Annotated in this window: 51 protein-coding genes; 27 read left to right on the forward strand and 24 right to left on the reverse strand. The window is 64.9% G+C overall.

Annotated elements, in window-relative coordinates; genetic code table 11:
• Positions 1-573, reverse strand: a 573-nt coding sequence (locus tag B3P22_RS06335) for an SIS domain-containing protein (RefSeq protein ID WP_296270382.1), incomplete at its 3' end; no start/stop codon positions are given.
• A 290-nt stretch (positions 574-863) separates the two neighbouring features.
• On the opposite strand from B3P22_RS06335, the gene zwf reads away from it, so the two are divergent.
• The gene (gene zwf, locus B3P22_RS06340; protein WP_296270432.1) at positions 864-2,285 is read left to right on the forward strand and encodes a glucose-6-phosphate dehydrogenase; all 1,422 of its coding nucleotides are present in this window, start codon (positions 864-866) and stop codon (positions 2,283-2,285) included.
• 79 nt (positions 2,286-2,364) lie between these two features.
• Here zwf and B3P22_RS06345 read toward each other — a convergent pair whose 3' ends face one another.
• On the reverse strand, positions 2,365-3,606 hold the full coding sequence (locus B3P22_RS06345) for an MFS transporter (protein WP_296270383.1): 1,242 nt from the start codon (positions 3,604-3,606) through the stop codon (positions 2,365-2,367).
• A gap of 208 nt (positions 3,607-3,814) precedes the next feature.
• Positions 3,815-4,765 carry a zinc ABC transporter substrate-binding protein ZnuA gene (gene znuA / locus B3P22_RS06350; RefSeq protein WP_296270384.1) on the reverse strand — a complete coding sequence of 317 codons (951 nt, stop codon included), beginning with the start codon at positions 4,763-4,765 and terminating at the stop codon, positions 3,815-3,817.
• A 66-nt stretch (positions 4,766-4,831) separates the two neighbouring features.
• Between znuA and zur the strand changes: the two genes are divergently transcribed.
• From zur to B3P22_RS06385, 7 genes are all read left to right on the forward strand, one after another.
• A complete protein-coding gene (zur, locus tag B3P22_RS06355; protein ID WP_197858884.1) occupies positions 4,832-5,317 on the forward strand; it encodes a zinc uptake transcriptional repressor Zur in 486 nt (161 codons plus the stop codon).
• Positions 5,314-6,102, forward strand: coding sequence for a zinc ABC transporter ATP-binding protein ZnuC (gene znuC, locus B3P22_RS06360; RefSeq protein ID WP_296270385.1), 789 nt, complete (start codon positions 5,314-5,316; stop codon positions 6,100-6,102). Before zur ends, znuC begins: the two co-directional genes overlap by 4 nt.
• Positions 6,102-6,890 carry a zinc ABC transporter permease subunit ZnuB gene (gene znuB / locus B3P22_RS06365; RefSeq protein WP_296270386.1) on the forward strand — a complete coding sequence of 263 codons (789 nt, stop codon included), beginning with the start codon at positions 6,102-6,104 and terminating at the stop codon, positions 6,888-6,890. Before znuC ends, znuB begins: the two co-directional genes overlap by 1 nt.
• Positions 6,891-7,043: 153 nt before the next feature.
• Positions 7,044-7,868 carry a PA5502 family lipoprotein gene (locus B3P22_RS06370; protein ID WP_296270387.1) on the forward strand — a complete coding sequence of 275 codons (825 nt, stop codon included), beginning with the start codon at positions 7,044-7,046 and terminating at the stop codon, positions 7,866-7,868.
• Between the two features lie 184 nt (positions 7,869-8,052).
• Positions 8,053-9,060 (forward strand): methionine ABC transporter ATP-binding protein, encoded by a 1,008-nt coding sequence (locus tag B3P22_RS06375; protein ID WP_296270388.1) that lies wholly within the window; start codon positions 8,053-8,055, stop codon positions 9,058-9,060.
• Positions 9,060-9,728 (forward strand): methionine ABC transporter permease, encoded by a 669-nt coding sequence (locus B3P22_RS06380; RefSeq protein WP_296270389.1) that lies wholly within the window; start codon positions 9,060-9,062, stop codon positions 9,726-9,728. Before B3P22_RS06375 ends, B3P22_RS06380 begins: the two co-directional genes overlap by 1 nt.
• A gap of 64 nt (positions 9,729-9,792) precedes the next feature.
• Positions 9,793-10,563, forward strand: a complete 771-nt coding sequence (locus tag B3P22_RS06385; protein ID WP_296270390.1) for a MetQ/NlpA family ABC transporter substrate-binding protein — start codon at positions 9,793-9,795, stop codon at positions 10,561-10,563.
• Positions 10,564-10,905: 342 nt separating this feature from the next.
• On the opposite strand, the gene B3P22_RS06390 is transcribed toward B3P22_RS06385, so the two are convergent.
• Positions 10,906-11,760 (reverse strand): LysR family transcriptional regulator, encoded by an 855-nt coding sequence (locus B3P22_RS06390; RefSeq protein WP_296270391.1) that lies wholly within the window; start codon positions 11,758-11,760, stop codon positions 10,906-10,908.
• Positions 11,761-11,872: 112 nt separating this feature from the next.
• Between B3P22_RS06390 and B3P22_RS06395 the strand changes: the two genes are divergently transcribed.
• Complete coding sequence (locus tag B3P22_RS06395; RefSeq protein WP_197858891.1) at positions 11,873-12,298, forward strand: VOC family protein; 426 nt, start codon at positions 11,873-11,875, stop codon at positions 12,296-12,298.
• 42 nt (positions 12,299-12,340) lie between these two features.
• On the opposite strand, the gene B3P22_RS06400 is transcribed toward B3P22_RS06395, so the two are convergent.
• Positions 12,341-15,223 carry a putative bifunctional diguanylate cyclase/phosphodiesterase gene (locus tag B3P22_RS06400; RefSeq protein WP_296270392.1) on the reverse strand — a complete coding sequence of 961 codons (2,883 nt, stop codon included), beginning with the start codon at positions 15,221-15,223 and terminating at the stop codon, positions 12,341-12,343.
• 289 nt (positions 15,224-15,512) lie between these two features.
• On the opposite strand from B3P22_RS06400, the gene uvrD reads away from it, so the two are divergent.
• The 5 genes from uvrD (at position 15,513) to B3P22_RS06425 (ending at position 22,010) form a co-directional block, all read left to right on the forward strand.
• Positions 15,513-17,696 (forward strand): DNA helicase II, encoded by a 2,184-nt coding sequence (gene uvrD, locus B3P22_RS06405; RefSeq protein ID WP_296270393.1) that lies wholly within the window; start codon positions 15,513-15,515, stop codon positions 17,694-17,696.
• Positions 17,697-17,936: 240 nt separating this feature from the next.
• Positions 17,937-19,031, forward strand: coding sequence for a TRAP transporter substrate-binding protein (locus B3P22_RS06410; protein WP_296270394.1), 1,095 nt, complete (start codon positions 17,937-17,939; stop codon positions 19,029-19,031).
• 123 nt (positions 19,032-19,154) lie between these two features.
• Positions 19,155-20,237, forward strand: a complete 1,083-nt coding sequence (locus tag B3P22_RS06415; RefSeq protein ID WP_296270395.1) for a TRAP transporter substrate-binding protein — start codon at positions 19,155-19,157, stop codon at positions 20,235-20,237.
• A 161-nt stretch (positions 20,238-20,398) separates the two neighbouring features.
• Positions 20,399-20,980 (forward strand): TetR/AcrR family transcriptional regulator, encoded by a 582-nt coding sequence (locus tag B3P22_RS06420; protein ID WP_296270396.1) that lies wholly within the window; start codon positions 20,399-20,401, stop codon positions 20,978-20,980.
• A gap of 175 nt (positions 20,981-21,155) precedes the next feature.
• On the forward strand, positions 21,156-22,010 hold the full coding sequence (locus tag B3P22_RS06425) for a Tim44 domain-containing protein (protein ID WP_197858900.1): 855 nt from the start codon (positions 21,156-21,158) through the stop codon (positions 22,008-22,010).
• Between the two features lie 190 nt (positions 22,011-22,200).
• Here the strand turns inward: B3P22_RS06425 and B3P22_RS06430 are convergent, their stop codons facing one another.
• Positions 22,201-22,665 carry a GNAT family N-acetyltransferase gene (locus B3P22_RS06430; RefSeq protein WP_197858901.1) on the reverse strand — a complete coding sequence of 155 codons (465 nt, stop codon included), beginning with the start codon at positions 22,663-22,665 and terminating at the stop codon, positions 22,201-22,203.
• 105 nt (positions 22,666-22,770) lie between these two features.
• Between B3P22_RS06430 and B3P22_RS06435 the strand changes: the two genes are divergently transcribed.
• Positions 22,771-23,178: an SMI1/KNR4 family protein gene (locus tag B3P22_RS06435; RefSeq protein ID WP_003464767.1), complete on the forward strand. Its 408-nt coding sequence runs from the start codon at positions 22,771-22,773 to the stop codon at positions 23,176-23,178.
• A 180-nt stretch (positions 23,179-23,358) separates the two neighbouring features.
• Here B3P22_RS06435 and B3P22_RS06440 read toward each other — a convergent pair whose 3' ends face one another.
• Positions 23,359-24,012: a GntR family transcriptional regulator gene (locus tag B3P22_RS06440; RefSeq protein WP_296270397.1), complete on the reverse strand. Its 654-nt coding sequence runs from the start codon at positions 24,010-24,012 to the stop codon at positions 23,359-23,361.
• A gap of 246 nt (positions 24,013-24,258) precedes the next feature.
• On the opposite strand from B3P22_RS06440, the gene B3P22_RS06445 reads away from it, so the two are divergent.
• Together B3P22_RS06445 and B3P22_RS06450 are read left to right on the forward strand one after the other, a co-directional pair.
• Positions 24,259-25,653, forward strand: coding sequence for an aspartate aminotransferase family protein (locus tag B3P22_RS06445; protein ID WP_296270398.1), 1,395 nt, complete (start codon positions 24,259-24,261; stop codon positions 25,651-25,653).
• A 102-nt stretch (positions 25,654-25,755) separates the two neighbouring features.
• A complete protein-coding gene (locus tag B3P22_RS06450) occupies positions 25,756-27,123 on the forward strand; it encodes a glutamine synthetase family protein (RefSeq protein WP_296270399.1) in 1,368 nt (455 codons plus the stop codon).
• A 38-nt stretch (positions 27,124-27,161) separates the two neighbouring features.
• On the opposite strand, the gene B3P22_RS06455 is transcribed toward B3P22_RS06450, so the two are convergent.
• Together B3P22_RS06455 and B3P22_RS06460 are read right to left on the reverse strand one after the other, a co-directional pair.
• Positions 27,162-28,424: a hypothetical protein gene (locus B3P22_RS06455; RefSeq protein ID WP_296270400.1), complete on the reverse strand. Its 1,263-nt coding sequence runs from the start codon at positions 28,422-28,424 to the stop codon at positions 27,162-27,164.
• On the reverse strand, positions 28,421-29,140 hold the full coding sequence (locus B3P22_RS06460) for a tetratricopeptide repeat protein (protein WP_296270401.1): 720 nt from the start codon (positions 29,138-29,140) through the stop codon (positions 28,421-28,423). The genes B3P22_RS06455 and B3P22_RS06460 overlap by 4 nt, the downstream gene beginning before the upstream one ends.
• 84 nt (positions 29,141-29,224) lie before the next feature.
• On the opposite strand from B3P22_RS06460, the gene B3P22_RS06465 reads away from it, so the two are divergent.
• Positions 29,225-29,722 (forward strand): acyl-CoA thioesterase, encoded by a 498-nt coding sequence (locus B3P22_RS06465; protein WP_296270402.1) that lies wholly within the window; start codon positions 29,225-29,227, stop codon positions 29,720-29,722.
• Between the two features lie 73 nt (positions 29,723-29,795).
• Here B3P22_RS06465 and B3P22_RS06470 read toward each other — a convergent pair whose 3' ends face one another.
• Entirely contained in the window at positions 29,796-30,335 is a 540-nt protein-coding gene (locus tag B3P22_RS06470) for a zf-TFIIB domain-containing protein (protein WP_296270403.1), read from the reverse strand.
• 121 nt (positions 30,336-30,456) lie between these two features.
• Between B3P22_RS06470 and B3P22_RS06475 the strand changes: the two genes are divergently transcribed.
• Positions 30,457-30,852, forward strand: a complete 396-nt coding sequence (locus B3P22_RS06475) for a DUF3301 domain-containing protein (protein ID WP_296270404.1) — start codon at positions 30,457-30,459, stop codon at positions 30,850-30,852.
• Positions 30,853-30,864: 12 nt separating this feature from the next.
• On the opposite strand, the gene B3P22_RS06480 is transcribed toward B3P22_RS06475, so the two are convergent.
• Complete coding sequence (locus B3P22_RS06480; RefSeq protein WP_296270405.1) at positions 30,865-31,743, reverse strand: alpha/beta fold hydrolase; 879 nt, start codon at positions 31,741-31,743, stop codon at positions 30,865-30,867.
• Between the two features lie 36 nt (positions 31,744-31,779).
• Positions 31,780-32,757: a CobW family GTP-binding protein gene (locus B3P22_RS06485; RefSeq protein WP_296270406.1), complete on the reverse strand. Its 978-nt coding sequence runs from the start codon at positions 32,755-32,757 to the stop codon at positions 31,780-31,782.
• Positions 32,758-32,852: 95 nt separating this feature from the next.
• Between B3P22_RS06485 and B3P22_RS06490 the strand changes: the two genes are divergently transcribed.
• The gene (locus tag B3P22_RS06490) at positions 32,853-33,203 is read left to right on the forward strand and encodes an NADH:ubiquinone oxidoreductase (protein ID WP_275546355.1); all 351 of its coding nucleotides are present in this window, start codon (positions 32,853-32,855) and stop codon (positions 33,201-33,203) included.
• Between the two features lie 499 nt (positions 33,204-33,702).
• Here B3P22_RS06490 and B3P22_RS06495 read toward each other — a convergent pair whose 3' ends face one another.
• The 3 genes from B3P22_RS06495 to dksA are packed head-to-tail and all read right to left on the reverse strand — an operon-like array spanning position 33,703 to position 35,990.
• Positions 33,703-34,347, reverse strand: a complete 645-nt coding sequence (locus tag B3P22_RS06495) for a DUF1826 domain-containing protein (RefSeq protein ID WP_296270407.1) — start codon at positions 34,345-34,347, stop codon at positions 33,703-33,705.
• On the reverse strand, positions 34,347-35,552 hold the full coding sequence (gene zigA / locus B3P22_RS06500) for a zinc metallochaperone GTPase ZigA (protein WP_296270408.1): 1,206 nt from the start codon (positions 35,550-35,552) through the stop codon (positions 34,347-34,349). Before zigA ends, B3P22_RS06495 begins: the two co-directional genes overlap by 1 nt.
• A gap of 15 nt (positions 35,553-35,567) precedes the next feature.
• The gene (gene dksA / locus B3P22_RS06505) at positions 35,568-35,990 is read right to left on the reverse strand and encodes an RNA polymerase-binding protein DksA (protein WP_296270409.1); all 423 of its coding nucleotides are present in this window, start codon (positions 35,988-35,990) and stop codon (positions 35,568-35,570) included.
• 71 nt (positions 35,991-36,061) lie between these two features.
• Here dksA and folE2 point away from each other — a divergent pair, with 71 nt between their 5' ends.
• Positions 36,062-36,949 (forward strand): GTP cyclohydrolase FolE2, encoded by an 888-nt coding sequence (gene folE2 / locus B3P22_RS06510; RefSeq protein WP_296270410.1) that lies wholly within the window; start codon positions 36,062-36,064, stop codon positions 36,947-36,949.
• Positions 36,950-36,965: 16 nt separating this feature from the next.
• On the opposite strand, the gene B3P22_RS06515 is transcribed toward folE2, so the two are convergent.
• Positions 36,966-38,918: a DUF2207 domain-containing protein gene (locus B3P22_RS06515; RefSeq protein WP_296270411.1), complete on the reverse strand. Its 1,953-nt coding sequence runs from the start codon at positions 38,916-38,918 to the stop codon at positions 36,966-36,968.
• Between the two features lie 3 nt (positions 38,919-38,921).
• The gene (locus B3P22_RS06520; protein ID WP_296270412.1) at positions 38,922-39,485 is read right to left on the reverse strand and encodes a LemA family protein; all 564 of its coding nucleotides are present in this window, start codon (positions 39,483-39,485) and stop codon (positions 38,922-38,924) included.
• Between the two features lie 105 nt (positions 39,486-39,590).
• Here B3P22_RS06520 and B3P22_RS06525 point away from each other — a divergent pair, with 105 nt between their 5' ends.
• The 3 genes from B3P22_RS06525 (at position 39,591) to B3P22_RS06535 (ending at position 42,546) form a co-directional block, all read left to right on the forward strand.
• On the forward strand, positions 39,591-41,510 hold the full coding sequence (locus B3P22_RS06525; RefSeq protein WP_296270413.1) for a DUF294 nucleotidyltransferase-like domain-containing protein: 1,920 nt from the start codon (positions 39,591-39,593) through the stop codon (positions 41,508-41,510).
• Positions 41,507-42,214 (forward strand): 3'-5' exonuclease, encoded by a 708-nt coding sequence (locus tag B3P22_RS06530; protein WP_296270414.1) that lies wholly within the window; start codon positions 41,507-41,509, stop codon positions 42,212-42,214. Before B3P22_RS06525 ends, B3P22_RS06530 begins: the two co-directional genes overlap by 4 nt.
• A 170-nt stretch (positions 42,215-42,384) precedes the next feature.
• Positions 42,385-42,546, forward strand: coding sequence for a DUF2986 domain-containing protein (locus B3P22_RS06535; protein ID WP_197859416.1), 162 nt, complete (start codon positions 42,385-42,387; stop codon positions 42,544-42,546).
• Between the two features lie 193 nt (positions 42,547-42,739).
• Here the strand turns inward: B3P22_RS06535 and B3P22_RS06540 are convergent, their stop codons facing one another.
• A complete protein-coding gene (locus B3P22_RS06540; RefSeq protein WP_197859415.1) occupies positions 42,740-43,642 on the reverse strand; it encodes a LysR family transcriptional regulator in 903 nt (300 codons plus the stop codon).
• Positions 43,643-43,786: 144 nt separating this feature from the next.
• On the opposite strand from B3P22_RS06540, the gene B3P22_RS06545 reads away from it, so the two are divergent.
• Entirely contained in the window at positions 43,787-45,175 is a 1,389-nt protein-coding gene (locus B3P22_RS06545) for an L-serine ammonia-lyase (protein WP_275546345.1), read from the forward strand.
• A gap of 620 nt (positions 45,176-45,795) precedes the next feature.
• Here the strand turns inward: B3P22_RS06545 and B3P22_RS06550 are convergent.
• A complete protein-coding gene (locus B3P22_RS06550) occupies positions 45,796-47,448 on the reverse strand; it encodes a BCCT family transporter (protein ID WP_296270415.1) in 1,653 nt (550 codons plus the stop codon).
• Between the two features lie 339 nt (positions 47,449-47,787).
• Entirely contained in the window at positions 47,788-49,455 is a 1,668-nt protein-coding gene (locus B3P22_RS06555) for a BCCT family transporter (protein ID WP_296270416.1), read from the reverse strand.
• A gap of 282 nt (positions 49,456-49,737) precedes the next feature.
• Here B3P22_RS06555 and cls point away from each other — a divergent pair, with 282 nt between their 5' ends.
• Positions 49,738-51,183, forward strand: coding sequence for a cardiolipin synthase (gene cls, locus B3P22_RS06560; RefSeq protein WP_296270417.1), 1,446 nt, complete (start codon positions 49,738-49,740; stop codon positions 51,181-51,183).
• Positions 51,184-51,290: 107 nt separating this feature from the next.
• Positions 51,291-52,022 carry a substrate-binding periplasmic protein gene (locus B3P22_RS06565; RefSeq protein ID WP_296270418.1) on the forward strand — a complete coding sequence of 244 codons (732 nt, stop codon included), beginning with the start codon at positions 51,291-51,293 and terminating at the stop codon, positions 52,020-52,022.
• Positions 52,023-52,025: 3 nt separating this feature from the next.
• On the opposite strand, the gene B3P22_RS06570 is transcribed toward B3P22_RS06565, so the two are convergent.
• From B3P22_RS06570 to B3P22_RS06585, 4 genes are all read right to left on the reverse strand, one after another.
• Positions 52,026-52,538 (reverse strand): DUF3617 domain-containing protein, encoded by a 513-nt coding sequence (locus B3P22_RS06570; protein ID WP_275546340.1) that lies wholly within the window; start codon positions 52,536-52,538, stop codon positions 52,026-52,028.
• Positions 52,539-52,770: 232 nt separating this feature from the next.
• Positions 52,771-53,178 carry a DUF1850 domain-containing protein gene (locus tag B3P22_RS06575; protein ID WP_017363488.1) on the reverse strand — a complete coding sequence of 136 codons (408 nt, stop codon included), beginning with the start codon at positions 53,176-53,178 and terminating at the stop codon, positions 52,771-52,773.
• Positions 53,175-55,202, reverse strand: a complete 2,028-nt coding sequence (locus B3P22_RS06580; RefSeq protein ID WP_296270419.1) for a TRAP transporter permease — start codon at positions 55,200-55,202, stop codon at positions 53,175-53,177. Before B3P22_RS06580 ends, B3P22_RS06575 begins: the two co-directional genes overlap by 4 nt.
• Positions 55,203-55,445: 243 nt before the next feature.
• Complete coding sequence (locus tag B3P22_RS06585; protein WP_197859406.1) at positions 55,446-56,399, reverse strand: TAXI family TRAP transporter solute-binding subunit; 954 nt, start codon at positions 56,397-56,399, stop codon at positions 55,446-55,448.
• Between the last annotated feature and the right edge of the window lie 206 nt (positions 56,400-56,605).

Genomic DNA, 56,605 nt, shown 5'->3' on the forward strand with positions numbered 1-56,605 from the left:
CAGGTCCTTGGAACGCCCGGACTGGGAAATGCACACTGCCACATCGCCCGGCTGCAGGGTCACCGCACTCATCGCCTGCATGTGCGGGTCGGAATAGGCCGCGGCGTTGAGCAGCAGGCGGAAAAATTTGTGCTGGGCATCGGCCGCCACGGCGCCGGAGGCACCGAAGCCGTAGAACTCCACGCGCTGCGCATTGGAGCAAGCGGCGATGGCGCGCTGCAGGGCCTCGGGGTCGAGCTTCTCGCGCACCTCCATCAGCGTATGCAGGGTGGTGTCGAAGATCTTCAGGCTGAAGTCGGCGACCGAGTCATCCTCGTGAATCGCGAACTGACCGAAGCTGGCACCGGCGGCCAGGCTCTGCGCCAGTTTCAGCTTGAGGTCCTGGAAACCACTGCAACCGATGGCGCGGCAGAAACGCACGATGGTCGGCTCGCTGATGCCGACGCTGTGCGCCAGCTCGGCCATGGAGCTGTGCATCACCGATGCAGGATCGAGCAAGACGTGATCGGCCACCTTGAGCTCGGACTTGCGCAGCAGGTGGCGCGACTGGGCGATGTGTTGCAACAGATTCACGGAGATAGGCTCTATGCAGAAAAGGGTCTACCGCGGCGCTCGGCGAGTCTCGGCTCGGTTATGATCGGCGGTCGGCGGTTGTAGTGACCTTGTAGTTATACTACATAGCTCGCGCTCGCGCACAGCCAAGCGGCTGCCGAACAGCTGAACGAATGTTTCAAACATCGGGCACGCCGCAAAAACACAGGCATTCTTGGGGCGTTTTTCACTGCCTCCTTCCTGCAAACGCAGGTAGTTTGCAACGGTCCGCTAAACGAGTCGGAGTGTTTCCCTTGAGTATTCCCTGCGACATGCTGGTCTTCGGTGGCACGGGCGATCTGGCCCTGCACAAGCTGCTGCCGGCGCTCTATCACCTGCACCGCGAAGGGCGCCTACACGCCGATGTGCACATCCTCGCCCTGGCTCGCAGCAGCCACACCCGCGAGGCCTACCAGGCCCTTGCCGAGCGCCACTGCCGCGCCCAGGTCGCCCGTGCCGATTTCACCAACGAGGCCTGGGCCAGCTTCGCCGCACGCCTCGACTACTTCGCCATGGACGCCGCGCAGAGCGCCGATTTCGGCCGCCTGGCCAAGCGCCTGGGGCGTGATGAACAGCGTGTGCGGGTCTACTACCTGGCCACCGCACCGAGTCTGTTCGAAGACATCGCCGCGCACCTGGCCAACGCCGGCCTGGCCGGCCCGGCGGCGCGTATCGTGCTGGAAAAACCCATCGGCCACTCGCTGGAGTCGGCTCGGGCGATCAATGCCGCCATCGGCGCCGTGTTCGATGAGGCGCGGGTGTTTCGTATCGATCACTACCTGGGCAAGGAAACTGTGCAGAACCTCATGGCGCTGCGCTTCGCCAATGCCCTATTCGAACCGGTCTGGCGCGCCGGGCATATCGATCACGTGCAGATCAGCGTCTGCGAAACCCTCGGTGTGGAAAACCGCGGCGGCTACTACGACAAGGCCGGCGCCATGCGCGACATGATCCAGAACCACCTGCTGCAACTGCTCTGCCTGGTGGCCATGGAAGCGCCGGTGCGATTCGACGCTGAAGCGGTGCGCAACGAGAAGGTGAAGATCCTCGAAGCGCTGAAACCCATCTCCGGCCTCGACGTGCAGGACAAGACCGTGCGCGGCCAGTACACCGCCGGCAAGATCGGCGGCCACGATGTCCCCGCCTACTACTTCGAGAAGAACGTCGACAACGACAGCGACACCGAAACCTTCGTCGCCGTGCAGGTGGAAATCGACAACTGGCGCTGGGCTGGCGTGCCGTTCTATCTGCGCACCGGCAAACGTCTGGCGAAGAAGGCCTCGGAAATTCTCATCCAGTTCAAACCGGTGCCGCACCGCCTGTTCAATGGCGGCGAAGCCAACCAGCTGCTGATCCGCCTGCAACCGGAAGAGCGCATCAGCCTGCAACTGATGGCCAAGAATCCCGGCAAGGGCATGCGCCTGAAGCCGGTGGAGCTGGACCTCAACCTGGCCAACGCCTTCAACCAGCAGCGCCGCTGGGACGCCTACGAGCGCCTGCTGCTCGACGTGATCGACGGCGACTCGACGTTGTTCATGCGCCGCGATGAAGTCGAGGCCGCCTGGCAATGGGTCGACCCGATCCTGCAGGGCTGGCACCAGCATTATCAAAGCCCGCGCCCCTACCCGGCCGGCAGCGATGGGCCGGAGCAGCTGCAGCACTTGCTGGAGCGCCACGGGAGGCACTGGGCATAGACATGTAACCCGGATGCAATCCGGGTTCCTCCGCTCAGCCCCGGATTTCATCCGGGCTACTGGCTCGCGTCTGCGTCGCTCAGGCTACTGATCGGCGCGCGTGCGCGAACACCACAAGCAACACCAGCATTCCCAGCCCTCCAGCAGCCAGGAACAAACCCTCGTAGCCCAACGACTTGGCCAGCCCCCCACTGCTGGCGCCGACGAAGCCGGACAACAGCAGTTGCGCCGACGCCTGTAGAGTGAAGTCGGCGCCTTCGTGTTCGGGGCGGCACATGCGCATCATGGCGGCGAACAGGGCGACGGTGGACATGCCGTCGGCCACCTGCTCGAACAGGGTCACGGCGTAGACCAACCCGGTGTTGGCGCCCTGCCCCACCAGCAACGCGAGGGCGGCGATGCCGATGGCCTGCAGCGCGCCGAACAGCATCAGCGCCCGCAGCACGCCGATGCGCGCGTAGAGCAGGCCGCCGAGCACGGCGCCGCCGATTCCGGCCAGGCTGCTGAACAGGGTTAGCTGGCCAAGTGCGCCCGTGCTCCAGCCCTGATCCACCAGCATCGGCTTGATCATCGGCGAGCCGAGCGAGTCGCCGAGCTTGAAGGTCAGCACCACCGCCAGCCAGAGGAGCATACCGGGCTGCGCCAGCAGGCCGCGGTAGTGATCGAGCAACAGGCGCGGGCCCAGGGCGCGCTCCGCCAGAGCAGGCTGAAAGGGCAGGACACGGCGCTCGGGGAACAACCAGATCGGCACGGTCATCAGCAGGATCAGGCCGGCCACCAGCCCCACCGCCAGGTTCCAGCCCAGCGGGTCGATCACCAGCAGCAGGCCGCTGCCGCTGACGATCATGCCGACCTTGTAGCCACCCACCTGCAGGCTGTTGCCCATGCCGCGCCAGCGTTCGGGCAACAGGCGCACGGTGAGGCCATCGGTGGCCACGTCCTGGGTCGAGGCCAGCAGGTTGATCAACAACAGTAGGCAGAGCAAAAGCCACAGGCCGGAGCCAAACAGCGTCTGCGGAGCGAGCAGCGCCAGTGCGGCGACACAGACGATGACGCCCGTCTGCAGCGGCAGGATCCAGCCACGGTGGTGGCCCAATCGGCGCGAGGCCAGGCGGTCGATCCAGGGCGCCCAGCACACCTTGAGCAGCCAGGGTAGCGCCAGCAATTTGAGCAGGCCGATCAGTGCCAGGTCGACGCCGTGCTGACGCAGCAGCACCGGCAGCGAGTGGGCGATCAATCCGGACGGCAGGCCTTGCGCGCAATAGAGCGAGGCCAAAAGCACCAGCGTGGCGTTGGACGGACGAGGTGCGGTTAGCGACATGGCGGGCGCTCGCGGCAAAAGCGCAAGCCTAGTGGTTTGCGCCAGCCAGCGGCAATGTGAAGGTGGTTACAGTTCGTAGCTCGGTTCGTCGCGGCTGAAGCCCGTCCCACAACAGCCAACCCGTAGCCCGGATGCAATCCGGGGCACTTCAATCGCGAATGAATTCGCTCCTACACAGGGTCTGCCGCCGGACTCTCCAATGCGTCCCCTACAAGCTATTCAGGCACTCACTCAGGCCACCGGCCAGGTTATCCAGCAGTTGCTCGTAACCGCTGGCGTCGACCGGCAGAGTGCCGCCCAGCGCATCCAGCTCCGCCAGTTTGACCGGCAGGCCCGCGGTGAGGGTTTCAGCCAGGCGCGGGCGCAGCGGCGGTTCGCTGAAAACGCAGCTCGGGCCGGTCTGCTGCAGGCGCTCGCGCATGGCAGCGACATGCCGCGCACCGGGCTGGACTTCGGTCAGCACGCTGAACACGCCGGCGTGCTTGAGGCCATAGGCGGCCTCGAAATAGTCGAAGGCCTCGTGGAAAACGAAGTATGGCTTGCCTTGCAAGGCGGCCAGTTGCGGGCGGATACGGCCATCGAGCGCATCCAGGCGCGCCTCGAAGGCTTGCAGGTTGGCGGCGTAGCGCGCAGCGTTGGCCGCATCCAGCTTGGCCAGGTCCGCGGCCATGCGCGCGGCAATCACCTTGGCGTTGTCCGCGGCCAGCCACAAATGGGCATCCAGACTGCCTGGGCGATGGTCGTGATCGTGTCCCAGGTCGTCACCGGCATGGGCGTGCTCGTGATCATGATCGTCGTGTTGGTGGTCGTGGTCATGCTCGCCATGGCTGTCGCCAAAGTGACGCAGGGTCATGCCGGGCAGATCCTGCACGGCCACCTGCGGCTTGTCGCGGCTGCCGAGCACGCGGGGCAGGAAGGCTTCCATGTCCGGGCCGATCCAGTACAGCAAGTCGGCCTCGCGCACTCGCCGTACGTCGGACGGACGCAGCGCATAGTGGTGCGGCGAGGCGCCCGGCGGCAGCAGCACTTCGGGCTCGCCAACACCGTCCTGTACCGCCGCGGCGATCAATTGCAGCGGTTTGATACTGGTCAGGACACGCACCTCGGCCTGGGCGCTGGCGACGAAAAGAAGGGTAAAGAGACAGAAAAGACGCAACACGGGGCATACTCGGATGGAATTGAATGGGTAATATAATAACGTCTCTTACCAGCGCCGTCCTTGCCCATGACCGACACGCCTCTGGCTTCACGCCCACACGACCATTCCCGCTGCGTCAGCCATGCGCTGGCTGAAGCCGAAGCCATCTGCGCTCGCCAGGGCCTGCGCCTGACCGCCCTGCGCAAACGCGTGCTGGAGCTGGTCTGGGCCAGCCACAAACCGCTCGGCGCCTACGACATTCTCGGCGTGCTGAGTGATGAAGATGGCCGCCGTGCGGCGCCGCCCACGGTCTACCGCGCGCTGGACTTCCTCCTGGAAAACGGCCTGGTGCACCGCATCGCCTCACTCAACGCCTTTGTCGGCTGCAGCCATCCGGAGCACGCGCATCAGGGCCAGTTCCTGATCTGCCGGGCCTGCCATGCGGCGACCGAACTGGAGCAGCCCGCCATCAGCCAGGCCATCGTCGACGGCGCAGCCGGCGTCGGTTTCGCCGTGGAAAGCCAGACCGTGGAAGTCGTCGGCCTGTGCGCAGGCTGCAAGGGCGCGGCATGAGCGAAGCGCTGATCCGCCTCGACGGCGTCGCTGTCAGCTTCAACGGCCAGGCCGTCCTGGACGACGTGCAGCTCAGCGTACAACCCGGCGAGATCGTCACCCTGATCGGCCCCAACGGCGCCGGCAAGACCACCCTGGTGCGTGTGGTGCTCGGCCTGCTGCAGCCTGAGCGTGGCAGCGTGCGCCGCACACCGCGTCTGCGCATCGGCTACATGCCGCAGAAACTTCATGTCGACGCCACCCTGCCGCTGTCGGTGCTGCGCTTCTTGCGCCTGGTGCCGGGAGTGGATCGCAAGCGCGCGCTGGCGGCACTGGCCGAAGTCGGTGCCGAGCAGGTGATCGACAGCCCGCTGCAGAGCATTTCCGGCGGCGAGATGCAGCGCGTGCTGCTGGCCCGCGCCCTGCTGCGCGAGCCGCAACTGCTGGTGCTCGACGAGCCGGTGCAGGGCGTCGACGTTGCCGGCCAGGCCGAGTTGTACAGGCTGATCTCGCGGCTGCGCGAGCGTCACGGCTGCGGCGTGCTAATGGTCTCGCACGACCTGCACCTGGTGATGAGCGCCACCGATCAGGTGGTCTGCCTCAACCGCCACGTATGCTGCTCCGGCCACCCGGAACAGGTCAGCTTTGATCCCGCCTTCATCGAGCTGTTCGGCCAGGACGCCAAGAGCCTGGCCGTCTATCACCACCATCACGACCACGCTCACGACCTGCATGGCGGCGTGGTCAAGCCCGGCCTGACCATTCACGGCCCGGCTCACGTTCACGGCCCGGACTGTAAACACTGATGCCCGATTTCCTTCTCAACGCCCTGCTCGCCGGCCTGGCGCTGGCCCTGGTGGCCGGCCCGCTGGGCTCCTTCGTGGTGTGGCGACGCATGGCCTATTTCGGCGACACCCTGTCCCACGCCGCCCTGCTCGGCGTGGCGCTGGGCTTGATGCTCGACGTCAGCCCGACCCTCACCGTGACCGTCGGGTGCGTGCTGCTCGCCGTGCTGCTGGTGACCCTGCAACAGCGCCAGCCGCTGGCCTCCGACACCCTGCTCGGCATCCTTGCCCACAGCACCCTGTCGCTGGGCCTGGTGGCGCTGAGCTTCATGCATGACGTGCGCATCGACCTGATGAGCTACCTGTTCGGCGACCTGCTCGCCGTCAGCCCTACCGACCTGGCCTGGATCATCGGCGGTAGCACGCTGGTGCTGGCGCTGCTGGCCTGGCTGTGGCGACCGCTGCTGGCGATCACCGTGCACGAGGAGCTGGCGCGGGTCGAAGGCCTGCCGGTGGCGGCGATCCGCCTGGCGCTGATGTTGCTGATCGCCGTGGTGATCGCCGTAGCGATGAAGATCGTCGGCGTGCTGTTGATCACCTCCCTGCTGATCATTCCCGCGGCTGCCGCCCAGCGTCACGCGCGCACGCCGGAGCAGATGGCCGTGGGCGCCAGCCTGCTCGGGCTGCTGGCGGTGTGCTGCGGCCTGGCGCTTTCTTGGTACCAGGACACGCCGGCCGGGCCGTCCATCGTGGTCAGCGCCGCGGCGCTGTTCCTGGCCAGCTTCGCATTGCCCAGACGCAGCGCCTGATGGCGCGCTCTGCGTAGCCCGGATGCAATCCGGGAATACTCCAGCACGTTTTCCCCGGATTGCATCCGGGCTACGGCGCTAGCGATCGAGGTGAAATCAGTGCCGCAAGCCTGTATAATTGCGCGTTTTTTGCACAATTCGAGACGCGTAGTCATGAAGTCGTTCGCTTTTCGCGGTCTTCCTCTTTTGCTGGTTCTGCTGCTGATCGGTTGCCAGAGCAGCCAGCAGCAGAGTCTCCCGCCGGTTGATGATCTGGTCCTCGCCTTCCGCCAGCTCGACCTGAGCCTGGCCGAGGAGCGTCTCGACGATGCGCGTGGCCAGCTCGGCGCACTGCAGCAACGCGCCAGCCGCGACACACGCCTGGAGCAGTACCAGCGCCAACTGGCCGAAGCCTATATGGAGCGGGGCCAGGAAGCGCTGCAGCAGGGCGATCTGGACCGCGCCGCACAAGCGCTGGGCCAGGCTCGCAGCCTGATGCCGCAGGCGCCGTCATTGAGTCACGACCTCAACCAGGCCATCGATAGCGCCCGCGCCGCACGTCAGGCTGCAGCCGAACAGCAGGCACGCGAAGCTGCCGCCAAACTCGACGCTGAGCGCCAGGAGCAACTGCGCCAGCAGCGCCTGGCCAGAGCGACCGTCGCAACGGCGCCTGCGAGCGAGCCGGCTCCCGAGGCCGAGAGCACGCCTACCGCCCGACTGATCGACCCGAACGCGGCCACCAGTTCGGTGGCGTTGCCTATGCTGGACAGCCAGGACAATCAGGAACTGCGCCGCCTGCTCGACAACGTGGCAGCGGACGCCGTGACCTTTCGCTGCGCCGTGCACATCGAAGTGCGCGAGGCCAAGGACTATCCCTGGGTCGCGGCACTGCTCTCGGCTCGTATCAAGAAGCTCGACCCGAGCTTCCGACCACAGTTGAGCCAGAAGATAGTGCCGCAACAGGTACCGCGCCTGCTGTTGAGCCCGCAGCGCCAGTGAAACGGGCGCTGACACCGCCGCTGATCGGTAATGCCGTTTTGTAATAACCATAGGTCAAGAAAGATTTTCTCGGCCTAAACACCGCCGGGTAGACTAGCGCCCTTTTGCGCCTTACCCGGCGCCCGATGGCCGGCCCCCTTTCACCTTTGGGCTCGCCCTTGAACACACCCAAAAGGTCGTTCGCGTGATCCAGTTTCAATCCGTCCACAAGGCCTACCGCGTCGCGGGCCGCGAGATTCCGGCGTTGCAGCCCACCACGTTGCAGATCGGCAGCGGCCAGGTGTTCGGTATCATCGGCCACTCCGGCGCTGGCAAGAGTACCCTGCTGCGCCTGATCAACCGCCTGGAAGAACCCTCCGGCGGGCGCATCGAGATCGACGGCGTCGACGTCACCGCCCTCGATGCCAATGGCCTGCGCCGCTTCCGCCAACAGGTCGGGATGATCTTCCAGCACTTCAACCTGCTGTCGTCGAAGACCGTCGCCGACAACATCGCCATGCCGCTGCGCCTGGCTGGCGAGCTGAGCCGCGCCGAGATCGACGCCCGCGTCGCCGAGCTGCTGGCACGCGTCGGCCTGCAGGATCACGCCAACAAATACCCCGCGCAGCTCTCCGGCGGGCAGAAACAGCGTGTCGGCATCGCCCGTGCGCTGAGCACACGGCCGAAGATCCTGTTGTGCGACGAAGCCACCAGCGCCCTCGATCCGCAGACCACCACTGCCGTGCTGCAGCTGCTGGCCGAGATCAATCGCGAGCTGGGCCTGACCATCGTGCTGATCACCCACGAGATGGATGTGATCCGTCGCGTCTGCGACCGCGTGGCGGTGATGGACGCTGGCGTCATCGTCGAGGAAGGTCCGGTAGCCGAGGTGTTCCTGCACCCGCAGCAACCGACCACGCGGCGTTTCGTGCAGGAATCCGAGCACGTCGACGAGGCCGAGCAACATGACGACTTCGCCCATGTCCAGGGCCGCATCCTGCGCCTGACCTTCCAGGGCGAAGCCACCTACGCGCCGCTGCTGGGCACCGTGGCCCGCGAGACCGGGGTGGACTACAGCATCCTTGCCGGACGCATCGACCGCATCAAGGACACCCCCTACGGCCAGCTGACCCTGGCCCTCACCGGTGGCGACATCGACGCCGCGCTGGCGCGCTTCGAAGCCGCCGACGTGCATCTGGAGGTACTGCGCTGATGCTCGAACAACTGCTGCCCAACGTCTTCTGGCCGGAAATCTGGCAGGCCAGCCTCGATACTCTGAACATGCTGCTCGGCTCGATGTTGTTCACCGTGCTGCTCGGCCTGCCGCTCGGCGTGCTGCTGTTCCTCACCGGTCCGCGCCAGTTGTTCGAGCAGAAGGCCCTGTACGGTGCGCTGTCGCTGGTGGTGAACATCCTGCGCTCGGTGCCCTTCGTCATTCTCTTGATCCTGATGATCCCCTTCACCGAGCTGCTGGTCGGCACCTCGCTGGGCGTCGCGGGCGCCATTCCGCCGCTGGTGGTGGGCGCCACGCCATTCTTCGCGCGCCTGGTGGAAACCGCCCTGCGTGAAGTGGAGCGCGGCATCATCGAGGCAACCCAGGCGATGGGCGCCAGCACCTGGCAGATCATCACCCGCGCGCTGCTGCCCGAGGCGCTGCCCGGTCTGCTCGCGGCCACTACCGTCACTGCGATTACCCTGGTCTCCTACACCGCCATGAGCGGCCTGATCGGCGGCGGCGGCCTCGGCGACCTGGCCGTGCGCTACGGCTACCAGCGCTACCAGCCGGACGTGATGGCCGTGACCGTGATCCTGCTGCTGATTCTGGTGCAGGTGCTGCAGGTGGTCGGGGATCGCCTGGTCATACATTTTTCTCGTAAGTAATCACGACAAGCGGCGACTCGCCACCCGCGAGACCCGCACCAACCTTCCCAAAAGGAACCTTGAAATGAAGAAGCTGCTGACTGCCATCGCCGCTTGCGCGGCCTTCTCGGCCCAGGCCGAAACACTGAGCGTCGCCGCCACCCCGGTGCCGCACGCGGAGATCCTCGAGTTCGTCAAACCGGCCCTGGCCAAAGAAGGCGTGGAGCTGAAAGTGCGCGTGTTCACCGACTACGTGCAGCCCAACCTGCAGGTACAGCAGAAGAACCTCGACGCCAACTTCTTCCAGCACCAGCCGTACCTGGACGAGTTCAATGCCAGTCGCAAGACCGAGCTGGTCAACGTTGCCGGCGTGCATGTCGAGCCCTTCGGGGCCTACTCCAGCAAGATCAAGGACCTGAGCGAGCTGGCGCAGGGCGCCACCGTGGCCATCCCCAACGACGCCACCAACGGCGGCCGCGCCCTGCTGCTGCTGCAGAAGGCCGGCGTGATCAAGCTCAAGCCGGAAGCCGGCATCCTCGCCACGCCGAAGGACATCGTCGAGAACCCGAAAGGCATCAAGGTGCGTGAACTGGAAGCGGCCACACTGCCGCGCGTGCTGAGCCAGGTCGACGTTGCCCTGATCAACACCAACTATGCCCTGGAAGCCAAGCTGAACCCGACCCAGGACGCCCTGGCCATCGAAGGCAGCGACTCGCCGTACGTCAACATCCTGGTGACCCGCGCTGACAACAAGGACAGCGACGCCGTGCAGAAGCTGGTCAAGGCCCTGCACAGCGCCGAGACCAAGCAGTTCATCGAAGAGAAATACAAGGGCGCCGTAGTACCGGCGTTCTGATCGCCGCTGACACCCCGAGCTGTACCCGATGCCGCGCCGCTGCCAAGCCGCGCGGCATTTTTTATGGGCAGTACTTCGCGCACCCTACCTGGCTGCCATCGCGGACAAGTCCGCTCCCACAAAAAACGGTGCAAGCGCACGGCGGCTCGCCACTCATACCGTAGGAACGGTCTTGACCGCGAAGCTTTTCCTGCTGCGCCATTCGCGGGCAAGTCCGCTCCCACAGAAAGCGGCGCACGCCCTACCCGGCCCTGAGCTTCTCTGGGCGAATCCAGATGAACAGGCACAGGGCGATTACTGTCCCGGATCCCGGATTGCATGCAGGCTACGACCTCCCAAGGATTAGCCCCGCAGGCAATCCAGCAGACAGTCCAGCGCCGGCTGGCGCTGCGCACGCCGCAACAGCGCCACCAGTTCACGGTGGAAGGCCAGTTCGCCCAGCTCGATCACCCGCAGGCGGGTCGGCCGCTGCAGCCACAGGCCGGCACGCGGCACCAGCGACACACCCATGCCGTTCTCCACCAGGCGCACGATGGCCTCCACCTCGTCCAGCTCCAGGGCCTCGCGCACCGCCAGTCGCTGCTCGCGGAGAAACCGGCTGACCTGACGACCGCCGAACGAGGCACGGTCGTATCGCACGAAGGGCTGCTCGGCGAGCAACTGCAGCGGATCGTCGCCGGCTACGTCCAACGGCGCGATGAGCACGAAGGGTTCGCGTGCCAGCGGCACCTCCAGCAGCTCCTTGGGCAATGGGAACGGCGGCTTGATCAGCAGGGCCAGGTCCAGCTCGCCGGCATCGAGCTGGGTGAACAGCTGCAGCGACACACCCGGCACCAGCTTCAGTTCGACCCGCGGCGCCAGCTGGCGAAAGCGCGGCAGCGCCTCGGCCAGCAGCCCGGTCTGCAGGGTGGCGATGGCGCCGACGCGCAATTCGCCCTGCCACTGATCAGCGGCCTGCGGCAAGGCCATCTGCGCATACAGCGCCAGCATCTGCTCAGCCAATGGCAGAGCGTGGCGACCGGCGGCGTTGAGCACGGCGGCGCGGCCGCTGCGGTCGAACAGGCGTACGCCCAGGTGCTGTTCCAGTACGCGGATCTGCGCGCTGACCGCCGACTGGGTCAGGCCAACCTGCTGCCCGGCAGCGGCGAAGGTGCCCAGGCGGGCCACGGTGACGAAGGTTTTCAGCTCGCGCAGCATAAGCATCTCGATTGATCAGAATTATTTGAGCTTGCGAGAAAGGATATTCGCTTTCAATCGATTTGGCTGTTGCTAGGCTAGCCCGACAGACAATAACCAGAGGTACTGCGTGATGGCCCTTGCTCCCTTTCACTTGGCGATTCCCGTTTTCGATCTCGCCGCAGCGCGGCATTTCTATGGCGAGGTGTTCGGTTGCGCCGAAGGGCGCAGCAGCGATCACTGGGTCGATTTCGATTTCTTCGGCCATCAGCTGGTGATCCACGAGGCGCCGAAGATGGCCTACCAGGAAGCGGCCGTGAGCAACCCGGTGGATGGCCACGACGTGCCGGTGCCGCACTTCGGCGTGGTGCTCGGCTGGGCCGACTGGGAAGCCCTGGCCGAGCGCCTGCGCAGCCGCGAAACGCAATTCGTCATCGAGCCCTATGTGCGTTTCAAGGGCCAGGTCGGCGAGCAGGCGACCATGTTCCTCCTTGACCCCTGCGGCAACGCCCTCGAGTTCAAGGCGTTCAAGGACATCGGCCAGCTGTTTGCCAAGTGAGCAACTGAGTCAGGTCCGGCGACGGGGCGAGGTAGACGCCGCTCAGTCCAGCGGGTTGTCGATCTGCGCGCGCAGCAGTTCGGCGAAGGCGCTGGCCTCCACCGGGCGGCTGATCAAAAAGCCCTGGATCTCGTCGCAGTTCTGGCTCTTGAGAAAGTCCATCTGCGCCTGGGTTTCCACGCCCTCGGCGACCACTTTCAGCTCCAGGCTGTGGGCCATGGCGATGATCGCGCGAGTGATCGCCGCGTCCTCGCTGCCGGGCGAGAGATCGCGGATGAAGGTCTGGTCGATCTTCACGTAGTGCACCGGGAAGCGCTTGAGGTAGCTGAGCGAGCTGTAGCCGGTGCCGAAGTCGTCGATCGCCAGCTTCACGCCCAGCGCACGCAGTTGCTGGAAGGTGGCGATGACGCTTTCGACGTTGTCGAGCAGTTGGCTTTCGGTCAGTTCCAGCTCCAGGTATTGCGGCGCCAGGCCGGTTTCCTCGAGCACCTGGCGGACCAGGCTGGTGAGGTTGCCCTGGCGCAGCTGGTGCACCGACAGGTTGACCGACACGCGTATCTGCGCCAGCCCCTGGCGCTGCCACTCGCAGGCCTGCTGGCAGGCCTGGCGCAGGACAAACTCGCCGATCGGCGCGATCAACCCGGTCTCTTCGGCCAGGCCGATGAACTCGCCCGGCGCCACCATCCCCTGCTGCGGATGGCGCCAGCGCACCAGCGCTTCGGCGGCATTGAGCTGGTCGTCGGCGAGGTTCAGCTTGGGCTGGTAGAACACCTCCAGCTGACCTTCGTCGATCGCCTTGCGCAACTGGTTCTCCAGTTGCAGGCGCTCGAGGGTGTAGGCCTGCAGGTTGTCGGTGAAGAACTGGAAGGTATTGCCGCCCAGGTGCTTGGCATGCTGCACGGCCATGTTGGCCTGGCTGATCAGCGCGCTGATCTCGCGTGCGTAGTCCGGCAGCAGGCTGATCCCCAGCGAGGCGCTGACCACCAACTCGTGACCGCCGACGGTCATCGGCACACGCAGCTTGGCCAACAGCCGGCTGGCCACCCGCGCCAGGCTGGAGAGGCTGCCGTAGGCGTCGAGGATGACGGCGAACTCATCGCCCGACAGCCGCGCGATGCAGTCGGCCTCGGGCAGGTTATGGGTCAGGCGGCGGCTGATCTGGCGCAGCAACTGGTCCGCCACTTCATGGCCGAGGCTGTCGTTGAGCAGCTTGAAGCGGTCCAGGTCGATATGCACCAGGGCAATGCTGCGACCGCTCTGCCGCGCGCGCTGGCTGGCGTCGTGCAGGCGCTCCTTGAACAGGGCGCGGTTGGCCAGGCCGGTCAGCTCGTCGTAGTGCGACAGGTAGCGCAGCCGTTCCTCGGCCTCGCGCCGCGCGGTGAGATCGGCGAAGAAGCCGACGATATGGCTGGGTCGTCCACTGGCATCGCGCACCAGATTGAGCTGCAACCATTGCGGATAGAGCTCGCCGCTCTTGCGCGTCTCGATCAGTTCGCCTTGCCAGCTGCCGCTGCTGTCCAGCTCCTGGCGGATCATCTGATACTGCCTGTGCATCTCGCGGCTGCCGATCAGGCTGGTCACGGTACGTCCGACCACTTCCTCGCTGCTGTAGCCGGTTACCGCGCTGAAGGCGCGGTTGACCGCCAGCACGCGGTAGTCGGGGTCGAGAATGAAGATACCCTCGCTGGCCGCCTCGAACACGGTCGCCGCAAGGCGCTGTTGCTGCTCCTGCTGGCGTCGCGCGCTGACGTCGCGCCGCGTGCCGAGCATGCGCCGGACACGGCCGGCGGCATCGCGTTCGACCGCGCGGCCACGGTCTTCGACCCAGATCCAGTGGCCATCGACATGGCGCACGCGGTACTCGATCTGATAATCCTCGCTGCGCCCCTTGAGGTGCTGGACCAGCGCCCGGCGCAGCCGCGGCAAGTCATCCGGATGCAGGCGTGGCGTCAGATCGCGCAGCATCACCTTGACCTGGCCCGGCTCCAGGCCGAACAGCTCGCGCAGGTGCGAGTGGTGCACCTGATCGCTTTCCAGGTCCCAGTCCCACAAGCCCAGCTCGCTGGCCTCCAGCGCCAGGGCCAGGCGCGCCTGGCTCTTGCCCAGGGCGTGGGTCGCCTCGTCCAGCTCCAGGGTGCGCTCGGCCACACGCATTTCCAGCTCGTCGTGGGCACCGCGCAATTCGCGTTCGGCGCGGCGGCGTTGTTCCACCTCGCGCGCCAGTTCTTCGTTGAGTCCTTCTGCGCGCCGCTTGGCATGCTCAAGATTGCTGATCAGCGCCAGGTTGTGAAAGCGCTGCAGCAGGCTGCGCTGCACCAGCCGATTGACCTGCCAGGCGACGATCAGCAGGGCGAGAAACAGGATCACGCTGAGTAGCCCCCAGCCGCGTTGCAGGCCGCTATCGGACAGCAGCAGGTAGGCGGCCGAAGGCACCAGGCACGGCAAGGCGAAACTCAGAAAAGCAGGCAGGCTGACGGCATAGGCCACGCTGGCCGAAAGAATCGCCGCGCCGATCAGGCCATAGACCAGCGCCTGTTGATAGAACACGTCGGCCGGCACCAGCACGATCACGGCGAACGCCAGAGTCAGGCCGGATGCGGCGGAGCCGAAGAGGAAGATGCGCTGCCAGTAGGGTTCGGCCTGGCGGCTGGGCAGCGCCTCGTTGAAGGCATTCACCTGAGTCAGGCGCAGCAGCACCAGCAACACCACCCAGCCCAGCCAGGCCGCGAGCAACGGCGCGCTCTGCTGGCTCCACAGCAACAGGCTGCAGGCCAGGCCGACCAGCAGCATGAGCAGGGTGGGCAGGCGCGAGCCCAGGAACAACAGGCGCGTGCGCTCGACGGTAATGTCCGTGGCGAACTGACGTGCAGCCTGCTGCGGGTCCAGCGTCACCTCGTGAACTACGGCGCTAGTCGTGGCGGTCATAGGCGATGTTCTTGTAATGGTGCCTAAGGGTCTGCGGCGTATATATGGGCGCTCTCAGCCCTGACGTCGCCGGAGAATACCCGAGACAGACCCAGTGCCCAACAAAGATGTGGACCATTTCACAGGGTGATGGCCAACTTTTGGCGGGCGCCCAAGATCGTACTGGCCCTTGGCCGCCTGCCTGCGCCCATCTGCGCCCTGACCTGCCGGTCGTCGGTTAGATCCGGTCGGTTTCGCCTCATCTGGCCGACGGTTTGCCCTCCCCTGTCCGGCCCCCTAGAATGCCGCGATGCAAAATGACCCCGAACTCCTCCTCGCTTCGCTCAACGACGCCCAGGTCCAGGCCGTGGCCGCCCCGCTCGGCCGCCAGCTGGTGCTGGCCGGCGCCGGCTCGGGCAAGACCCGCGTGCTGGTGCACCGCATCGCCTTCCTCATCCAGGCGATGGGCGCTTCGCCTCATTCGATCCTGTCGGTGACCTTTACCAACAAGGCCGCCGCCGAGATGCGCCACCGCATCGAACAGATGCTCGGCCACAACCCGGCCGGCATGTGGGTCGGCACCTTCCACGGCCTGGCCCATCGCCTGCTGCGCGCCCACTGGCAGGAAGCCGGGCTGGCCGAGAATTTCCAGATTCTCGACTCCGACGATCAGCAACGCCTGATCAAACGAGTGATCCGTGACCTGGGCCTGGACGAACAACGCTGGCCGGCCAAGCAGGCGCAGTGGTTCATCAACGGCCAGAAGGACGAAGGCCTGCGCCCGGCGCATATTCAGGCTGGCGGCGACCTGTTCCTGGCCACCATGCGTGGTATCTACGAGGCCTACGAAGCGGCCTGCGCACGCACCGGGGTGATCGACTTCTCCGAGCTGCTGCTGCGCGCGCTCGACCTGTGGCGCGACAAGCCGGGCCTGCTCGAACATTACCAGCGGCGCTTCCGCCATATCCTGGTCGACGAGTTCCAGGACACCAACGCCGTGCAGTACGCCTGGCTGCGTCTGCTGGCCCAGGGCGGCGACACGTTGATGGTGGTCGGCGACGACGACCAGTCGATCTACGGCTGGCGCGGCGCGCGCATCGAGAACATCCAGCAGTTCTCCAGCGACTTCCCCGACACCCAGGTGATCCGCCTGGAGCAGAATTACCGCTCCACCGCCGGTATCCTCAAGGCGGCCAACGCCCTGATCGCCAACAACAACGGGCGCCTCGGCAAGGAGCTGTGGACCGATGGCAGCGACGGCGAGCCGCTGGCCCTGTACGCCGCCTTCAACGAGCATGACGAAGCGCGCTACGTGGTCGAGACCATCGAGGACGCGCTGCGCAAGGACGGGCTCAAGCGCAGCGAGATCGCCATTCTGTATCGCTCCAACGCCCAGTCGCGGGTGCTGGAAGAGGCGCTGCTGCGCGAGCGCATCCCCTACCGTATCTACGGCGGCCAGCGCTTCTTCGAGCGCGCCGAGATCAAGAACGCCATGGCCTACCTGCGTCTGCTCGACGGACGCGGCAACGATGCTGCGCTGGAGCGCATCATTAACGTGCCGGCACGCGGCATCGGCGAGAAGAGCATCGAGACCATCCGCGAGTACGCCCGCGCCCATGACGTGCACATGTGGGAAGCGATCCGCCTGATGCTTGCCAACAAGGCCCTGCCAGGCCGCGCTTCGAGCGCCCTGAGCGGCTTTATCGAGCTGATCGAAGGCTTGGCCGAGAAGGTACTGGCCATGCCCCTGCACCAGATGACTCAGGTGGTCATCGAGCAAAGCGGCCTGCTCGCCTACCACGAGGCGGAAAAGGGCGAGAAGGGCCAGGCCCGGGTGGAGAACCTGGAGGAACTGGTCAGCGCCGCGCGCGCCTTCGAGAACGACGAAGACGACGAGCTGACTCCGCTGCAGGCCTTCCTCACCCACGCCTCGCTGGAGGCTGGGGACACCCAGGCCGCCGAAAACGAGGACAGCATTCAATTGATGACCCTGCACAGTGCCAAGGGCCTGGAATTCCCGCTGGTATTCCTGGTTGGCATGGAAGAGGGTCTGTTCCCACATAAGATGAGCCTGGAAGAACCGGGCCGACTGGAAGAAGAACGCCGCCTGGCCTACGTTGGCATTACCCGTGCCATGCAGAAGCTGGTGATCAGCTACGCCGAAACCCGGCGTCTCTACGGTAGCGAGACCTATAACAAGGTCTCGCGCTTCGTCCGCGAAATCCCCGCACCGCTGGTTCAGGAAGTACGCCTGAGCAATAGCGTCAGCCGCCCGGTAAGCACCAGCTCGATGAGCGGTAGCAGCCTGTTCGCCGGTAGCGCCGTGCCGCAGACGCCCTTCAATCTGGGCCAGCGGGTACGCCACAGCCTGTTCGGCGAGGGCACCATTCTCAACTTCGAGGGTGCCGGCGCGCAGGCCAGGGTGCAGGTGAATTTTGAAAACGAAGGCAGTAAGTGGCTGATGCTGGCGTATGCCAAGCTCGAAGCCGTGTGAAGAGCCTATGCACGATCAGCTGCGCGTCGGCCCTACTGCGTTAAAAACAGGCTCGGAAGCCGCTTGCGGCTAACGCCCTTTAGGGCGGCCCCGGAGGGGCGAGCGGAGCGAGTCATGCGAATGTACAAAAGTACAGTTGCCCGCGACTCCGACCGTTCCTCGCCTATTTTTGCCTTGTAGGACTCTAGCTCGCATGCTCGTGAACAGGCTCTGAGTACCTACCGTATCTGGAGAGAATCGATGAATCGCCGCAATCTGTTCGGCGCCGCTCTGGCGCTGTTCGCCGCCATCGGCCTGGTTGGCTGCAAAGAAGAAAAGGCTGCCAGTGAGCAAGCCGCTGCCAAGCCGGCAGAAACCTTCCACTGGAAGATGGTCACTTCCTGGCCGAAAAACTTCCCCGGTCTGGGCACCTCTGCCGAGCGCCTGGCTGAGCGTATCAATGCCATGAGCGCCGGGCGCCTAACCGTCAAGGTCTACGCCGCCGGCGAGCTGGTTCCCGCACTGGAAGTGTTCGACGCGGTATCGCGCGGCACCGCCGAGATGGGCCACGGCACCCCGTACTACTGGAAGGGCAAGGTACCGGCTGCGCAGTTCTTCAGCAGCGTGCCGTTCGGCCTCTCCACCCTGGAAATGAACGCCTGGCTGAGCAAGGGCGGCGGTCAGGCGCTGTGGGACGAAACCTATGCACCCTACGGTGTGAAACCGCTGTCGGCGGGCAACACCACCATGCAGATGGGCGGCTGGTTCAACAAGGAAATCAACAGCCTGGATGACATCAAGGGCCTGAAGATCCGCATGCCGGGCCTCGGTGGCGAAGTCTGGAGCAAGCTTGGCGCGATCACCGTCAACCTGCCTGGCGGCGAAATCTTCACCTCTCTGCAGACCGGTGCCATCGATGCTACCGACTGGGTCGGCCCGTACAACGATCTGGCCTTCGGTCTGCACAAGGCCACCAAGTACTACTACTTCCCGGGCTGGCAGGAGCCGCAGGCCGTGGTCGAATCCATGGTCAACCAGAAGGCCTTCGACGCGCTGCCGGCCGACCTGCAGGCCATCGTCGTCGAAGCCGCGCGCGCCGCGACCCTGGATATGATGGACGACTACGTGTTCAACAATGCCAAGGCGCTGCAAAGCCTGAAGAGCGAAGGCGTGCAGTTCAAGCGTCTGCCCGATGAAGTGCTGCAGGCCATGCGCGAACAATCCGACGTGGTGCTCGAAACCCTGGCAGCCGAGAACGACCTCAACGGCCGCATCTGGGCTTCGCAGAAAGCCTTCCTCGAAGAGGCCAGCGCCATGCAGGCGCTGACCGAGAAAGAGCTGTACGACTGGCGTTAAGCTGCTGCCGCTCCCACAAGGCTTTTTGCCCTTGTGGGAGCGAATTCATTCGCGATGGTTGGCGCCGTACCAGCAGGATCGCGAATGAATTCGCTCCTACAAAAAATACCTGGAAGCCATCCCATGCGTTTTTCCGCCCTGCTTCTGCTGCCCCTGCTCGCCGTTGGCCTGATCGGCTGCAAGGACGACTCCAAGCCGGCCGACCAGGCCGCAGCCCCCGCTCAGACCTTCCACTGGAAGATGGTCACCACCTGGCCGAAGAACGCTCCCGGCACCGGCACTGCCGCCGAACGCCTGGCCGAGCGCGTCAACGCCATGAGCGCCGGGCGCCTGACCATCAAGGTCTATGCCGCTGGCGAACTGGTGCCGGCGCTGGAAGTGTTCGATGCGGTGTCGCGCGGTACCGCCGAATTGGGCCACGGCACGCCCTACTACTGGAAGGGCAAGGTGCCGGCCGCACAGTTCTTCGGCGCGGTGCCCTTCGGCCTGTCCACCCAGGAAATGAACGCCTGGCTGAGCAAGGGCGGTGGCCAGGCGTTGTGGGACGAAGCCTACGCGCCGCTCGGTCTCAAGCCGCTGACCGCGGGTAACAGCACCATGCAGATGGGCGGCTGGTTCAACAAGGAAATCCACAGCCTGGCTGACATCAAGGGCCTGAAGATCCGCATGCCGGGGCTCGGCGGCGAGGTCTGGAGCCGCCTCGGAGCCACCACCGTGGTGCTGCCGGGTGGCGAGATCTTCACCGCGCTGCAGACCGGCGCCATCGACGCCACCGACTGGGTCAGCCCCTACAACGACCTGGCCTTCGGCCTGCAGAAGGCGGCCAAGTATTACTACTACCCGGGCTGGCAGGAGCCGCAGTCGGTGCTCGAACTGCTGATCAACCAAAAGGCATTCGATGCGCTGCCGGCCGACCTGCAGGCCATCGTCACCGAAGCGGCCCGCGCCGCGACTCAGGACATGATGGACGACTACGTCTACCACAACGCCCTGGCGCTGGACGAGTTGAAGAAGAGCGGCACCCTGCTCAAGCGCTTCCCCGACGAGGTGCTTGAGGCCATGCAGCGCGAGACCGAACAGGTGCTCGGCGACCTGGCGGCGCAGAGCGAACTCAATGGCCGCATCTGGGCCTCGATGCAGGCCTTCCAGGCGCTGGCGACCTCGATGCATGCGCTGTCGGAAAAGGAGCTGTACGACTGGCGCTAAGCCGGTCGGCCACGCTTGTAGGAGCGGATTTATCCGCGAAAGGCGGCAGGCACCGAGACGTCGATGATCGCGAATAGATGCGCGCCTACAAATTCCACATCCTTTTTTCTCCGTTTGTCGTTCGAGAAGTCGCTACCCACCATAGCGGCCATACTCGAAGCATGAACAAGAACTCGACCGACCCCGCCCTCATCCTCGATACCGCTCTGCAACTGGCCGACGTCTGCGGCTGGGAACGCCTGCATCTGTTCGAAGTGGCCGCCGCGCTGGATATCGGCCTGGACGATATCGCTCACCATTACCGCGACAAGGATGATCTGGTGGAAGCCTGGTTCGACCGCGCCGACCAGGCCATGCTCGGCCACGCCAGAAGTCCCGTTCTGGCTGGCCTGAACGCCGAACAGCGGCTGGAAAGCTGCTTGCTGGCCTGGCTCGACAGCCTCGCCGCCCATCGTGCCGTCACCGCGCAGATGCTGCTGTACAAACTGGAGCCCGGCCATATTCACCTGCAAGTGCTCGGCCTGATGCGCATCAGCCGCACCGTGCAGTGGTGGCGCGAGGCCGCCGGGCGGCAGAGCCTGCATTTGCGCCGCATCGCCGAAGAGACCCTGCTCACCAACGCCTACCTGCTCAGCTTCGTGCACTGGCTGCGCCATCCGGCAGAAGACGCCGCCACCTTCCGCGCCGTCCTGCGCGGCCAGCTGCGCGCCGGACCACTGCCGCTGCTGTTGCAGCGTTGGTAGCCCGGATGAAATCCGGAGTCATGGTTGCGACCTCCCCCGATTGCATCCGGGCTACTCGGACAAATCGCAGGGTGCTCGCCCTACAGGCAAAAGCCGGAAACATTCTGTCACTGGTCATCGCCAGCGGCGGCGGGCAAGATGCCGAACAAGCTTTTCCAACAGAGAGAAAACCGTGATGCAGCGTTTCCTCAGTATCGCCATGGTTCTGTGCCTGGCACTGACCTTCAGCTTCGAAGCCCACGCCAAGCGTTTTGGCGGTGGCAAATCCTTTGGCTCCGCCCCCAGCCATCAGACCCGTCAGGCCACGCCGCAGTCGCAACCCGCGGCCCAGGCTCCGGGTCGTCAGCAACCTGCCGCTGCTGCCAGCGGTGCCTCGCGCTGGCTCGGCCCGCTGGCCGGCCTGGCCGCCGGTGGCCTGCTGGCCTCGATGTTCATGGGTGACGGCTTCGAAGGTCTGCAGATCATGGACTTTCTGATCTTCGGCCTGATCGCCTTCCTGATCTTCCGCTTCCTCGCCGCCCGTCGTGCTCGCCAACAGCCGCAAATGGCAACTGCCGGTGCGCCCTACCAGCGCGAGATGCCGCACGCCGAAAACGCTCCGGCCGCTGGCAGCAATATCTTCGGCGGTCGCCTGGCCTCGGCTGCACCGGTGATCAACGCTCCGGCCTGGTTCAACGAGCAGAGCTTCATCGCCGCCGGTCGTGAGCACTTCATGAACCTGCAGCAGCACTGGGACGCCGACGAGATGGACAAGATCTCCGAGTTCGTCACCCCGCAGCTGCTGGACTTCCTCAAGCGCGAGCGCGCCGAATTGGGTGACGGCTTCCAGTCCACCTACATCGACGACCTTCAGGTCCAGCTCGACGGCGTCGACGACAACGCCGAGAAGACCACCGCCACCCTGACCTTCAGCGGCGTGTCGAAAACTTCGCGCTTCGACCAGGGCGAGCCGTTCAGCGAAAGCTGGCGCCTGGAGCGCGCCCAGGGCGACAACCAGCCCTGGCTGATCGCCGGCATTCGCCAGAACTGATCGCTACGACGCACAAAAACCCGGGCTTGCCCGGGTTTTTTCATTTCGGCATTGGCTCGCTATCGCGGCTGAAGCCGCTCCTACACAAGCGCCTTACGGCCCTCATGGCCATGTCGGCGCAGAAAGCAGCACCCGTAGGAGCGGACTTGTCCGCGAATCGCGGCGCCAGCCGCGCCTGCACAAGCCGGAGTCACGTCATCGCGGCTCGGCGCATGCCAATATGCGGGATGTCGTCTTCCAGATAGACCTCGGTCACCGGCTCGAAGCCATAACGTCCGTAGTAACCCTGCAGATGCGCCTGAGCAGACAGGTAGACCGGCACGCCCGGCCAACGCTGGCTGCACTCGGCCAGCGCCTGCTCCATCAGCCTGTGGCCCAGGCCGGTGCCACGCGCCGCCTCGGCAATCACCACGCGACCAATCACCACCTCGCCATTCATCCGCTGCGGGTCGAGCAGGCGCAGATAGCCCACCAGCACGTCGCCATCGCGCGCCAGCAGGTGGCAGGTATCGCCGAGCAGGTCCTGGCCATCGGTTTCCAGGTAGGGGCAGTTCTGCTCGACCACGAACACCTGGGTGCGCAGCGCCAGCAGCGCATAGAGCGTGAAGGTATCGAGTTCACTGTGATGCAGGCAGCGCCAGGTGACAGACGACATGAAAGAGCTCCGTAAAATTGCCAGTATGCAATGCGGGCCGCAGGTTTTCATTCCGTGGGCCAGCTACTGTATAAAGCCGACCCTACCCAATTAGGAGCCGACGCCGTGGAAGAAGTCATCGAACAGCTGCGCGAACTCAACGAGCCCGTCCCGGTGCCGCTGGAGCTGCCCGAGGAAGAAACCCTGGTGGAGATTCAGGAGCAGATCCTCATCCACCTGCCCTTCGAACTGCGCGAGTTCCTGCTCAAGGTCAGCGACGTGGTCTACGGCCGCCTGGAGCCGGTGACCGCCAGCGACCCGCACTCGCACACCTACCTGCCGGAAGTCGCCTCGGTGGCGTGGGACCTCGGCCTGCCGCGCGATCTGGTGCCGCTGTGCCAGGACGGCCGCGACTACTACGCGGTCGACGTCGAAGGCCAGGTGTGGCTGTGGGACGGCGACGAGGGCGAGCTGACCGACGAAAGCTGGGACTCGGTCTGGCACTGGTGCCGCGACGTCTGGCTGGAGAGCTGAGCCTCGCGGTCACAGCGGCTGTGCTGTGGCCGGGTGCGTTAGCCTTCGCGGCCAAGGCCGCTCCCACGGCATCATGCCGGCATCGTGGGAGCGGACTCGTCCGCGAATGCGCCGTTGATCCCAGGCCTTCACAAGGTACAAGCTCCCATCCGCGAGAAGCAGGCTTCTCGCCGTCCCGCCTCAGGTGTCGCCCTGCTCCAGCGCCAGCAGGTTGAGCAAAAACCGCGCGAAATACAGCAGATCCTGCTCCATGGCCTGGCGCGCGCCCTTGGCATCGCCGGCTTCGATGGCGGCAAAGGCATCTTCATGAAAGTCATTGAGCCGCAGTGACAGATCGGCGCCGGTGAACAGGCGATTGAAGAAGGGGCCGATCTGCAGCCACAGCGACTCGATCGAACGCAGCAACACCGGGTTGCCGCAGGCGCCGTACAGGTGCAGGTGGAACTGGCTGTTGGCGCTGAGGTAGTCCCGCACCTGGCGCTGCTCTATGGCCACGTCCATGCGCTGCACGCAGTCACGCAGCCAGGCCAGGTCGTCGCGGCTCAGGCGCGGCGTAGCCAGCTCCACCGCGAGGCCTTCCAGCGCTAGGCGTACCTGAAAGATGTTCTCGTAACGTTCGCGGGTCATCGACGGCACGCGCACCGAGCGCTGCTGCTCGCCCTCCAGCGCGCCCTCGGCCACCAGCCGTTGCAGGGCCGCGCGAACCGGCATCGGGCTGGTGCCCCATTCGGCCGCCAGATCGCGAATCTTCAGCCGTTGTCCTGGCTGGAAGCGCCCGGCCAACAGGCCGGAGCGGATGTTCTGATACAACTGTTCCTGCAGGTTGTCAGCCATGCTGCACCACCTCCATCGGTGGCGCCGGCAGTTGGGCAAGGGTCAGGCTACAGTCACGCATAAAAGGCTCCGGTCAAGAAAGCATGGGCTGGGTCAACGCCGATTTTGTCTGAGAAAACCTGTCGTTGAAATATTCTGTGATCACGAATATCGATTTATTTGGCCATATCCGGGGGATATAAAGACCATTTACTATTTTGTGATCACAAAATATCATGCCGGCAGCATCTGAACGAGGTATGCCCCATGACCACTGCCAGTGGCATCAGCCAAGCCGCCGTAGACCGCTTCGTCGCCGCCGAGCGCGAGCTGTTCCTGTCCCGCAATCCGAAGTCCGCGGCTCTGGCCGAACGCGCCCGCCACTCGCTGTATGGCGGCGTGCCGATGCACTGGATGGCCGACTGGTCGACGCCAGTGCCGCTGTTCGTCGAGCGCGCCAAGGGCGCGCGCTTCTTCGACGTGGACGGTCATGAGTATGTCGACTTCTGCCTTGGCGACACCGGCACCATGTTCGGCCATTCTCCCGACCCGGTGGCTCGCGCCCTCGCCGAGCAGGCAAACAACGGCCTGACCACCATGCTCCCCGGCGAGGACGCCGTGGTCTGCGGTGAGCTGCTGGCCCAGCGCTTCGGCCTGCCCTACTGGCAGGTGACCGCCACGGCTACCGACTCCAACCGCTACGTGCTGCGCTGGGCGCGCGCCATTACCGGCCGCAAGACCTTGCTGGTGTTCGACGGCTGCTACCACGGCACCGTCGACGACGTAATGGTGCGCGAGCGCGATGGCCAGACCGTGCATCGCTCCGGCCTGATTGGCCAGGCCTATGACCTGACCGAGCACAGCCGCGCCATTCCCTTCAACGATGTCGCAGCACTGGAGGCGGCGCTGGCCCAGGGCGATGTCTGCGCCCTGCTCTGCGAGCCGGCGATGACCAACATCGGCATGGTCCTGCCCGACCCGGGCTTCATGCAGAAATGCCGCGAGCTGACGCGCCAGTACGGCAGCCTGCTGATCATCGACGAGACGCACACCATCTCCACCGATATTGGCGGCTGCACGCGCCTGTGGGGGCTGGACCCGGACTTCTTCGTGGTCGGCAAACCCATCGCCGGCGGCGTGCCGTGCGGCATCTTCGGTTGCAGCGCCGAGATGGCAAAAGCCATGACCCAGGCTCGCCAGCGCGCCAGTGAGCAAAGCCACGGTCACGGCCACAGCGGTATGGGCACCACCCTCTCGGCCAACGCCCTGGCCATGCACTGCATGCGTGCCAACCTGGAGCAGGTGATGACCCAGGCCGCTTACGACCACATGCTGCCGCTGGCCGCACGCCTGGCCGAAGGCTTTCGCCAGTTGATCGACAAGCATGGCCTGAAATGGTCGGTGACCGAGTTGGGCGCACGCTGCGAGTTCCAGTTCTGCGCCACGCCGCCGCGCACCGGTGCCGAAGCCGAAGCGGCCTTCCATGACGAGCTGCAGATGGCCCTGCACCTGTACCTGATCAACCGCGGCATCCTGATCACACCGTTCCACAACATGACCCTGTGCTGCCCGAGCACCACAGCCGAGGATGTAGACAAGCTGATCGCCATGCTCGATGCGGCCCTCACCGAACTGCTGGCCATTCCTGGCGCTCGCGAGTAACTCATCGAGATGCCTGTGGGAGGGGCTTTAGCCGCGACAGTCGCCGCTGAAGCGCCTCCCACAGAATGACTGGCGCCCATACGACTCACTGTGAGAATCACCATGCAATTCGCCAACCCTCAGGAAGCCCGCGACTTCCTCGCCCAGCACCCCGAGGTACGCAGCATCGAGCTGATGCTGATCGACGCCAATGGCATCCCGCGCGGCAAGCTGCTTCATCGCGACGAGTTGCTGGCCATCTACGAGAACGGCCGTCCGCTGCCCAGCTCGATCCTGTCGCTGACCATCCAGGGCGAAGACGTCGAGGAGAGCGGCCTGGTCTGGGAAGTGGCCGACGCCGACTGCTGGACCTATCCGCTGCCCGGCTCGCTGTGCCTGCAACCCTGGCGCGCGGTGCCAACCGGGCAGTTGCAGGTGAGCATGCACCCGACCCAGGGCCTGCCGGCCACGCCGGGTGATCCGCGCCATGTGCTGGTGCGCGCTATCGAAGCGCTCAAGGCTGATGGCTATCACCCGGTGATGGCGGTGGAACTGGAGTTCTACCTGCTGGACAAGCAGCGCGACGCCAATGGTCGCCCGCAGCCGGCCATGCAGATGAACGGCGTGCGCCCGCAGGCGCCGCAGGTCTATGGCGTGTACGAGCTGGAGCAGCTGCAGCCGTTCCTCGACGACCTCTACGCCGCCTGCGAAGCCCAGGGCTTGCCGGTGCGCACGGCGATCTCGGAATACGCTCCGGGCCAGCTTGAACTCACGCTGGAGCACCGCTTCGATGCCCTCCAGGCGGTGGACGAAGGCGTACGCTACAAGCGCCTGGTCAAGGGCGTGGCCAACAAGCACGGGTTGCAGGCCTGCTTCATGGCCAAGCCCTTCGGCGACCTGGCCGGCAGCGGCTTGCATATGCACGTGTCCCTGGCCGACGCCGAGGGCAACAACCTGATGGCCTCGGAAGACCCGCAGGGCACGCCGCTGCTGCGCTACGCCATCGGCGGCATGATGGCCACGCTCAATGACGCGCTGGCGATCTTCTGTCCCAACGCCAACTCCTTCCGCCGCTTCCAGGCCAACAGCTACGCGCCGCTGGCCAAAAGCTGGGGGGTGAACAACCGCACCGTGTCGTTCCGCGTTCCTGGCGGGCCGGCCAGCAGCCGCCACGTCGAGCACCGCATCTGCGGCGCCGATGCCAACCCTTATCTTGCCGCCGCTGCGATCCTCGCCGGCATTCACAAGGGCATCCGCGAGCAGATCGACCCGGGCCAGGCCATCGTCGGCAATGGCTACGAGCAGGCCCGTGAAACCCTGCCCACCGACTGGCTGACCGCACTGCGTAACCTGGAAGCCTCCACCTGGGCACGTGAGGCGCTGGGCGAGGATTTCCTCAAGGTGTTCCTGGCGATCAAGTGGGCCGAGTTCCGCCAGTTTATGGGCGAAGTGGGCGAGCAGGACTGGCGCTGGTATCTGAATCACGCCTGAGCACCACGCAGCTGCCCACTGGAGAGGGTGGCCGAGCGCTACAACGGCATGCAGCGCCCGTTGAAGCCGGACTCATGCGGGCCGTCGAAGCACAATTGGCCACGCTCATCGAGCTCGGCCAGGCGCGTCGGATAGTAGGGATTGCGGGCGTCCGGCATGTCGGTCAGGCGTTCGGCAGCAAACGCCCCGGCAGGCAGGCTCACCGCGACGGCGAGCAAGCGGCGCTTGGCCTCCAGGTCCTGCAAACGTCCGGCATACAGGCGCATGTCCGGGCCGGCGATAGCCAGCAGAATGTTGCCGGCCCGGTTGCGCATGCCTCCAACCGAGGTCGGCCCGGGCGCCGGCTCTTGCAGCGCGGCGGCGAACGCCTGCGGTTCCAGCTGCGACAACTCGGCGGCCCGCGCATAAGGCGCTAGGCTGGCATTGATGGTCATCTGCGGTCGGAAAAACAGTTTCAGGCCAAGGTATTCCCGGCCGGAGACGCTGTCTGGCAGTTGCGCATACTTCTGCGCGATGCCGAAGAACTCGCGCTGCATGGGCCTCAGCAGCGAACGCTCAGCGGCGCTGAACGGCGCCGGGATCTCCGGCCGCGGCGTCAGCCCCTGGCGATACAGGCGAACCTGCCACTCCAGATTGCGGTTGACCAGCACACCCAGGAGCATTTTCAGCACCAGGTTGTCCGCTTGCACCAGTTGCTGACGTAGCCGGCTCAACTCCCAACGCAATCCGGCCAGGGCCACATCACCCTGGCCATCGGTGGCCAAGTGCAGCACGAACAGATCGTAGACCTGCTGCCCCTTGTACACATAGGTCAGACGCGGCACCGGCTCGGCGAGGCTCACCGAGGTCAGCGTGCGGTAATCGTCCAGGCCGAGAAAATGCCGGTAGCGTTCGAGCAGAACGTTCTGCTCCGCAGTGATGGCCGGCAATTGTGAGGCCTGCGCCAGCAGCGTTTCAAAGCAGCCTGGCGTCTCGATCTGGCAGAACGATCGCCCCTCGGGCACCGCCAGGGTAGCGACGGCCGGCGCCGTATACTCGCCTTCGGTCACGCCGCGCCCGGCGTGCCAGCTTTGGTAATGCTGCAGACGCATGACGCCCAGCGCCTCGGGCTGCTGATCGACAGGCGCATCCAGCCCGCTCAGGTACAGGTAGGCATGGCTTTCGCCAGTCGCCGCCTGCACCTGTTGCTGCCAGTCCTGCACCTGGGCGCTCAGCGGCTCGTCACGCAGCCAGGCGCTGCCGCCGACCAGCAGCGCCAGCACCAGAATCACAACACCCAGCAGGCCGGCACGCCGGCTCACGGACGTACCTGCGCATCGACCTTGATGTAGTCGCCCGCCACGCTGATGCCCATGCCGCCATAGTCCTGGCAGCCATCGGCGAACACCTCCAGCACGCGCAGGGCAATGCCTTCGCGCAGCAATTGTACGGCGCAGCCGGTGCCGAGCTGCGCATCTTCCAGCTTCATCACTGCGCCCTCGCCTTGCAGGCGTCCCTCCAGATCACCGATAGCTGCCGGGCCGTATTCTTCCACCCGTGCACCGGCGCGCAGCGGCGAGAAGCTGGCGCGATAACCGCCCGCCGGGTCGGTGCTGATCTGCAATTCGCTCCATACCGCCTGACCGCCATAGCGCAGATAGAGGCCCTGCGGGCTGGCCGCCAGCGCCTGGTAATCCACCGCCTCGGCCACCTTGCCCATGTGCAGGCGGGTCGAAGAACCGCTGAGGTGGTTGTCCAACGCCACACCCAGCCAGGCCCGCGCCATGCCGGCATCGCCCGCGCGCAGATTGGCCAGAATCAGATTGTTCAAGGCCAGCTCCAACTGCGCCTCGTCGCCCTGCTCGACGCGGCGCAGTTGCCGCTTGAAGGACTCGATGGCCGCCTCGAAACGACCGGCCTGATAGGCGGCCGTGCCTTCCTGGTTGCACTGCGCCGGTGTATCGCACGATTGTTCCGCCAGTACCGGCAGGGCGAGCAGGCCAAGAAACATAAGGGGAATGTGGCGCAAGGGCATCATCTGGCATCCTAACCAAGCAAAAACTCATAGTAGCCGCGCGACGCACAGCACGGCAGCGCACAGCCTCCCAATTTCGGAGTGACCATGGAAGCCGGAACCGCACAACTGACGATGACCGTACTGATGACCCCGGACATGGCCAACTTCTCCGGCAATGTGCACGGCGGCACCCTGCTCAAGTACATGGACGAGGTGGCCTACGCCTGCGCCAGCCGCTACGCAGGGCGCTACGTGGTGACTCTATCGGTCGACCAGGTAATGTTCCGCGAGCCGGTGCATGTCGGTGAGATGGTCACCTTCCTCGCCTCGGTCAACTACTGCGGGCGTACCTCCATGGAGGTGGGTATCAAGGTGATCACCGAGAACATCCGCGAGCGCTCGGTGCGCCACACCAACAGTTCCTTCTTCACCATGGTGGCGATGGACGAGCAGGGCCGTCCGGCCGTGGTACCCGAACTGCACCCGGACACCCCCGACGGCCTGCGCCGCCAGCGCCAGGCCAAGCAACGCCGGCAGATTCGCGAAGAGCTGCAGCAGCGTTACCAGGCGCTGAGCGAGGAGAAGAACCAGGCCCAAGCCTGATCGCGTAAGGCACAAGTAACCCGTCGCCGGCACATCTGGCGGGTTGCATCCGTCCTACGTGTTGCCGCGTTCCTCAGTCGTGACCGATATAGAACAGCAGCTCACGCCGCTGCGGATGGTCCTTGAGCCAGGCGCGGATTTCGTCGGCACGGGCGATGGCGTCCACGCCGGCGATGCGGCTGAAGCGCTCACGGCGTGCCTGTTCGCTGGCCTCCTGGCGCACCTGGCGCTGCCAGGCGTCGGTGAAGATCGCCGGCATGCGCTGGCTCAGCTCCAGGGCTTTGAGCAGTTGCCACTCGCCACTGTCCAGCCAGGCTTCGTCGCAGGTGCCGCACAAATCCAGACGATTGGCGCGGGTGCCGCTGATCTGAAACTTGCTCATCAGCTTGGCGCACTTGGGGCAGCTCAACGCATGGCTGGTTTCACCCACTTCGGTTTCCGCTTCAGCGGCTAGCGCCGCTGGCGTTTCCTCTGCCGGCTGGCGCTCGGCCCAGTCGCGATAATGCAGCAGGCTGACCAACGTGCCCGAGCACTGCGGGCAACCGTGGGCGAGCAGGCCATCTTCGAGTTTCGCCGGTTGCAGGCGACTGGTCCGGCAGGCGGGGCAATGCATGGTGACGTCCTTTTCCTGTGAAGTGCGCGAACGCTAATGCACAGCCGACGCAAGGGCAAGCTGGATGCTGAGAACTGGGCAGCAGATAGGCTAAGCTCTGTCTCCCTGATCCGGAGTCGTCATGATCAACCTGTTCGATGTCTTCCTGCTGATGCTATTCGCCGCCGTCTGCGCCTGGCTATGGCGCGGTCACGGCATTCGCGAGCGGGCGCTGGCGCTGGCCAAGCAGCACTGCGCCAAGCTCGACGTGGAACTGCTCGATGGCGCCGTGGCGTTGCGCCGCCTGGCCATCCAGCGTGACAGCAAGGGGCAACGGCGCCTGGCGCGGCTGTATGACTTCGAATTCACCGTCACTGGTGAGCAGCGCCTGCGCGGGCATATCAGCATGTTCGGCGCGCATCTCGGGCGCATCGAACTGGAGCCTCACCCGGTGCTGGAACCGCAACCCGAGCCGGTTGCGGTGCAGCACCCGGGCAACGTCATTCAACTGGAAGACTGGCGGCGCAAGGCGCAGTAGCGCCCGCCCGCTTCAACCCCGCTGCAGCAGGAAATCGGCCACCCGCTCGGCGCTGTCCGCCGGCTGCTCCTGCATGAAGCAATGCCCGCCCGGCACCACCTGGCTGCGCACGTGGGCGTTGCTCGCACACCAGCGCGCCACTGATCGCGCCACGAACGGGTAAGTGCTGGCACCATGGATCACTTCGGTCGGTGTCGTCACCTTGGCCAGCGATGGCCACAGGCGACGCGGATAGGAGCCGAAAATCTCCGCTTCGCGGCTCGGCCGGCACTTGAGTTCGACGCCACCGGCCACGTCTTTCAACGCATGCTCGACATAGGCATCGAACGCCGCCTCGTCCCAGCCGCGGAACATGCCGCGGCCATGCAGTGCAGCATGCGCACTGGCGCGATCCGACCACTGCCGGCGGCGCTTCTGCGCCTTCTTCGCCATGCCGGTGCGCTGCGCCAGGCCGACCACGTCGGACAACGCCATCACGCCGATCATTGCCGGGCTGAACAGTACCGGATCGAGCAGCACCGCGCGCCGGAAAAGCTCGGGGTGACGCGCCAGGATCAAACTGCTCAGCACGCCGCCAAAGCTGTGACCGAGGGCGAAACGCGGTACGTCGCCGAACGGCGCGCGCAATGCCTCGAACGCCTCTACCGCCAGCTCGGCGCTGCGGTTCCAGCCATGGAAACGGCCAGCGTGATCGCTGTCGCCATGGCCCTGCACGTCGCACAGCCAGAGGTCGAAGTCCTTGGCCAACAGCGCCAGCATCGGCGTGTAGACGCGCCCGCAGTAGCCGTTGCCGTGCAGAAAGTGCAGCAGCGGTTTGCCCGATGGCGGCGTATGCCAGCCGCGCAGGGTGAAACCGGCAGAAGTGTCATGAGACCAGGGCAGCAATTGCATGAAAGTTATCCACAGCGACGAACGCCGGCGAGTGTATCAGTCAGTTGCAACGATTCGGCAGGCGGCGAACGAGACGCTGAGCGCTTCGACGTCCTGCGCCTGATCGAAGATCAGCTCCAGCCGCGAATCCTTGCGCCATTCGCTGGCGCTCCAGTCGGGCAATGCCTGCGTCTGCAACGCATTCAGCGAGCGCCAGCCATCGGCTCCGCGCAGCACCGCCTTGGCCCGGCGCCAGCCCAGGTTGCGTAACCAATGCGCAACCTGCGCGAGGTCGAAGACCTGCTCGGGATGCCAGCGCCAGCCGATGCTCCAACCGTCAGACTGAGCCTGCACTTGGCAGATCGGCTCGGCGGCGTTGCGCCAGATCTGCATCAGGGCCGGTGCAGCTGTGGGTAACTCGACCTCCACCGGAGCCGGCGAGGCCTGCGCTGTAACCCCCGGCAGCAAGGCCAGGTCGAGCCGCCCCTGCTCAGCCCAGTGCAGCGGAAGCGGCGGCAGGTTCGCGGCAATTCGCGCACGACTCGGCTCATCCAGCCCAGCGCTCTTGTTCAACAACAATAGCCCGGCCTCGCCCAGCGCCTGACGCTGCACGGCCGGCAGCGGTTGGCCTGCCGCCAGTGCAGCGGCATCCAGCACCAGCAGCGCCGGCTGCACAGCCAGCACGCCAACCCAGGGCGGCTGACGCAATTGCGCCAGCAACTGCGCCGGATGGCCCAGGCCGGACGGCTCGATCAGCAGGCGATTTGGCCTGGCCTTGCGCAGCAGGCGGCCAAGGCCGACCTGAAATGGCGCGCCGTTGACGCAGCACAGGCAACCGCCGGCCACCTCGGCCAGGGCAATGCCATCGTCGCCCTGCTCGAGCAGGGCAGCGTCCAGGCCAATCTGGCCGAATTCGTTGATCAGCACCGCCCAGCGCTCGCCTGCTGGCTTCTGCGCCAGCAGGTGGCGGATCAGGCTGGTCTTGCCGGCACCCAGCGGGCCGCCGATGAGATGAGTAGGGATTTGACTGAGCATGAATCTATCGTCGGTGGTTCGCCAGGCAAGTGCCAGCACAGACTGCGAGGAAGCAGCATGGTAGATTCGCCGGCAGTTTTTCGGGAGTCGAAACGATGCGTGCATGGCTGTTGCTGTTCTCTCTGCTACCGGGCCTGGCCCTGGCCGAGGCCTGCGTGGTGCATAGCCAGGCCGAGCGCCTGGACGTGAAGGTCTGCCAGGAAAACCGCAATATTCCCGCCGCGCTGTTCCGTGACGGCTTCTGCCAGCCGCAATTGCAGGGGCAGACAGTCGAGGTGGAGTTTGTCGAGCAGTGCCCGCAGGGTGCCTACGGCATTTGCCAGAACGCGCGCGCCGGCAGCGACCTGTACCAGCAGGATATCCACTACTACGGTGTGGCCAGCGACGCGCTGTATCTGGAGCCGGCCTGCAAGACGCAATATCAGGGCACATGGATCAAGCCCTGAGCCCTGCGCATCGAGCGACGCGGGTCTGAATATCGTAGGGCGGGTGCAACCCGCCAAGCTGCAACTGGCGGGTTGCACCCGCCCTGCGAGGAAACGCAGCGCCCCTGACATCAAAGTGTCACCAAACGAGCGCCTAATAGAGATGGGTACCTCACGTAACCCTCATGCCCGAGTCACGCGTCGGCATGATCTCTTGGTGCTTAAGGCCGGAGCAGTCGCTCCGGCCTATTTTTTGGTGAGGTCCCATTGCAGTGGATAGCGTCTCGTAGGAGCCGCGCCCCGCGGCGAATGGTGGTCACACCGCAATTCTTCCTGAACAACCACGGCCGCTTCGCCCCGAGGCGGGGCTCCTACTGGTGCCTGCGGGCAATGCTCAGGCTAGCGAATAGCCCGGATGCAATCCGGGGATGCTGGCGCACTGCAGCTGGACGATACATCGTCGGCAAACCGGCTCCTACAGCCTACGTAACGCCCCCGTAGGAGCCCGCTTGCGGCGATGTCAGGCCAGCCAGTCCAGGGTCAGCAGCAAACGCCGCTGTCCGACCGGCGGCTGCGGCGAGCGGTGGATCAGCCCGCGGCCCTCGTTGCCCTGCCATTTCTCGCCCTTCGCCAGCGCCACATGCCCGGTGTCCAGGCGCTGAATCAACACCTCGTCCTGCGGCTCGGCAGTCGGCTGACCAAGTGCGCTGCGCGGCATGGCGCCCTCTTCCAGCCAGTCGCTGCCGACGCCGGCATAGCTGGTGATCAGCCGCAGCGGCACGTGGTCGACGTGAAAGCGCGGGCACATGGCTTTGTCCAGCGCACGCAGACGCAAGCCGATGCGCTGGGCGTCGAGTAGGCAGGCGTAGGCGCGCACCAGCCAGCCCACGTCGGCGAGAAAGGCCGCCTGGCCGGGCAGGTCGGCGTACTGCGCGACCAGGCCGTCGAGTTTCGGCTCGCTGTCCGCACGCGGCAGCTCCAGGGTAATGGATTGCGCCAGCGGCTCGCCCTGAGCCAGCAGCGCTTCGGCGAAGTCGGCGATCTGCGCCGGCAGGCGGCGCTGCCAGACGGCCAGATTGACGCCGTCGTGCAGCACGTCGCCAAGCACCTGGATATCCTCGCCCAGCACCTGCCGGGCGACATTCGGCAACTGCAGGGCGAACATCAGGCCGCCTCCTGCTGCCAGGCACCGAACGGATCGGCCAGCAGACGCCAGGCATCGGGGCCACCTGCCATTTCCGCATCGGTCAGCAGGCAGTCGTCCAGCTCACGCACCAGGCGGGCGAAATCGATGTTCTGGCCGATGAACACCAGCTCCTGGCGGCAATCGCCAACCTCGGCGCTCCAGTGCTGCATGATCGTCTGCAGACCTTCCTCGTCCTGCGGCCAGTGCTGCTTGGCCACGAAACGCCACCAGCGCCCGGCCAGGCCATGACGCATCAGGCCGCCGGCCTGCGACCAACTGCCGGCCTCCTGGTATTTGCTGGCCAGCCAGAAGAAGCCTTTGGAGCGCAGCAGGCGGCCATTGCTCCACTCCTGCGAGAGGAAGTCGAAGAAGCGCTGCGGATGAAACGGCCGGCGCGCACGATAAGCGCTGGAGGCGATGCCGTATTCCTCGGTCTCCGGCACGTGCTCGCCGCGCAGCTCCTTGAGCCAGCCCGGCGCCTGCGAGGCGCGGTCGAAGTCGAAGCGACCGGTGTCGAGGATCTTGTCTAGGGCGATCTGGCCCATGCTCATGGCCTGGATGTCGGCGTGAGTGTTGAGGCCTCGGAGGATGGCCATCAGTTCCTCGCGCTCGGCCTGGCTGATCAGGTCGATCTTGCTGATCAGAATGACGTCGGCGAACTCCACCTGCTCGATCAGCAGGTCGGTGATCGAGCGCTCGTCCTCTTCGCCCAGAGTCTCGCCACGGCTGGCCAGGCTGTCGGCCTCGTGGAAGTCGCGCAGGAAATTCACCCCGTCGACCACCGTGACCATGGTGTCCAGCCGCGCCAGGTCGGACAGGCTGCGGCCCTGCTCGTCGCGGAAGGTGAAGGTCTCGGCGACCGGCAACGGCTCGCTGATGCCGGTGGATTCGATCAGCAGGTAGTCGAAGCGGCCGTCGCCGGCCAGGCGGGCGACCTCTTCGAGCAGGTCTTCACGCAGGGTGCAGCAGATGCAGCCATTGCTCATCTCAACCAGCTTTTCTTCGGCGCGGTTGAGGCTGACGTCGCGCTGCACTTCGCTGCCGTCGATATTGATTTCGCTCATGTCGTTGACGATCACCGCGACCTTGAGGCCGTCGCGGTTTTTCAGCACATGGTTGAGCAGGGTGCTTTTGCCGGCGCCGAGAAAGCCGGACAGCACGGTTACGGGTAGACGCGGGTTCATGGAGTGTTCCTCGTTTCAGTCACGGTCACGCTGATGTTTTTCGCGCTGCTCCTGGCGCTCCTTGGCTTCGATGCACAGGGTCGCGGTGGGGCGCAGCAAGAGGCGCTTGAGGCCGATGGGTTCGCCGGTTTCGGCACACCAGCCGTATTCGCCTCGCGCCAGGCGTTCGAGCGCCTGGTCGATCTTGTCCAGCAGCTTCTTTTCCCGCTCCAGCAGGCGCAGCTGCCACTGCCGTTGCTCCTCGGCGGCGCCGATGTCGGCCACGTCGCTGCTGGTGTCGGGCTGGCGCAGCTCGGTGAATTCTTCGTCGATGCGCGCCTGCAACTCGGCACGCTGGGCCAGCAGCAACTCGCGGAAGAAGCGCTGCTGAGCGTCGTTCATGTAGTCATCCGCTGGCTGGGCCAGCAGTTCGGCTTCGGTGGGCAGGGTCAGGATCATGGCAAATCGGCTGGCTTGTTTTAATTGTTATAACATAACATTAAACGCTGACAGCAACCCATGGATTTGCGATGAACGAAAAGCCTCTGCCGGATATAGCCGCCCAAGCCACTCACCATGATCTGCCGCTGGACTGGGTCGGCATGACCGGCATCGCCCTGCCCATTCGCCTGGCGGGCGCGGCGGTGACCGCCAGCGTCGATATCGGTGTCAGCCTCGACGATGCCGGTGCACGCGGCATTCATATGTCGCGCCTGTACCTGGCGGCGCAGCGCCTGGCGCATCGGGAACTGGACGTGGCTGCCGTGCTGCAGGTGCTGGATGATTGCCTGAGCAGTCATCAGACACTGGCCGACAGCGCCACGCTGACCCTGCGTGGCGAGGTGGCGCTCGAGCGTCCGGCGCTGGTCAGCCCGCTCGCCGGCTGGAAGGCCTACCCCTTCGAACTGCGCGCCAGGCAGGACGGCCGCGGGGTGAACATCGAATTGCAAGTCGAGGTCGGCTACTCGTCCACCTGCCCCTGCTCGGCGGCGCTGGCCCGGCAGCTGATCCAGCAGCGTTTCGCCGAGACCTTCGCCCAGGCGCCGCTGGATTATCTGGAGGTAATCGACTGGCTCGGCTCGACCCAGGGCATCGTCGCCACGCCGCATAGCCAGCGCAGCACCGCGACCCTGCAGCTGCGTCTGGCGCCGGGCTGCACCGAGCTGCCCGTGCTGGCGCTGATCGACAGCGCCGAACAGGCCCTCGGCACGCCGGTGCAAACAGCGGTGAAACGCGCCGATGAACAGGCTTTCGCCCTGGCCAACGGGCAGAACCTGATGTTCTGCGAAGACGCCGCGCGCCGCCTGCACCGCGCCTTGGGCCAACTAACGCAGGCCAGCGCCTTCCACCTGAAAGTCGTGCACGCGGAGAGCCTGCACGCCCATGACGCGGTGGCGGCGGTCAGCCACGGCTGGTGAGATCGGCAGCCTCCTCTTACCAGCCACCGCCACCACCACCGCCGCCGCCACCACCGGACGAGCCACCGCCACCGGAGCCGCCGGAGGAGCTGCCAAAGGACGAGGAAGAGGAGCTGGACGGCGCAACAGATGCCGTCGCCATCGCGCGACCGAGGTTCGACGACAGGCTGCCGCTCAACGACTGCGGGCTGGACAGGCTACGCCCCGAATACCAGTCCGGTTTGTAGCCGCCCTGCGGCGCGCTCACCAGGCCGCTCGCCAGGGCCTGCTCGAAGCGCGCACTCCACTGTTGCTCGACCCCGAGCGCCATGGCGTAGGGCAGGTGCTGCTCGTACAGTGCGATGCTCATCGCCGGCGCCTCGGCCACCTTCTCCATCAGCTCGCTTTCCGCCAGTCGCAGGTAGTCGCGGTAGCCTTCGAGCTTGTCGAGCAACTCGCGACCATGCAGGGTCGGCGCCTCGAGCAACCAGCGGAACAGGATGCAGGCCAACGCGAACAGCAGCACCAGGCCCAGGCTCCAGACCGTCAGTGCCGGGACGGTACTGGCCATCATGGCCAGCACCAGCAGCCCTACCGCGCCGAACGTCGTGGAAAAGAGCAACCCGACGATCATCTGCACATACTGCCCGGCGCGCCATCTATTCACGCCAATGAACAGACCGCCGACACCGACCGCACCAAAGGCCATTACGAACAGCGACATCATGCAAACGACGAAGAGATCGCCACCGCTCAACCCTGGCAGCAGGGTCAGCGGTACGCCCAACAGCGCCAGGATCACCCCACGCCACCACTGCTTGCGGTTGAGCCTGAAACAGGCTGCGTGATAGTTCTCGCTGATGCTGGCGCGCAAGGCCTCCAGCGCATTCTTCAGACGGGGCTGGTAGGTGCTGCCCACGGTCAGACTGGAGGCGGTTTTGAACAGCGCGTCATAGACCTTGCGCTCACCGGGGTGCAGCGGTGGCACCGGCTTGCCGGCGGCCTTGAGGGTGTAGGCATCGCCACTATCGGACAGGTGTACGGCGCGCTTGATCGCCATCGAGGTCAGCGCCACGCTGAGCGCCCTGGCCGGTTCGTAACGCCCGCTGAAGCCCTGGTTCCAGACGAACCCGGCAGCCGCTGGCGACAGGCCTTCCGGCGCCTGGAACAACGGAATGATCAGGCCCTTCGCCGGGTCACGTCCGACTTGCCGCCACTGCCAGATGAAATAGCCCAGCATCGCCAGCAGCATCAGACCGCCCAGCGGCAGGCCGGGATTGTCCTGCAGCACCCAGAGCAGCCGCTGGTACGCCGATGGACGTTTGATCGGCCCGGCAGGCCAGGCCACGGCAATGGTGAATCCTTCACGCGCATCCAGCGACTGGGTGGTTTCCATCCGCAGCAGCGCGTCGTCCTGCGCTACAACCCGGAAGTGCTTGTCCAGCGCGCCACGCCGCCCGGTATAGCCGTCGACTTGGAGGATCTTCGCGCCTTCCGGCAGATGCACGCTGATACGCGCCCTGTCGATGGGAAACAGCCAGTCGTTGCCGGTGACGTTCCAGTACAGCTCGTCCTCGCTCGGCCGTTCGATCAATTGCCGATCGGTGACATAGACGATGCGATAGCGATGCTGCCCCGGCTCCAGCTCGCGGTTGGCCGAGCCGATGCGAATCCGCTCGACGGCGCCCAGCGACTCCAGCTGGTAGGGCTCTGCCCGGCCGTTGCGCTGCACTTCCAGCACCTTGAAGCCGACGCTGCGCAACAACTGCTCGCGGCTGATCATCCGCACCGGAAAGTCGCGGAAGATGCCGCGGCTGATCCGGTAGCCGGCGGCCTGCACGGTGATCAGCTCGGTGACCTGCAGGCTGCCATCGGTGCGCACCTCGACGCTCACGGAGTAGTCGCTGATGCGTTCCTCCTCATTGGCCAGCGCAGCGCCCGCCAGGCTCAGCAGCAGCAAACAGAAAAGCGGTTTGAGCCATCCCGGCATGAATCAGAACTCCATTTTTGGCGATTGTGCCTCGCGCGCATCGGCGAGGGCGAAATACTCGGCAGTGGCGAAGCGCAGCGCCTTGGCCACCAGATTGCTCGGCGCCGACTCGACGAGGATGTTCAGCTCGCGAACCGCGCCGTTGTAGTAGCGGCGCGACATCTGAATCTGGTCCTCGACCTCGCTGAGCGCGCGCTGCAGGGCGACGAAATTGCCATCGGCCTTCAACTGGGGATAGGCCTCGGCGAGGATCATCACCCGCATCAGCGTCGTGCCCAGTTGCGACTCGGCTGCCCCGCGCGCAGCCACCGCGTCGCCCTCATGAGTCTGGGCATTGGCGCGTTGCGCGGTCAGTGCTTCCAGGGTGTCGCGCTCGTAGTTCATGTATTCGCGCAGCGCTGCCACCAGGTTGGGAATCAGGCTCGAACGGCGCTTGAGCTGCACATCGATCCCGCTCCACGCCTCGGCCACCCGATGACGATTGAACACCAGGCGGTTGTAGCACCAGATCACGTATCCCACGGCCGTCACGGCCAGTGTCATGCCTATCCATTGCCAGGCTTGCATGCCTTTTTCCTTACCCCGCTATGCTGTTTGCTACAGCATCAGCATTTTCTCTCCCCACCATGACAGGTATGGTGGGCCCATGTCCCACGCGCGCGCGAGCTATTCATGCAGATCGAGCTGATCGAAATCCGCGATCACCTGAGCCGTTTCCCGCCTTTCGATGACCTGCCGGAGGAAACCCTCGACACCCTCGCCGGCCAGGTACAGGTCAGCTACTTCAAGGCCGGCAGCGAGATTCTCGCCTATGGCGCCGAGATTCACGAACTGCATTACGTACGCAGCGGCGCGGTGGAAATCTACCGGCGCAATGGCGAACTGCACAACCGCCTGACCGAGGGCGATATCTTCGGCCAGGCCGGCCTGCTGCGCGGCAACAAGGTGCGCCTGGGCGCCAGGGCGCTGGAAGACAGCCTGATCTACTTCATCCCCGGCCCGCTGTTTCAGCAGCTTTGCGACCAGTTCGACAGCTTCGCCGATTTCGTCGAGGCCGAAGGCCAGTCGCGGCTCAAATCCGCTCTGGAAGACAGCCACGGCAAAGCCAGTGAGCTGATGAAGATCAAGGTGCGCAAACTGATCGGTCGCTCGCCGGTCAGCGTCCCGCTGGACATGCCCGTGCAACAGGTGGCGAAGGTCATGAGCGAGCAGAGCGTGTCCTCGGTCATCATCGTCAACCCCGGCAGGCGCTGGCCCAACCCCGCCCAGGTGCAGGTGGCCGATCAGCAGACTCAGGTCATGGCCGGCATCCTCACCGACCGGGACCTGCGCATGCGCGTACTGGCCGAAGGGCTACCAGGCGACACGCCGGTCAGCCAGGTGATGACCCCCGGCCCGGTTACCGTGCAGGCCGACGAGTCGGTGTTCGAGGCCATGCTGTGCATGCTACGCAACAACATCCACCACCTGCCCGTGCTGCAACGACGCCGCCCGGTCGGCATGATCTCGCTGGCCGACGTCATTCGCTACGAGTCGCGCAGCAGCCTGTACCTGGTCAACAGCATCTTCAACAAGAACTCGGTGGAAGGCCTTAGGAGCCTGCTGCCGGACCTGCACGCCACCTTCGTGCGCATGGTCGCCGACGATGCCAGCGCGCACATGGTCGGCCGCGCCATGAGCAGCATCGGCCGCGCCTACAGCCGGCGCCTGCTGGTGCTTGCCGAAGAAAAGCTCGGACCACCGCCGGTGCCTTACTGCTTCATGATCGCCGGCTCGATGGCCCGCGATGAACAGTTGCTGCTGACCGACCAGGACAATGCCCTGGTGCTCGACGACAGCTTCGACGCGGAAAAGCACGACGCCTACTTCGCCGAACTGGCGCAATTCGTCAGCGACGGCCTGGCCGCCTGCGGCTATGCCTATTGCAAGGGCGGCATCATGGCCAGCAACGCCAAATGGCGCCAGCCGCTGAAAGTCTGGCGGGGCTACTTCAACCAGTGGATCGAACAGCCCAACCCGCAGACCCTGCTCAACAGCAGCATCTTCTTCGACCTCGATGGCGTGTACGGCAAGACCGCGCTGGTGGAAAACCTCAAGGAATTGCTGGCGGAAAAAGCCAGCGCCACCCCGGCCTTCCTCGCCGCGCTGGCGCGCAACGCGCTCAACCGCACGCCGCCGCTGGGCTTCTTCCGCACCTTCGTCATGGAAACCGACGGCCGCCAGAAGAACATCATCAACCTCAAGGGCCGCGGCACGGCGCCGCTGACCGACCTGATCCGCGTACACGCCCTGGCGTGCGGCTCCAAGGCACAGAACTCGCTGGAACGCCTCGATGCCATCGCCGCCACCAAGCTGCTGCCCCAGGAAGCGCTGGATCATCTGCGCTATGCCTTCGAGTTCCTCAGCCTGGTGCGCATCCGCCACCAGGCCCGTGAAGTCGAGGCCGGCAACCCACCCGACAACTATGTCGAGCCGGAGAAATTCAGCTCCAGCGAACGCCACCACCTCAAGGAGGCCTTCCAGGTGGTGAGCAATGCGCAGAAATTCCTGCGCTTTCGCTATCCGGCCCAGCCCCTGTCTCGTCCGCAATGAGTACGTATCAGAATCAGGACTGGCCGCAACTCTTCGCAGAACGCGCCGCCAGCAGCCAGGACGAGCGCCTGCGGGCCTATTACGGCGCCGGCTGCATCGCCGCCGACACGCCATTGGCGGATGTGCCGCTGGTCGCGCTGGACGTGGAAACCACCGGCCTCGATCCGCGTGAACACGCCATCGTCAGCCTCGGCCTGGTGCCGATGAGCCTGCAACGCGTCCGCTGCGCCGAATCGCGCTACTGGGTGGTCAAACCCACTGGCGAACTGAGCGCCGAGTCGGTGACCTTCCACCACATCACCCATTCCGACATCCGCCATGCGCCTCGCCTGGCGCATGTCCTGGACGAACTGCTCGAAACCCTGGCCGGCAAGGTGGTGGTAGCGCACTACCGCAACATCGAGCGAGGCTTCCTCGACCAGGCTGTGCGCCAGCATCTGGGCGAAGGGCTGGTGTTCCCGGTCATCGACACCATGGAGCTGGAAGCCCGGCTGCATCCCAAGCGCACACTGAGCTGGTGGGACCGCCTGCGTGGCCGCGAGCCCATCTCCATCCGCCTGGCCGACAGCCGCCTGCGCTACGGCCTGCCGCTGTACTCGGCGCACCATGCGCTGACCGACGCCCTGGCCTGCGGCGAACTGCTGCAGGCGCAGGCAGCGACGCATTACCCGGCGCATACGCCGGTCGGGGCGCTCTGGAGCTGAAACCAACCGCCCACTTTGCAGGAGCGGCTTTAGCCGCGAAGCTTTTGCTTTCCAATGCCGCGTTGCAAGCCTGGCATTAGGTAGCTGGGGGGGGGTTGAGCATAGCGGTACGCATCCTGCGGGCTCCGCGTGAGGACATCAACAATTTAGGACAGGGCAGACTCACAACCATGAATCGCCGCAAGAAGATCAAGCAACTGCTCGAAGCCCACGCCAAGAAGGCCAACGCCAAGCTCGCGCCTAAAAGCAACAAACCCAAGTACATCAGCAAGGCTGACAGGGCGAAGTTGGCGGCTGAAGCGGATCAAGAGCCTGTCACGCCCGCTGAGTAAAGCTTGGGGTATCCATGTGAAGTGCGGACACATCGAAAAAGCCGAAAGCATCGCGGCTGAAGCCGCTCCTACAGGGCTTAGACAAGTAGGGTGGATAAAGCGAAGCCAATCCACCGCCGGGCGGGAGGATGCTGAGGCGTGACTGGCTGAGCAGCGTCTTGCGGCCAAGCCCTTCCCGCAGGGCTCAGTGGCGCTAGCCCAATACCCTGTCGGCCGTATAAATCGCCTCGTCGAGAAACACGTTTACCGCTGGATGATCGCGCTCGCCCTTGCGGTAGGCGAGGAAGACGCCGCGCTGGATATCCGGCAGCAGCGGCACGGCGGTGACGCCGGGCAGCGGGCGCACCAGGCGCAGGCCGGAAACGATGGAGATGGAGTTGCCCGAGGCGACCATGGCCGCGACCATTTCGAAGCCTGCGCAGTGCGCATTGATGCGCGGCGCATAGCCGGAGCGGCGGCACAGATTGGTGATGAACTCGCCGAACGAGCTACCCGAGGAATCCAGCGCCCAGGCTTCATCACGCAGGTCGGCGACGGTCAGGCTATCGCGCCTGGCCAGGGCATGGTCGATGGGCAGCAGCACGTGCAGCAGATCCTGGGTCAGGGGAATCAGGGCGTAGTGCTCGCGATTTTCGTCCGGGGTCACGGCGAGGTCGTCGATCACCGCCACGTCGATCTGCCAGGAGCCCAGGGCACTGAGGCTTTCCTGCGGCTCCAGATCCAGCACCACAACGTTCAGCCGCGGATAAGCGCTGCGCAGTGCGCGCACGGTTTCCGCAATCACCGCCACGGCGATCGAGGGAAAGGCCGCCACCCGTAGTTCGCCGGCGATTTCGCCGCGCAGCAGCGCCAGCTCCGAACGCGCTTCGTCGAGCACCATGAGGATGCGCTCGGCATGCGCCACCAGCCGCTCGCCCGCCGGAGTCAGCACCACGCCGCGCCCGCGCCGCTCGATCAACGCCACCTCGACTTCACGTTCGAGCTGGGCGACCTGCTGCGACACGGCAGAAGGCGTCAGGTGCAGCGACTCGGCAGCCGCCGCCATGGTGCGGCAGCGAGCCAGTTCGCGCAGGGTTCGCAGGCGGGTGAGGTCCATGGCGCGATCTCAATAGTTAAGTGACGCTAACGAATACGTTAAAAATAAATCAGTATACATAATGATAGGGCCGTTCTTAGATAGAGGCATCCACACGCGCGTAACCGGGCGCGTGTCCGTTCAATCGACAAGAAGAATTCCGCCATGGCTATCAGCGTTTTCGACCTGTTCAAAGTGGGTATCGGCCCGTCCAGCTCTCACACCGTCGGCCCGATGCGCGCCGCCGCGCTGTTCACCCACGCCCTGGAAAACCACGAGCACATGCCCAAGGTGGCCCGTGTGGTCGCCGAGCTGTATGGCTCGCTGGGCGCCACCGGCAAGGGGCATGGCAGCGACAAGGCGGTGCTGCTCGGCCTCAGCGGCCATGAGCCGGATACCGTCAACGTCGATCAGGTACCCGAGTACATCGACACCATCCGCCGCGACAAGCGCATCGTCCTGGCCGGCAAGCACTCCGTCGCCTTCGACGAGAAGGCCGACCTGAAGATGTTCCGCAAGGCGCTGCCGCTGCATGCCAACGGCCTGCGCTTCGCTGCCTTCGATGCTGCCGGGATTCAGGTGCACGAGGCCACCTATTACTCGGTCGGCGGCGGCTTCGTGGTCAGCGAGGCGGTGCTGGCCGATGGCAGCAAGCAGAAGATCATCGCCCCGGATGCCACTACCCTGCCGTTGCCATTTCGCAGCGGCGCAGATCTGCTCAAGCTGACCCGCGAGCACGGCATCGGCATCGCTGAAGTGATGCGTCGCAACGAGCGCCACTGGCGCAGCGACGAAGAGACCGATGCCGGTCTGCTGAATATCTGGAAGGTGATGCAGGCCTGCGTGGATCGTGGCTGCCGCACCGAGGGCATCCTCGCCGGCGGCTTCAAGGTCCGCCGCCGCGCCGCCATCCTGGCGCGCAAGCTGGGCGGCTTCCAGCGCAGCTACATCGAAGATCCGCTGCGCATGCTCGACTGGGTCAACCTCTGGGCGCTGGCCGTGAACGAAGAAAACGCCGCAGGCGGCCGCGTGGTCACCGCGCCGACTAACGGCGCCGCCGGTATCGTCCCGGCGGTGCTGCACTACTACGCCAACGCCATCTCCGGCGCCAACGAGCGCGGCATCATCGACTTCCTGCTGACTGCCGGCGCCATCGGCATTCTGTACAAGGAAAACGCCTCGATCAGCGGCGCCGAAGTGGGCTGTCAGGGCGAAGTGGGCGTGGCCTGCTCGATGGCCGCCGGCGCGCTGTGCGCGGTGCTGGGCGGCACCCCGGAGCAGGTCGAGAACGCTGCCGAGATCGGCATGGAACACCACCTGGGCCTGACCTGCGACCCGGTCGGTGGCCTGGTGCAGATTCCCTGCATCGAGCGCAACGCCATCGCCTCGGTGAAGGCGATCAACGCCGCGCGCATGGCGCTGTACGGCGACGGCGCGCACTACGTGAGCCTGGACAAGGTGATCAAGACCATGCGCGAAACCGGGGCCGACATGCTGACCAAGTACAAGGAAACCGCTCGCGGTGGTCTGGCGGTGAACATCGTCGAGTGCTGATACCCGCGTAGCGACGCAAACGCCCCGGTTTATCCGCAATGCTGTTCACATAAGAAACGGTGTAATGCGATCAGTCCCCTCGCCCCTCCGGGGAGAGGGTTAGGGAGAGGGGGAACTGGCGGTTTTGCATCGCTCCAGCCCTCTCCCCCAGCCCCTCTCCCATAAATGGGAGAGGGGAGCCAAGCGCGTACAACCTTAAGCGAACAGCATTGCCGGTTTATCCGGGGCGTTTTTGTTTCCAGCGAAGGTTGATATCGCCCTCTGGCGTTAACGCATGCTTCAACTTGCTCCCGCTTGAGAAAGTCCCACGGGCAAAACCTCCGCGCGAGCCTCAACAGCATGCAGTGCAATGGCCGCAGCAAGGCATGACTACACTTACGCTACATGCGCTGATATTGATGGTTCTCTTCGACTCACGCATCGTCCTGCCGCAAGCCTACCCCTCGATCAGCCCCTGACGGCCGATCACCCGCCGTTAGGGTCATCGCGGCTACCCTGACTCCGGCCTCGTAAAGACGCGTTGCCATGGGTTTTCAAGGCTCACAAACGACGACGCCCCTATCGTGCGATAGGGGCGTCGTTGTCGTGCTAGGGCCGCCTATGGCGGCGCGGCGTCACGCTTAGCGCGGTTCGCTCATCAGCCCTTTGACGATCGCCACACAGCCGACCAGCAGCACGAGGGTGAACGGCAGTCCGGTAGACACCGCCATGGCCTGCAGGGCCACCAGGCCACCACCCAGAAGCAGGGCGACCGCCATCGCACCTTCCATGACTACCCAGAACACCTTCTGCGAAGCCGGCGAATTGATCTTGCCGCCCGCGGTGATGGTGTCGATCACCAGCGATCCGGAGTCCGAAGAGGTGATGAAGAACAGCACGACCAGGACGATCGCAGCAAAGGAACTAATAGCGCTGATCGGCAACTGATCGAGCATGACGAACATCTTCAGCTCCAAGGCTGCCTGTTGCAGCTCGGTCAGGCCACCGAGGGCTTGGTCCAACGCGGTACCGCCAAAGGTGGTCATCCAGATCACCGAAACCAGCGTCGGCACCAACAGCACGGCGGTGAGGAACTCGCGTACGGTCCGGCCACGGCTGACGCGGGCGATGAACATGCCGACGAACGGCGACCAGCTGATCCACCAGGCCCAGTAGAACGCGGTCCAGCCCTGGCTGAAGTTGGCGTCTTCACGAGCGACCGGGTTGGACAGCGCCGGCAGGTACTGCAGGTAGGCGCCGAGGTTGTCCAGCACGCCGCTCAGCAACATTGCGGTCGGGCCGGCAACCAGCACGAACAGCAGCAGCACGATGGCCAGGCCCAGGTTGATCTCGGACAGACGCTTGACACCCTTGTCCACACCGGCCAGTACCGAGCACAGCGCGATCAGGGTGATGACGGTGATCAACAACACCTTGGTGGTGGTATCGGCGGGCAGGCCGAACAATACGTGCAGACCGGCGGTGGCCTGCTCGGCACCCAGGCCGAGCGAGGTGACCAGACCGAACAGGGTAGCGAACACCGCCAGAATGTCGATCAGATGCCCCGGCCACCCCCACACACGCTCACCGAGCAGCGGGAAGAAGATCGAGCGGAACGACAGCGGCAGCCCCTTGTTGAAGGCGAACAGCGCCAGGGCCAGCGCAACGATGGCGTAGATCGCCCAGGGGTGCAGGCCCCAGTGGAAGATGGTGGCCGCCATGCTCAGGCGCGCCGCTTCCGCCGCGTTACCGGCGGCGGCGTCCAGCGGAGCCCAGTCGGTGCGAGCGCCGCCCTCCCCGACAGCCACCCCCGCCAGCGAAGAGTCGAAGTGCGACATGGGTTCGGCCACGCCATAGAACATCAGGCCGATGCCCATACCCGCCGCGAACAACATGGAGAACCAGGACGCGTAGGAATAGTCCGGTCGCGCCAGCGTGCCGCCGAGGCGCACCTTGCCCAGTGGCGAGACGATCAGGCCCAGACACAACAACACGAAGATGTTCGCCGAGCCGATGAAGAACCAGGACAGGTTCACTGTCAGCCAGTCACGCACGGCTTTGAACAGCGGTTCCACCTGGTCGTGCATGGCCAGCGCCAGCACGACGAAAATGAATGCAGTGACCGCCGATATCAGGAATACCACCCCATGGATATCGAGATTGACCAGATAACGGCCACGAATGTTGTCCTGGCCAACCACATAATCGGTGTCGATGAGATTGGCTGCGCCACTGGGGGCGGGAATACCGTCTACGGATGAGTCGTTCTTGCGTGATACGGGGCCTTGGCTCAAGGGGCTGCTCCTTCTTGTTTTATTCGCGAGCAATGCGGCGACCGCCGCTGCTATACGCGGAAGCTGACGCTATCAGAAGGAAAATCGGCCCTGCGCTGCGGAAACGTCGCGGTTTTTCCCGATAACGACTGAGGGTGCGAAAGGCGCAGGGGACGACAAAAAGACGTCTGCCGGTGTTCTGGCGCTTTGACCGGAAAATGGGCGCCATGCTGGTCGGCAAAGGATGTCGCCTGCGCTTGCCGATGTCGCTGAGGGGCTGTCCAGGCGTCAGCTGCAAAGATGGCGACCATAAAAAAGCGCGCCCATGGGCGCGCTTCTGGACAAGATGAACAGCAAGCGTCAGCGCGGCTCGCTCATCAGTCCCTTGACGATGGAAATGCAGCCCACCAGCAGCACGATGGTGAACGGCAAGCCGGTCGACACGGCCATTGCCTGCAACGCCACCAGGCCGCCGCCGAGCAGCAGGGCGATGGCGATCACGCCTTCGATGCTGGCCCAGAACACGCGCTGCGGTACCGGCGCGTTGACCTTGCCACCGGCCGTGATGGTGTCGATCACCAGCGAACCCGAGTCCGACGAGGTGATGAAGAACACCACCACCAGCACGATGCCGATGAACGAGGTGATGGCGGTCAGCGGCATCTCCCCGAGCATGCTGAACAGCTTCAGCTCCAGGCCTGCGTCCTGCGCACCGGTGAAACCATCGACCAGCAATTGGTTGATGGCGGTACCGCCGAAGGCGGTCATCCACAGCACCGACACCAGCGACGGTACCAGCAGCACGGCCATGAGGCACTCACGCACTCTGCGGCCACGCCTGACGCGGGCGATGAACATGCCCACGAACGGCGACCAGCTGATCCACCAGGCCCAGTAGAACGCGGTCCAGCCCTGGCTGAAGTTGGCGTCTTCCCGACCGACCGGGTTGGCCAGTGCCGGCAAATACTGCAGATAGGCGCCGAGGTTCTTGAAGAAGTCGGTGAAGATCACCAGGGTCGGCCCGGCGATGATGATGAACAACAGCAGAGCCATGGCCAGGCCCATGTTGATCTCCGACAGACGCTTGACCCCCTTGTCGAGGCCGGCGACCACCGAAGCCAGCGCGATCAGGGTGATGGCGACGATCAGCAGCACCTTGGTGGTGTCCGTCGCCGGGATGCCGAACAGGTACTCCACACCCGCAGCCGCCTGCTCGGCACCCAGTCCCAGCGAGGTGACCAGCCCGAAGAGGGTGGCGAACACCGCGAGAATGTCGACCACATGGCCCGGCCAGCCCCACACGCGCTCGCCGAGGATCGGGTAGAAGATCGAGCGGATCGACAGCGGCAGGCCCTTGTTGAACGAGAACAGCGCCAGCGCCAGGGCGACGATGGCGTAGATCGCCCAAGGGTGCAGACCCCAGTGGAAGATGGTCGCAGCCATGCCCAGGCGCACGGCTTCCTCGGCGTTACCGGCAGCGCCGCCGAGCGGCGCCCAGTCGGTACGCACACCGTCCTCGCCAACGGTGACTCCACCCAGCGCCGCGCTGTAGTGCGACATGGGTTCGGACACGCCGTAGAACATCAGGCCGATGCCCATACCGGCGGCGAACAGCATGGAGAACCAGCCCATGTAGGTGTAGTCGGGCGTCGCGTCCTTGCCGCCGATGCGCACCTTGCCCAGCGGCGAGAGGATCAGGCCGAGACAGAGCAGGACGAAGACGTTCGCGGCACCGATGAAGAACCAGGCCATGTGATGGGTGAGCCAGTCGCGCACACCGCTGAACAGCGGTTCGATCTGGTTCTGCAGAGCCAGGGCGAGAATCACGAAGATCACCGCGACCAGCGCGGAGATGGTGAAAACCTTGCCGTGGATGTCGAGGGCGAAGATGAACTGCCCTTTGATGTTGTCCTGACCGATGACGTAATCGGTATCGATCAGATTGGCTTCACCGGTCGGTGCCGGGATGCCTTCTTGGGTTTCCGCTGCGGGTGGCGGGGTCGTGTCATGCGAAGGGACGTTTCCCATACGTGGCGTACTCCTTGATGCGTTTGACTCGCTAGACGAGCGTGAACAGGACGGATGCCCTCCTCCAATTAAAGACGACCGACAAGTGGGTCGAAGTAGAAAGGGTAACACATGAATTCCGCTCACTCAGACTCACAGACACATGAGAGTTGCGAATGATTCCCTAACGGCTGGCATTTTGCCCGACACTGCCATTCGTCCAGCCGCCGTGGCAGCATGGCGACGAACGCTGCGCAACCCCCATGGTCAGCTGCACACAATCCGTGCAAAGGAAGACCCCGCATGCCTGCGGATTTCGGCATTCCCAACCTGTTCGGTTACCTGATCGCCACCATTCACGCCCTCGGCGTCCTGGCCGCGATACACGCCGTGCTGACCGTGCGCACGGCACAAGGCGCGCTGGCCTGGGGGCTGTCGCTGTTCTTCATGCCCTATCTGACGCTGCTGCCTTACCTGGTTTTCGGCCGCAGCCGCTTCGACGCCTACGTCAAGGCGCGGCGCCAGGCCGACAAGGAAATGCGCCAGGCCATGGCCGAACAGGACTGGCGCCCCTGGGTCGAGGAAGCCAAGGCGGCGCACCTATCGCCCGCGTATGATCGCCTGCGTGCATTGCCGCGCCTGTCGCACCTGCCCGGCCTGACCGGCAACCGCGTCGAGTTGCTGATCGACGGCGAGGCCACCTTCGAGGCGATCTTCAGTGCGCTGGCCAGTGCCCAACAGACGATCCTCCTGCAGTTCTTCATCATCCGTGACGACGCCCTCGGCCAACGCATGCGTGACGTGCTGCTGGAGCGCGCCGCCGCTGGCGTGCAGGTTCACGTGCTGTACGACGGCGTCGGCAGTCATACGCTGCCGCGCGCCTATATCGACAGCCTGCGCCGGGGCGGCGCGCAGGTGCATGCGTTCCCCACCCGCGCAGGGCTGCTCAATCGCTTCCAGCTGAATTTCCGCAACCACCGCAAGATCGTCGTGGTCGATGGCGAGATCGGCTTCCTCGGCGGGCTCAACGTCGGCATCGAATACCTCGGGCAGAAGCCGCCGCTGGCGCCATGGCGCGACACCCACGTGGAGGTACGCGGGCCGGTGGTGGCGAGCCTGCAGGAAGCCTTCGCCGAGGACTGGTACTGGGCCTGCCAGAAACTGCCGCCAATGCTGATGCCGAGCAAGCAGGACGAGCCCGGCCAGCTCTGCCAGGTGATCGCCAGTGGCCCGGCGGACCCGCAGGAAACCTGCTCGCTGCTGTTCGTCGAAGCGATTCACGCGGCGCGCGAACGGATATGGCTGAGCAGTCCCTACTTCGTCCCCGACGAAGCACTGTTCGCCGCCCTGCGCCTGGCGGTGATGCGCGGCGTGGACGTACGCCTGCTGCTGCCGGCGCGAGCTGACCACCACATCGTCTATGCCGCCTCCAGCCTGTATGCCTTCGAGGCGTTGCGCGCCGGCGTGCGCATCTTCCGTTATCAGCCCGGCTTCCTGCATCAGAAGGCGCTGCTGATCGACCACGACGCCTGCGTGCTGGGCAGCGCCAACCTGGACAACCGCTCCTTCCGCCTGAATTTCGAAGCCAACCTGCTGACCTTCGACGAGGCCTTCAACGCGCAAGTGGCGCACATGCTGGAAGAGGATTTCAGCCGCTCACGCGAGCTGGTCAACGCCGACCGGCGCGAACTGCATCGCCTGCAGCAACTGGGCATGCGCGTGGCGCGGCTGATTTCGCCGATCCTCTGATACCACGCCGCGGCGATGCTCGAGCAGGAAATTTTGTGCGGGCTGCGCGGCGCGGCTATGGTTAGCGGAGCCAGCCGCTGTTCGCTGTCAGCGAGACCCCGCCTGCCATGAAAAGACGCCATGCCCTGCTACTCAGCCTGTGCCTGTTCGCTGCGCCCGTCGCGGCGCAGGAGGAGTTTCGCGTCGGCGTCGAACTGCAGCCCTATCAGCCTTACTCCGATGTACAGGACGGCGAGTACCGCGGTTACGCCCGCGACCTGCTGGATGCCTTCGCCGCCGAGTACGGCTATCGCTTCGTCTATACGCCGCTGCCGGTGAGGCGGCTGCTCAGCGATTTTCTCGCTGACCGGGTCGACCTCAAATTTCCCGATCATCCGCAGTGGAATGCCGATCAGAAAGCCGGCCACAACGTCCACTACAGCCATCCGGCAGCACCGTATATCGACGGCATTCTGGTCAAGCCGCAGCATCTGGGCCAGGGCATGCAGCGCATCGAACTGCTCGGCACGCAGAACGGTTTCACGCCCTGGCCCTATCTGCCGGAGATACGCACCGGGCGTATCCAGCTGATCCAGGCCAATCAGATCGAATCGCTGTTGCGTATGGCCGGCAGCGATCGCGTCGATGCGGTCTATCTCAACCCCAAGGTCGTCGCTCACCAGTTGGAGCAGATGGGCATGGCGGCGGGCAGCCTGGTGTTCGATCCACAGCTGCCCCACGTGGAGGACCATTACTACCTGTCCAGCATCCGCCACCCGCAGCTGATCGAGGCGTTCAACCGCTTCCTCGCCGAACGGGCCGAGCAGGTCGCGGCGATACGCTTACGCCACGGTCTGTGAGGTCTAGCGCTTCAGGGCAGCACAATCCGCCCCGACCCAGCGCGCACGGCTTTCCATGCTGCTCGGCTGGCCGTTGTAGGTGCCCTTGACCTGGGTGGTGAACTCCTTGTCGCTGACGAAGCGCGTTTCTCCTTCGCCCTGAGCCTGCGGGCAGGTGAAACGGAACTTCCACACCGCCGCGCTGCGTTCGAGAATCTCGTTGCTGCAGCCTGAGTCGGGATCATGCAGGGGGATTTCCTGGGCCTCGATCTGCTCGGCGGTAAGACACATCTGCACGCCGCCGGCGCCGAGCTTGATGCCCTGCTCGGCCATCATGTCCTCCATCATCTGGCGCTGCTCGGCTGGCAGGTTCTGCATCTGCCCGAGCATTTCCTGCATGCCGGGCATGGCCCGGCCGCCCACCTGCATGTTGTGCGAGCTGACCTCCCAGACGCCGGGCTGAATATCCAGGGCGCTGGCCAGAGTGGGCGATAGACAGAGGGCGAGCGGTAGAACGGAACGCGAGAGGATGCGCATGACAGGTCTCCTGAGCGGATAATGGGCCAGGCCGATGGTACCTCGGGGCACCAGGGCGTCGGGCCGCCACTCCGATAGGAGGCGCGCCCCGCGGCGATTTGGACAGTGCATAAGCGCATAAGATTCGCGCCGCGCAGACGAACAAAACCCCCACAGGCTCGCGCCGCATGGGGGTTTCCTTCTTTTGGTCCAGCACTTGTGGCGCCGGGAACATGGGCTCGCTCTGGCGAACCTAGCCCGCGTCAGCCGCGGGGGAGCTCAGCTCACAGCTCCAGAGTTCCAACGCCGGCTGGCTCGCTTTTGGCGGGCCGAGCCAGTCGCTCATCGGGCGACAACGCTGGTCGATACACAGTTGATAATCCCCGGCTTCGGGCGTACGCCCGACTCGCAGGGGTTGCAAAGGCGGTAGCTGACGCTGGTAGTGCCAGCTGCCATTGCGCAGTTCGGCGCCGTCGGGAATTTCCATTCCGGCGCCGGAACCCTTGACCCGCGCCTCACCGAGAACCAGGCCCTCGGCGGTGACGCGGTAATCCTCTTCCCAGCGGATCTTCTCGATGGTGTGGGTCCAGGCCAGGGTGAAGGCCGGCGTGGGCAGCTCTGCCCACACTGCACCGGCCAACCCCAGGCACAGGCCGATCACGCCGTCGCTGCCTCGGCGCGACGAGCGCGCCAGAAGTGCTGAGCGATGAAGATGGCGCTGAGGGCGAAGCCGATTTCGTCACTGATCGGGGTGGCGAGAATCAGGCTGGCGCCGGCCGCCAGACCCAGGATGCGCTCCCACCAGGTCAGCTTGGCCTGCAGGAAACCAGTAAACACTACGCCCCAGATGCCGATGGCCAACGCGGCTTTGAACAGCACGTAGAAGGTCGCCAGCAGGCTGTCGCCCTGCAGCATCAGCGCCGGCGAATACACCGCCATGTAGGGCACGACGAAGCCGGCCACGGCGATACGCACGGCCCACAGGCTGATCTTCAGGCCGCGCTCCTTGGCGATCGGCGCGGCGGCGAAGCAGGCCAGCGCCACTGGCGGCGTGAGGTCAGCCATGATGCCGAAGTAGAAGACGAACATGTGCGAGACGATCAGCGGCACGCCCAGTTCCAGCAGCGCCGGCGCGGCGATCGAGCTGGTGATGATGTAGTTGGGGATGGTCGGAATGCCCATGCCCAGCACCAGGCAGGTGAGCATGGTCAGCACCAGCGACAGGAACAGGTTGTCCTGGCCGATGGCGAGGATATAGCCGGCGAAGGTGGAGGCCACACCGGTCAGCGACACCACACCGATGATCACGCCGACCAGGGCGCAGGCGATACCGACTGGTACGGCATGACGCGCACCTTCGACCAGCGCGTGCAGGCACAGGGTCAGGGTTTCACGACCACCTTTGACGAACCAGCAGACTGCCACCAGCGCGGCGATAACACCGAAAACCACGCCGATACCGAGCTGGAAGAAACCGGCGCAGAGCACGCCCAGGGCGATCCAGAAGGCGAAGCGCATGACCTTGGAGGACACCCGCAGGATGATCGCCGAGCCGAGGATGACCATGGCGGTCAGCGCCAGGCCGACGGTACCGGAGAACAGCGGGGTACGGCCGGAGAACAGCAGGTAGATGAGGATGAACAGCGGGATCAGCAGGAACCAGCGCTCACGCACGGCCTTCCACGGATTCGGGCATTCGTCCTTGGGCAGGCCGCGCAGGTTGGCGCGCTTGGCTTCCAGGTGGACCATCCAGAACACCGAGCCGAAGTACAGCAGCGCCGGGATCAGCGCGGCCTTGGCCACCTCAATGAACGGCACGTTGATGGTCTCGGCCATGATGAAGGCCACGGCGCCCATGATCGGCGGCATGATCTGGCTGCCCATCGACGAAGTCGCCTCGACACCACCAGCGAAGGCCGGCCGATAACCGAAGCGCTTCATCAGCGGGATGGTGAACTGGCCGGTGGTGACCACGTTGGCCACGCCGGAACCGGTGATGGTGCCCATCAGTGCCGAGGACACCACCGACACCTTGGCCGGGCCGCCGACCTTGTGGCCGAACAGGCCCATGGCGAAGTCGGTGAACAGCTTGATCATCCCGGCCTGCTCGAGGAAGGCGCCGAACAGGATGAACAGGAAGATGTAGGTGGCCGACACGTAAGTCGGGGTGCCGTACAGGCCTTCGGTGCCGAACGACAGCTGGTTGACGATCTGGTCGAGGCCGTAGCCGCGGTGCATCAGGTCGCCCGGCAGGTACTGGCCGAGCATGCCGTAGGCGAGAAACAGCGCGCAGATGATCGGCAGGGCGATGCCCATGACCCGGCGCGCAGCCTCGAACACCAGCACGATCAGGGTCAGGCCGACGATCATGTCACTGGTGGTCATGTCACCGGAGCGCTGGATCAGGTCCGCCTCGAAGTACCACTGGTAGATGGCCGTGGCCATGCCGGCCAGGCCCAGCAGCCACGCCAGCGGCTGCCACGGGCGGCCCTTGCCGAGCCCGGGAAAGCTGATGAACACCAGCAGCAGCAGGAAGCCGACGTGCACCGCACGCAGCACCTGAGTCGACACCGGGTGAAAGGCCGCGGTGAATATCTGGAAAATGGAAAACAGCAGGGCGACGGCAAAAAGCGCCTTCGGCCAGTCGGACGGGCTGGAAGCCAGGCCGTTGTCTTGTTCACTCATGGAGTGCAAACCTCATGACTACTTCGATTGCGGTGACAGAGTCGCCAACAAAACCCACCGCCCTGTGAACGCCGGTTTTATTCGCGATTCTGGGGACCCTGTCCGTTCCGATCTTTGCTCTGTAGGAGCGGATTCATCCGCGATTTCCTCGCGAACATCGCGGATGAATCCGCTCCTACAACAGCAGTATCGGCGTCGATACAGAGCAAGCAGGCCGCGGCGCACGCCACGGCCCGCCCTGCATCAGAGCGCGCCAGCTTCCTTGTAGAAGCGCTCGGCACCCGGGTGCAGCGGGATCGGCAGGTTCTTGGTAGCGGTGTCCAGCTTGATGTCCTTGGCCGCGGAGTGGGCGGTGCCCAGGCGCTCGAGGTTGTCGAACATCAGTTTGGTCATCTGGTAAGCCACTTCGTCGGAAACGCCTTCATGGGTGACCAGGATGTTGGTGATGGCGACGGTGGGTACGTCGGCGTCCTGACCGTCGTAGGTGCCGGCCGGAATGGTGGCGGCCTCGTAGGCGGCGTTGTCGATCTTCGCGGTGACGTCGGCCGGGATGGCGACGAAGCTGATCTTCATGGTCGAAGCCAGGTCACGAATGGCTGCCATGCCCAGGCCGGAGGACTGCAGGGTGGCGTCCAGCTGACGGTTCTTGATCAGCTCGACCGACTCGGCGTACGGCAGGAACTCGACCTTGCCCATGTCCTTGTAGGTCAGACCGGCAGCTTCGAAGATGGCGCGGGCGTTGAGCTCGGTACCGGACTTCGGTGCGCCGACGGAGATGCGCTTGCCCTTGAGGTCTTCCAGGGTCTTGATGCCGGACTCGGCGTTGGCAACGATCTGGATGTAGTTCGGGTAGGTACCGGCGATAGCGCGGATCTTCTTCAGCGGTGCCTTGAAGCCGGCGTCTTCAACGCCATTCCAGGCATCGGCGACCGAGTCACCGAGGGCGAAGGCCAGCTCGCCACGACCGGCCTGCAGCAGGTTGAGGTTTTCCACCGACGCCTTGGTCGCCTGGACCGAGGTTTTGGAACCTTCGATGCCATTGCTGTACAGCTGCGAAAGGGCTACGCCGATCGGGTAGTACACACCGCTGGTACCGCCGGTGAGCACGTTGATGAAGGTCGGGGCAGCGAGGACTGCGGTGCTGGCAGTGATGGCCGCGGCAGCGGCGAACAGGCTGAGTTTCTTGGTCAGTCGCATGGAAATATCTCCGTCGTTGTTATGGCTTTATGCAGAGTTTCACTCTAGACGACGCCACCGAGGCGGCATCGGCGGTGCGCGATCAGCGGCGCAGGGTGCAGCGTAGGACAAGAACCGCGGCAGGCGCGGTGGGGAGGCGGCCCATGCAAAGCAGCGAGTGCGGCATGGCGCGAGGGGCATGGCAGTTCATGGGGCTGACCTCTTGT

Source organism: Pseudomonas sp. UBA6323 (assembly GCF_002439135.1).
Classification (GTDB): Bacteria; Pseudomonadota; Gammaproteobacteria; order Pseudomonadales; family Pseudomonadaceae; genus Aquipseudomonas.

Coding starts and splice junctions, on each gene's coding strand:
- zwf (WP_296270432.1), top strand. CDS start 864: ATGCTGGTCTTCGGTGGCACGGGCGATCTGGCCCTGCACAAGCTGCTG.
- B3P22_RS06345 (WP_296270383.1), bottom strand. CDS start 3,606: ATGTCGCTAACCGCACCTCGTCCGTCCAACGCCACGCTGGTGCTTTTG.
- zur (WP_197858884.1), top strand. CDS start 4,832: ATGACCGACACGCCTCTGGCTTCACGCCCACACGACCATTCCCGCTGC.
- znuC (WP_296270385.1), top strand. CDS start 5,314: ATGAGCGAAGCGCTGATCCGCCTCGACGGCGTCGCTGTCAGCTTCAAC.
- znuB (WP_296270386.1), top strand. CDS start 6,102: ATGCCCGATTTCCTTCTCAACGCCCTGCTCGCCGGCCTGGCGCTGGCC.
- B3P22_RS06370 (WP_296270387.1), top strand. CDS start 7,044: ATGAAGTCGTTCGCTTTTCGCGGTCTTCCTCTTTTGCTGGTTCTGCTG.
- B3P22_RS06380 (WP_296270389.1), top strand. CDS start 9,060: ATGCTCGAACAACTGCTGCCCAACGTCTTCTGGCCGGAAATCTGGCAG.
- B3P22_RS06385 (WP_296270390.1), top strand. CDS start 9,793: ATGAAGAAGCTGCTGACTGCCATCGCCGCTTGCGCGGCCTTCTCGGCC.
- B3P22_RS06390 (WP_296270391.1), bottom strand. CDS start 11,760: ATGCTGCGCGAGCTGAAAACCTTCGTCACCGTGGCCCGCCTGGGCACC.
- B3P22_RS06395 (WP_197858891.1), top strand. CDS start 11,873: ATGGCCCTTGCTCCCTTTCACTTGGCGATTCCCGTTTTCGATCTCGCC.
- B3P22_RS06400 (WP_296270392.1), bottom strand. CDS start 15,223: ATGACCGCCACGACTAGCGCCGTAGTTCACGAGGTGACGCTGGACCCG.
- uvrD (WP_296270393.1), top strand. CDS start 15,513: ATGCAAAATGACCCCGAACTCCTCCTCGCTTCGCTCAACGACGCCCAG.
- B3P22_RS06410 (WP_296270394.1), top strand. CDS start 17,937: ATGAATCGCCGCAATCTGTTCGGCGCCGCTCTGGCGCTGTTCGCCGCC.
- B3P22_RS06415 (WP_296270395.1), top strand. CDS start 19,155: ATGCGTTTTTCCGCCCTGCTTCTGCTGCCCCTGCTCGCCGTTGGCCTG.
- B3P22_RS06420 (WP_296270396.1), top strand. CDS start 20,399: ATGAACAAGAACTCGACCGACCCCGCCCTCATCCTCGATACCGCTCTG.
- B3P22_RS06425 (WP_197858900.1), top strand. CDS start 21,156: ATGCAGCGTTTCCTCAGTATCGCCATGGTTCTGTGCCTGGCACTGACC.
- B3P22_RS06430 (WP_197858901.1), bottom strand. CDS start 22,665: ATGTCGTCTGTCACCTGGCGCTGCCTGCATCACAGTGAACTCGATACC.
- B3P22_RS06440 (WP_296270397.1), bottom strand. CDS start 24,012: ATGGCTGACAACCTGCAGGAACAGTTGTATCAGAACATCCGCTCCGGC.
- B3P22_RS06445 (WP_296270398.1), top strand. CDS start 24,259: ATGACCACTGCCAGTGGCATCAGCCAAGCCGCCGTAGACCGCTTCGTC.
- B3P22_RS06450 (WP_296270399.1), top strand. CDS start 25,756: ATGCAATTCGCCAACCCTCAGGAAGCCCGCGACTTCCTCGCCCAGCAC.
- B3P22_RS06460 (WP_296270401.1), bottom strand. CDS start 29,140: ATGATGCCCTTGCGCCACATTCCCCTTATGTTTCTTGGCCTGCTCGCC.
- B3P22_RS06465 (WP_296270402.1), top strand. CDS start 29,225: ATGGAAGCCGGAACCGCACAACTGACGATGACCGTACTGATGACCCCG.
- B3P22_RS06470 (WP_296270403.1), bottom strand. CDS start 30,335: ATGCATTGCCCCGCCTGCCGGACCAGTCGCCTGCAACCGGCGAAACTC.
- B3P22_RS06475 (WP_296270404.1), top strand. CDS start 30,457: ATGATCAACCTGTTCGATGTCTTCCTGCTGATGCTATTCGCCGCCGTC.
- B3P22_RS06480 (WP_296270405.1), bottom strand. CDS start 31,743: ATGCAATTGCTGCCCTGGTCTCATGACACTTCTGCCGGTTTCACCCTG.
- B3P22_RS06485 (WP_296270406.1), bottom strand. CDS start 32,757: ATGCTCAGTCAAATCCCTACTCATCTCATCGGCGGCCCGCTGGGTGCC.
- B3P22_RS06490 (WP_275546355.1), top strand. CDS start 32,853: ATGCGTGCATGGCTGTTGCTGTTCTCTCTGCTACCGGGCCTGGCCCTG.
- B3P22_RS06495 (WP_296270407.1), bottom strand. CDS start 34,347: ATGTTCGCCCTGCAGTTGCCGAATGTCGCCCGGCAGGTGCTGGGCGAG.
- zigA (WP_296270408.1), bottom strand. CDS start 35,552: ATGAACCCGCGTCTACCCGTAACCGTGCTGTCCGGCTTTCTCGGCGCC.
- dksA (WP_296270409.1), bottom strand. CDS start 35,990: ATGATCCTGACCCTGCCCACCGAAGCCGAACTGCTGGCCCAGCCAGCG.
- folE2 (WP_296270410.1), top strand. CDS start 36,062: ATGAACGAAAAGCCTCTGCCGGATATAGCCGCCCAAGCCACTCACCAT.
- B3P22_RS06515 (WP_296270411.1), bottom strand. CDS start 38,918: ATGCCGGGATGGCTCAAACCGCTTTTCTGTTTGCTGCTGCTGAGCCTG.
- B3P22_RS06520 (WP_296270412.1), bottom strand. CDS start 39,485: ATGCAAGCCTGGCAATGGATAGGCATGACACTGGCCGTGACGGCCGTG.
- B3P22_RS06525 (WP_296270413.1), top strand. CDS start 39,591: ATGCAGATCGAGCTGATCGAAATCCGCGATCACCTGAGCCGTTTCCCG.
- B3P22_RS06530 (WP_296270414.1), top strand. CDS start 41,507: ATGAGTACGTATCAGAATCAGGACTGGCCGCAACTCTTCGCAGAACGC.
- B3P22_RS06535 (WP_197859416.1), top strand. CDS start 42,385: ATGAATCGCCGCAAGAAGATCAAGCAACTGCTCGAAGCCCACGCCAAG.
- B3P22_RS06540 (WP_197859415.1), bottom strand. CDS start 43,642: ATGGACCTCACCCGCCTGCGAACCCTGCGCGAACTGGCTCGCTGCCGC.
- B3P22_RS06545 (WP_275546345.1), top strand. CDS start 43,787: ATGGCTATCAGCGTTTTCGACCTGTTCAAAGTGGGTATCGGCCCGTCC.
- B3P22_RS06555 (WP_296270416.1), bottom strand. CDS start 49,455: ATGGGAAACGTCCCTTCGCATGACACGACCCCGCCACCCGCAGCGGAA.
- cls (WP_296270417.1), top strand. CDS start 49,738: ATGCCTGCGGATTTCGGCATTCCCAACCTGTTCGGTTACCTGATCGCC.
- B3P22_RS06565 (WP_296270418.1), top strand. CDS start 51,291: ATGAAAAGACGCCATGCCCTGCTACTCAGCCTGTGCCTGTTCGCTGCG.
- B3P22_RS06570 (WP_275546340.1), bottom strand. CDS start 52,538: ATGCGCATCCTCTCGCGTTCCGTTCTACCGCTCGCCCTCTGTCTATCG.
- B3P22_RS06580 (WP_296270419.1), bottom strand. CDS start 55,202: ATGAGTGAACAAGACAACGGCCTGGCTTCCAGCCCGTCCGACTGGCCG.
- B3P22_RS06585 (WP_197859406.1), bottom strand. CDS start 56,399: ATGCGACTGACCAAGAAACTCAGCCTGTTCGCCGCTGCCGCGGCCATC.